This window comes from Paractinoplanes pyxinae (assembly GCF_026626335.1).
GTDB lineage: Bacteria > Actinomycetota > Actinomycetes > Mycobacteriales > Micromonosporaceae > Actinoplanes > Actinoplanes pyxinae.
In genome coordinates, this window is record NZ_JAPNTZ010000013.1 from 57,672 (window position 1) to 115,068 (window position 57,397).

49 protein-coding genes and 1 pseudogene (1 of these 50 running past the window's edge) are annotated in these 57,397 nt (G+C 71.4%); 24 read left to right on the plus strand and 26 right to left on the minus strand.

From position 1 onward, the window contains the following. On the plus strand, positions 1–1,466 hold the 3' portion of the coding sequence (locus OWR29_RS32750; RefSeq protein WP_267567462.1) for a heavy metal translocating P-type ATPase. Its footprint begins 622 nt before the window's first position; 1,466 of the gene's 2,088 nt are visible here — the last part of the coding sequence; the start codon falls outside the window, past its left edge; it ends in the stop codon at positions 1,464–1,466. Positions 1,467–1,468: 2 nt separating this feature from the next. Here OWR29_RS32750 and OWR29_RS32755 read toward each other — a convergent pair whose 3' ends face one another. From OWR29_RS32755 to OWR29_RS32770, 4 genes are read right to left on the minus strand one after another with little or no spacing between them, the layout of a single operon-like run. Continuing rightward, positions 1,469–2,221 carry a hypothetical protein gene (locus OWR29_RS32755; RefSeq protein ID WP_267567252.1) on the minus strand — a complete coding sequence of 251 codons (753 nt, stop codon included), beginning with the start codon at positions 2,219–2,221 and terminating at the stop codon, positions 1,469–1,471. Further along, the gene (locus tag OWR29_RS32760) at positions 2,218–2,739 is read right to left on the minus strand and encodes an RNA polymerase sigma factor (RefSeq protein WP_267567253.1); all 522 of its coding nucleotides are present in this window, start codon (positions 2,737–2,739) and stop codon (positions 2,218–2,220) included. The genes OWR29_RS32755 and OWR29_RS32760 overlap by 4 nt, the downstream gene beginning before the upstream one ends. 51 nt (positions 2,740–2,790) lie before the next feature. After that, positions 2,791–4,617: a class I tRNA ligase family protein gene (locus OWR29_RS32765; protein ID WP_267567254.1), complete on the minus strand. Its 1,827-nt coding sequence runs from the start codon at positions 4,615–4,617 to the stop codon at positions 2,791–2,793. Continuing rightward, positions 4,610–5,923 carry an NAD(P)/FAD-dependent oxidoreductase gene (locus OWR29_RS32770; RefSeq protein ID WP_267567255.1) on the minus strand — a complete coding sequence of 438 codons (1,314 nt, stop codon included), beginning with the start codon at positions 5,921–5,923 and terminating at the stop codon, positions 4,610–4,612. The genes OWR29_RS32765 and OWR29_RS32770 overlap by 8 nt, the downstream gene beginning before the upstream one ends. Before the next feature lie 100 nt (positions 5,924–6,023). Here OWR29_RS32770 and OWR29_RS32775 point away from each other — a divergent pair, with 100 nt between their 5' ends. Then, positions 6,024–7,190: a hypothetical protein gene (locus tag OWR29_RS32775; protein ID WP_267567256.1), complete on the plus strand. Its 1,167-nt coding sequence runs from the start codon at positions 6,024–6,026 to the stop codon at positions 7,188–7,190. Between the two features lie 18 nt (positions 7,191–7,208). Here the strand turns inward: OWR29_RS32775 and OWR29_RS32780 are convergent, their stop codons facing one another. Beyond that, entirely contained in the window at positions 7,209–10,472 is a 3,264-nt protein-coding gene (locus OWR29_RS32780; RefSeq protein ID WP_267567257.1) for a tetratricopeptide repeat protein, read from the minus strand. Positions 10,473–10,623: 151 nt separating this feature from the next. Here OWR29_RS32780 and OWR29_RS32785 point away from each other — a divergent pair, with 151 nt between their 5' ends. Genes OWR29_RS32785 through OWR29_RS32815 form a run of 7 tightly spaced genes read left to right on the plus strand, consistent with a single transcriptional unit; the run spans position 10,624 to position 18,966 of the window. Beyond that, the gene (locus OWR29_RS32785) at positions 10,624–11,472 is read left to right on the plus strand and encodes a MurR/RpiR family transcriptional regulator (RefSeq protein WP_267567258.1); all 849 of its coding nucleotides are present in this window, start codon (positions 10,624–10,626) and stop codon (positions 11,470–11,472) included. Between the two features lie 12 nt (positions 11,473–11,484). Next, positions 11,485–13,125 carry a urocanate hydratase gene (gene hutU, locus OWR29_RS32790; protein ID WP_267567259.1) on the plus strand — a complete coding sequence of 547 codons (1,641 nt, stop codon included), beginning with the start codon at positions 11,485–11,487 and terminating at the stop codon, positions 13,123–13,125. Then, a complete protein-coding gene (locus OWR29_RS32795; RefSeq protein ID WP_267567260.1) occupies positions 13,122–14,297 on the plus strand; it encodes an allantoate amidohydrolase in 1,176 nt (391 codons plus the stop codon). Before hutU ends, OWR29_RS32795 begins: the two co-directional genes overlap by 4 nt. Then, positions 14,294–15,676: a formimidoylglutamate deiminase gene (locus OWR29_RS32800; RefSeq protein ID WP_267567261.1), complete on the plus strand. Its 1,383-nt coding sequence runs from the start codon at positions 14,294–14,296 to the stop codon at positions 15,674–15,676. Before OWR29_RS32795 ends, OWR29_RS32800 begins: the two co-directional genes overlap by 4 nt. Further along, positions 15,673–16,869: an imidazolonepropionase gene (gene hutI / locus OWR29_RS32805; protein WP_267567262.1), complete on the plus strand. Its 1,197-nt coding sequence runs from the start codon at positions 15,673–15,675 to the stop codon at positions 16,867–16,869. The genes OWR29_RS32800 and hutI overlap by 4 nt, the downstream gene beginning before the upstream one ends. Further along, positions 16,866–18,401 carry a histidine ammonia-lyase gene (gene hutH / locus OWR29_RS32810; RefSeq protein ID WP_267567263.1) on the plus strand — a complete coding sequence of 512 codons (1,536 nt, stop codon included), beginning with the start codon at positions 16,866–16,868 and terminating at the stop codon, positions 18,399–18,401. The genes hutI and hutH overlap by 4 nt, the downstream gene beginning before the upstream one ends. Before the next feature lie 4 nt (positions 18,402–18,405). Continuing rightward, complete coding sequence (locus OWR29_RS32815) at positions 18,406–18,966, plus strand: P-loop nucleotide/nucleoside kinase family protein (RefSeq protein ID WP_267567264.1); 561 nt, start codon at positions 18,406–18,408, stop codon at positions 18,964–18,966. A 16-nt stretch (positions 18,967–18,982) separates the two neighbouring features. Here OWR29_RS32815 and OWR29_RS32820 read toward each other — a convergent pair whose 3' ends face one another. The 5 genes from OWR29_RS32820 to OWR29_RS32840 form a co-directional block, all read right to left on the minus strand. Beyond that, a complete protein-coding gene (locus OWR29_RS32820; RefSeq protein ID WP_267567265.1) occupies positions 18,983–19,159 on the minus strand; it encodes a hypothetical protein in 177 nt (58 codons plus the stop codon). Positions 19,160–19,347: 188 nt separating this feature from the next. Further along, positions 19,348–19,962 carry an RdgB/HAM1 family non-canonical purine NTP pyrophosphatase gene (gene rdgB / locus OWR29_RS32825; RefSeq protein WP_267567266.1) on the minus strand — a complete coding sequence of 205 codons (615 nt, stop codon included), beginning with the start codon at positions 19,960–19,962 and terminating at the stop codon, positions 19,348–19,350. A gap of 64 nt (positions 19,963–20,026) precedes the next feature. Next, positions 20,027–20,752, minus strand: a complete 726-nt coding sequence (gene rph, locus OWR29_RS32830) for a ribonuclease PH (RefSeq protein ID WP_267567267.1) — start codon at positions 20,750–20,752, stop codon at positions 20,027–20,029. A gap of 60 nt (positions 20,753–20,812) precedes the next feature. Then, a complete protein-coding gene (locus OWR29_RS32835; RefSeq protein WP_267567268.1) occupies positions 20,813–21,979 on the minus strand; it encodes a glycosyltransferase in 1,167 nt (388 codons plus the stop codon). A gap of 70 nt (positions 21,980–22,049) precedes the next feature. After that, the gene (locus tag OWR29_RS32840; protein ID WP_267567269.1) at positions 22,050–22,796 is read right to left on the minus strand and encodes an MBL fold metallo-hydrolase; all 747 of its coding nucleotides are present in this window, start codon (positions 22,794–22,796) and stop codon (positions 22,050–22,052) included. A gap of 261 nt (positions 22,797–23,057) precedes the next feature. On the opposite strand from OWR29_RS32840, the gene OWR29_RS32845 reads away from it, so the two are divergent. Continuing rightward, positions 23,058–23,468, plus strand: coding sequence for a hypothetical protein (locus tag OWR29_RS32845; RefSeq protein ID WP_267567270.1), 411 nt, complete (start codon positions 23,058–23,060; stop codon positions 23,466–23,468). A gap of 8 nt (positions 23,469–23,476) precedes the next feature. On the opposite strand, the gene OWR29_RS32850 is transcribed toward OWR29_RS32845, so the two are convergent. From OWR29_RS32850 to clpS, 5 genes and pseudogenes are all read right to left on the minus strand, one after another. Further along, complete coding sequence (locus tag OWR29_RS32850) at positions 23,477–24,442, minus strand: PLP-dependent cysteine synthase family protein (RefSeq protein WP_267567271.1); 966 nt, start codon at positions 24,440–24,442, stop codon at positions 23,477–23,479. Positions 24,443–24,447: 5 nt separating this feature from the next. After that, positions 24,448–24,807 carry a MoaD family protein gene (locus tag OWR29_RS32855; protein ID WP_267567272.1) on the minus strand — a complete coding sequence of 120 codons (360 nt, stop codon included), beginning with the start codon at positions 24,805–24,807 and terminating at the stop codon, positions 24,448–24,450. 60 nt (positions 24,808–24,867) lie between these two features. Then, a pseudogene (locus OWR29_RS32860) lies at positions 24,868–25,358 on the minus strand (M67 family metallopeptidase). Between the two features lie 47 nt (positions 25,359–25,405). Next, a complete protein-coding gene (locus tag OWR29_RS32865; protein WP_267567273.1) occupies positions 25,406–25,906 on the minus strand; it encodes a DUF2017 domain-containing protein in 501 nt (166 codons plus the stop codon). 19 nt (positions 25,907–25,925) lie between these two features. After that, positions 25,926–26,216, minus strand: a complete 291-nt coding sequence (gene clpS / locus OWR29_RS32870) for an ATP-dependent Clp protease adapter ClpS (RefSeq protein WP_267567274.1) — start codon at positions 26,214–26,216, stop codon at positions 25,926–25,928. 106 nt (positions 26,217–26,322) lie between these two features. On the opposite strand from clpS, the gene OWR29_RS32875 reads away from it, so the two are divergent. The 5 genes from OWR29_RS32875 to OWR29_RS32895 all read left to right on the plus strand — a co-directional run bounded on the left by OWR29_RS32875 (position 26,323) and on the right by OWR29_RS32895 (position 31,101). Beyond that, entirely contained in the window at positions 26,323–27,609 is a 1,287-nt protein-coding gene (locus OWR29_RS32875; protein WP_267567275.1) for a nicotinate phosphoribosyltransferase, read from the plus strand. Positions 27,610–27,619: 10 nt separating this feature from the next. Next, complete coding sequence (locus tag OWR29_RS32880) at positions 27,620–28,198, plus strand: isochorismatase family protein (RefSeq protein ID WP_267567276.1); 579 nt, start codon at positions 27,620–27,622, stop codon at positions 28,196–28,198. Positions 28,199–28,271: 73 nt separating this feature from the next. Next, positions 28,272–29,630: an MFS transporter gene (locus tag OWR29_RS32885; RefSeq protein WP_267567277.1), complete on the plus strand. Its 1,359-nt coding sequence runs from the start codon at positions 28,272–28,274 to the stop codon at positions 29,628–29,630. A gap of 131 nt (positions 29,631–29,761) precedes the next feature. Continuing rightward, complete coding sequence (locus OWR29_RS32890; protein ID WP_221382905.1) at positions 29,762–30,082, plus strand: DMT family transporter; 321 nt, start codon at positions 29,762–29,764, stop codon at positions 30,080–30,082. 533 nt (positions 30,083–30,615) lie between these two features. Further along, positions 30,616–31,101, plus strand: coding sequence for a TetR/AcrR family transcriptional regulator (locus tag OWR29_RS32895; protein ID WP_438872696.1), 486 nt, complete (start codon positions 30,616–30,618; stop codon positions 31,099–31,101). An 80-nt stretch (positions 31,102–31,181) separates the two neighbouring features. On the opposite strand, the gene ctaD is transcribed toward OWR29_RS32895, so the two are convergent. Together ctaD and OWR29_RS32905 are read right to left on the minus strand one after the other, a co-directional pair. After that, positions 31,182–32,936, minus strand: a complete 1,755-nt coding sequence (gene ctaD / locus OWR29_RS32900) for an aa3-type cytochrome oxidase subunit I (protein ID WP_267567278.1) — start codon at positions 32,934–32,936, stop codon at positions 31,182–31,184. Between the two features lie 137 nt (positions 32,937–33,073). Then, a complete protein-coding gene (locus OWR29_RS32905) occupies positions 33,074–34,180 on the minus strand; it encodes an FAD-dependent monooxygenase (protein ID WP_267567279.1) in 1,107 nt (368 codons plus the stop codon). Between the two features lie 190 nt (positions 34,181–34,370). Here OWR29_RS32905 and OWR29_RS32910 point away from each other — a divergent pair, with 190 nt between their 5' ends. Continuing rightward, positions 34,371–35,432, plus strand: coding sequence for a DNA polymerase ligase N-terminal domain-containing protein (locus OWR29_RS32910; RefSeq protein WP_267567280.1), 1,062 nt, complete (start codon positions 34,371–34,373; stop codon positions 35,430–35,432). On the opposite strand, the gene OWR29_RS32915 is transcribed toward OWR29_RS32910, so the two are convergent. Beyond that, positions 35,429–36,985 carry a COG1361 family protein gene (locus OWR29_RS32915; RefSeq protein ID WP_267567281.1) on the minus strand — a complete coding sequence of 519 codons (1,557 nt, stop codon included), beginning with the start codon at positions 36,983–36,985 and terminating at the stop codon, positions 35,429–35,431. The genes OWR29_RS32910 and OWR29_RS32915 overlap by 4 nt on opposite strands. A 222-nt stretch (positions 36,986–37,207) precedes the next feature. On the opposite strand from OWR29_RS32915, the gene OWR29_RS32920 reads away from it, so the two are divergent. Continuing rightward, the gene (locus tag OWR29_RS32920) at positions 37,208–38,563 is read left to right on the plus strand and encodes an MGH1-like glycoside hydrolase domain-containing protein (protein ID WP_267567282.1); all 1,356 of its coding nucleotides are present in this window, start codon (positions 37,208–37,210) and stop codon (positions 38,561–38,563) included. Here the strand turns inward: OWR29_RS32920 and OWR29_RS32925 are convergent. The 4 genes from OWR29_RS32925 to OWR29_RS32940 all read right to left on the minus strand — a co-directional run bounded on the left by OWR29_RS32925 (position 38,560) and on the right by OWR29_RS32940 (position 42,394). Then, the gene (locus OWR29_RS32925) at positions 38,560–39,645 is read right to left on the minus strand and encodes an S-(hydroxymethyl)mycothiol dehydrogenase (RefSeq protein WP_267567283.1); all 1,086 of its coding nucleotides are present in this window, start codon (positions 39,643–39,645) and stop codon (positions 38,560–38,562) included. The two genes, OWR29_RS32920 and OWR29_RS32925, sit on opposite strands and share 4 nt — an antisense overlap. Before the next feature lie 4 nt (positions 39,646–39,649). Continuing rightward, positions 39,650–40,108, minus strand: a complete 459-nt coding sequence (locus tag OWR29_RS32930) for a MarR family winged helix-turn-helix transcriptional regulator (protein WP_267567284.1) — start codon at positions 40,106–40,108, stop codon at positions 39,650–39,652. A 192-nt stretch (positions 40,109–40,300) separates the two neighbouring features. Then, positions 40,301–40,690, minus strand: a complete 390-nt coding sequence (locus tag OWR29_RS32935; protein WP_267567464.1) for a cupin domain-containing protein — start codon at positions 40,688–40,690, stop codon at positions 40,301–40,303. An 18-nt stretch (positions 40,691–40,708) separates the two neighbouring features. Continuing rightward, complete coding sequence (locus tag OWR29_RS32940) at positions 40,709–42,394, minus strand: EAL domain-containing protein (RefSeq protein WP_267567286.1); 1,686 nt, start codon at positions 42,392–42,394, stop codon at positions 40,709–40,711. Between the two features lie 378 nt (positions 42,395–42,772). Here OWR29_RS32940 and OWR29_RS32945 point away from each other — a divergent pair, with 378 nt between their 5' ends. Next, entirely contained in the window at positions 42,773–44,374 is a 1,602-nt protein-coding gene (locus OWR29_RS32945) for a restriction endonuclease (RefSeq protein ID WP_267567287.1), read from the plus strand. A gap of 19 nt (positions 44,375–44,393) precedes the next feature. Next, positions 44,394–45,125 (plus strand): alpha/beta fold hydrolase, encoded by a 732-nt coding sequence (locus OWR29_RS32950; protein ID WP_267567288.1) that lies wholly within the window; start codon positions 44,394–44,396, stop codon positions 45,123–45,125. On the opposite strand, the gene OWR29_RS32955 is transcribed toward OWR29_RS32950, so the two are convergent. After that, positions 45,122–49,306 carry a PDDEXK-like endonuclease domain-containing protein gene (locus OWR29_RS32955; protein ID WP_267567289.1) on the minus strand — a complete coding sequence of 1,395 codons (4,185 nt, stop codon included), beginning with the start codon at positions 49,304–49,306 and terminating at the stop codon, positions 45,122–45,124. The two genes, OWR29_RS32950 and OWR29_RS32955, sit on opposite strands and share 4 nt — an antisense overlap. A gap of 130 nt (positions 49,307–49,436) precedes the next feature. Between OWR29_RS32955 and OWR29_RS32960 the strand changes: the two genes are divergently transcribed. Further along, on the plus strand, positions 49,437–50,618 hold the full coding sequence (locus OWR29_RS32960) for a hypothetical protein (RefSeq protein WP_267567290.1): 1,182 nt from the start codon (positions 49,437–49,439) through the stop codon (positions 50,616–50,618). A 10-nt stretch (positions 50,619–50,628) separates the two neighbouring features. Here the strand turns inward: OWR29_RS32960 and OWR29_RS32965 are convergent, their stop codons facing one another. From OWR29_RS32965 to OWR29_RS32975, 3 genes are all read right to left on the minus strand, one after another. Then, positions 50,629–51,390: an SDR family NAD(P)-dependent oxidoreductase gene (locus OWR29_RS32965; RefSeq protein ID WP_267567291.1), complete on the minus strand. Its 762-nt coding sequence runs from the start codon at positions 51,388–51,390 to the stop codon at positions 50,629–50,631. After that, positions 51,387–51,740, minus strand: a complete 354-nt coding sequence (locus OWR29_RS32970) for a hypothetical protein (protein WP_267567292.1) — start codon at positions 51,738–51,740, stop codon at positions 51,387–51,389. Before OWR29_RS32970 ends, OWR29_RS32965 begins: the two co-directional genes overlap by 4 nt. Positions 51,741–51,829: 89 nt before the next feature. Then, positions 51,830–52,498, minus strand: a complete 669-nt coding sequence (locus OWR29_RS32975) for a hypothetical protein (protein ID WP_267567293.1) — start codon at positions 52,496–52,498, stop codon at positions 51,830–51,832. Positions 52,499–53,385: 887 nt separating this feature from the next. On the opposite strand from OWR29_RS32975, the gene OWR29_RS32980 reads away from it, so the two are divergent. The 4 genes from OWR29_RS32980 (at position 53,386) to OWR29_RS32995 (ending at position 57,396) form a co-directional block, all read left to right on the plus strand. Further along, positions 53,386–54,720 (plus strand): AAA family ATPase, encoded by a 1,335-nt coding sequence (locus OWR29_RS32980; protein WP_267567294.1) that lies wholly within the window; start codon positions 53,386–53,388, stop codon positions 54,718–54,720. Positions 54,721–54,724: 4 nt separating this feature from the next. Continuing rightward, positions 54,725–55,777 carry a beta family protein gene (locus OWR29_RS32985; RefSeq protein WP_267567295.1) on the plus strand — a complete coding sequence of 351 codons (1,053 nt, stop codon included), beginning with the start codon at positions 54,725–54,727 and terminating at the stop codon, positions 55,775–55,777. A 21-nt stretch (positions 55,778–55,798) separates the two neighbouring features. Further along, on the plus strand, positions 55,799–56,647 hold the full coding sequence (locus tag OWR29_RS32990; protein WP_267567296.1) for a bifunctional DNA primase/polymerase: 849 nt from the start codon (positions 55,799–55,801) through the stop codon (positions 56,645–56,647). Positions 56,648–56,721: 74 nt separating this feature from the next. Then, positions 56,722–57,396 (plus strand): activator of HSP90 ATPase, encoded by a 675-nt coding sequence (locus OWR29_RS32995; RefSeq protein ID WP_267567297.1) that lies wholly within the window; start codon positions 56,722–56,724, stop codon positions 57,394–57,396. The last annotated feature ends 1 nt before the right edge of the window (position 57,397 follow it).

Here is a 57,397-nt window from a genome sequence, read left to right on the forward strand (position 1 = left end):
CCATGGTTACCGGAGAATCAAGACCGGTTTCCCGTACGGTCGGCGACCGCGTCGTGGCGGGCACGGTGGCCACCGACTCGGCCCTCCGGATCGACGTCGACGCCGTGGGCGAGAACACCGCCCTGGCCGGCATCGGCCGCCTGGTCGCGCAGGCGCAGGCCGCCGGGGGCCGGGCCCAGGTGCTGGCCGACCGGTTCGCCGCCTGGCTGTTCTATGTGGCCGCGGGCGCCGGTCTGATCACCTTTGTGACGTGGTGGGCGCTCGGCAGCCTCGACCAGTCAGTCGTGCGCACGGTGACAGTGCTGGTCATCGCCTGCCCGCACGCCCTGGGCCTGGCCATCCCGTTGGTGATCGCGCTGTCGACGGCCCTGTCGGCGCGAGCCGGAATCCTGATCAAGGACCGCCTGGCGCTGGAGAGGATGCGTACGGTGAATGCAGTTCTCTTCGACAAGACGGGAACCCTCACCAAGGGCTCGCACACGGTGACCGGCGTCGCCGCCACGGCCGGTCACACCGACGACGAGGTGCTGCGGATCGCCGCCGCCGTCGAGAGCGACAGCGAACACCCGCTGGCCCGAGCCCTGGTCCGCGTGGCCCGCGAGCGCGACCTGACCGCCACCGCGACCGGCTTCCGCTCCCTGACCGGCCGCGGAGTTCAAGCGGTGGTCGACGGCCACACGTACGCGGTCGGCGGCCCGGCCCTCCTCCGCGAACTGACCGCAGCCTCGCCGGTCTCCGCTTCAGCAGCACCCGCCCCGACGGCGGCCTTGGCTTCGCTGGTTCCGGTTGATTTGGTGGAGCCGGCCGAAGCCTGGTCGGGGCGGGGCGCCGCCGTGCTGCACCTGGTGCGTTTGGGCGACGGCGGGCCTGAGGTGATCGGAGCGTTCGCGCTGGAGGACGAGGTGCGCCCCGAAGCCCGCCAGGCCATTCAGCAGCTGCGCGCCCACGGCGTCGAGAAGCTGGTGCTGATCACCGGCGACGCCCGCCCGGTGGCCGAGGCTGTGGCCGCCGACCTCGGCCTGGACGAGGTGTTCGCCGAGGTCCTGCCCGCCGACAAGGACAAGGCCGTGGCCGACCTGCAACGACGCGGCCTGACCGTGGCGATGGTGGGCGACGGTGTGAACGACGCCCCCGCCCTGGCCCGGGCCGACGTCGGCCTGGCCATCGGCGCCGGCACCGACGTGGCGATCGAGTCCGCCGGCGTGGTGCTGGCTTCCTCCGACCCCCGGGCCGTGACCAGCGTGATCAAGCTGTCCCGGGCCTCGTACCGCAGGATGATCCAGAATCTGGCCTGGGCCGCCGGCTACAACGTCGTCGCCATACCCCTGGCCGCCGGCGTCCTGGCCTGGACCGGCTTCACCCTGAGCCCCGCCGTCGGCGCCATCATGATGAGCGCGTCCACCATCGTCGTGGCCCTGAACGCCCAACTACTCCGCCGGGTGCACCTCACGCCCGAGGATCAATGAGCTCACGGCATTTCTGAGGGCAGGTACGTCGTTTTTCCGGTGGCGGTGTGGGCGGTCACGGTGAATTCGTCGGTGCCCTCGCCACCCTCGGGGCCGGGCCACCAGGCGCCCCACCAGCCGTCCTTGACGCTGGCCTGGATGGTGCCGCCGTCGTTGAGGCGCAGCTCGATGCTGGTCACGCCGGGGTCGGCCAGGCCGATGATGTTCGAGAACATGTCGTCGCCATCGCCGTAGGAGCTGCGGGTTTCCAGGGTGAGCTTGCCGGCGGGCGGGGGTGGCAGGGGGGTGCCGTCGGTCAGGCCCATCGAGGCGAAGCCGGCGTCGCCGACGCCGAGGCATTCGACGATGTGGCCGTTGGTCTTGCGCATGATGATCATGGTGGCGTCGCCGCGTTGTTCGGCCAGGATCACGTCGGACGGGCGGACCTGGGTCGAGCTGCCTTCGACGTCACTCTTTCCGCAGGTCTTGGCCTGGTCGAGAACCTGGTCGCCGGTACGGGCGGTGGGCACGGCGGTCCACGAGGCGATCGCCTGCTGGGTCGCGCCGGGGAACAGGGCGGGCACGACAACGGCACCGGCCACGCCGAGCGCTGCGGCCGCCACGGTGACCGCGCCGGCGGCGAGCCAGCGGGGACGGCTGGCCGGAGCGGAAGCCATCGTGCGCTCGACGAAGGCCCGGGAACGGTTCCACTGGGCGTCGGTGGGCTCGTTGTGGCGGGCCGGGTCGAGGACGGCCAGTTCTTCGAGGTCGTTCATGACAGCTCCTGAAGAGTGCGCGGGGGGACGGGTTCGAGGGCGGCCTGCAGCCGCTGGCGGGCGCGGGCGAGCCGCATGGTGAACGTCGAGCGGCGGATGCTCAGCACGGTGGCGGCCTGGTCGGAGGTCAGCCCGTCGAAGGCGACCAGCGCCAGCACCTCCCGGTCGGCGGCACTCAGCGACCGCCAGGCGCGCTGCAGGTCGAGGCGGGCCGCCGTCCCGGAACTGCCGTCGGGCACCTCGTGCTGTTCGGTGGCGGTGAGCCGTACGTCGAGGGCCCGGCGCCGCAGCCAGCCGCGGGTCTGGTTGGCCATCGTGCGGCGGGCCACGGCGAACAGCCAGGGCCGCGCGTCCTCGGGCAGCTCGGTGTGCCGCCGCCAGGCCGTGAGATAAACCGTGGAGACGATGTCCTCGGCCTCGTCGGGCGGCACCCGCCGCTCGACGAAGCGGAGCAGGTCGGCGAACGTGCTCTCGTGCAACGCACGAAACCGTTCCTCGGCTGTTCCTTGGTGGTCCATGCCCCCTACCTGTCCGGCTCCCCGCAGACTGCCACACCCCGTCGCCGAGATTCAGCGAGTGACGAGGTTGACCAGTTTCGGTGGGCGGACGATCGCTCGGGTCACTTCGCGGTCGGTGGTGGCTCGGGCCAGGGTTTCGAGGGCGGCGGGAGTGATGTCGGGTGGCACCTGGAGGCGGTCGCGGACCTTGCCGTTGACCTGGACCACGCAGGTGACGGTGCGGTCGGCGGACAGGATCGGGTCGATGGCCGGCCAGCCGGCGCGGGCCACGGTCGGCGGGTGGCCCAGGCGGGACCACATTTCTTCGGCCACGTACGGGGTGAACAGGGACAGCACCACGGCCAGCACCTCGGTGGCCTCGCGGGTGGCCGGGTCGGCGGGTGGGGCGTGGCGGGCGGCGGTGGCCAGTTGCATCGCGCGGGCCACGGCCACGTTGAAGCGGCGCTCCTCGATCAGGGCGGTGATCTGCTTCAGCAGCCGGTGAGTCGTGCGGCGCAGTTCTTCTTCGCCGGATTCGAAGGCCACGCCAGGCGACGAAGTCACATTGCCGGCCAGACGCAGCACGCGACTCAGGAAGCGGGCCGCGCCGCCGGGTGAGACGTCGGCCCAGTCGATGTCGTCCTCGGGCGGGCCGGCGAACACCATCGACAGGCGAACAGCGTCGACGCCGTACGTGTCGAGCTGCTCGCCCAGATGGACCATGTTCCCGCGGGACTTGCTCATCGCCGAGCCGTTCAGCACGACCTGACCCTGGGTGAGCAGGCGGCGGAACGGCTCACCGAAGTCGATCAGGCCCAAGTCACGCAGCGCTTTGGTGAAGAACCGGGCGTACAGCAGGTGCAACACGGCGTGGCCGGGACCGCCGACGTACTGGTCGACCGGCATCCACCGCCGCACCTCGTCCGGGTTGAAGGGCCCCTGCGCGTACGAGGGTGAGCAGTACCGCAGGAAGTACCACGACGAGTCGACGAAGGTGTCGAGCGTGTCCGTGTCGCGCTCGGCCGGGCCGCCGCACCGGGGGCACGCCACCTCGACCCAGTCGCGGGCAGCCGCCAGCGGCGACACGCCCCGGGGTGTGAGGTCGGCGCCGCGCAGGTCGGGCAGCTCCACAGGCAGCTGATCGTCGGGCACCGGCACGACACCGCACTCTCCACAGTGCACAACCGGAATCGGGCAGCCCCAGAATCGCTGCCGGGAAACGAGCCAGTCCCGCATATGGCCGATCCAGTTGCGCTGCATGGTGAGAACGGCGGGCGGCCATTTCCCCTCGAGCTCGGCCATGTCGTCGAGCAACTGATTCGCGTACGCCGTAATTCGCAGAAACCATTGCGTGAGTTCACGGTCGACCACCTCAGCGCCGCACCGTTCGCAGCGCCCGCCGATCACTTGCTCATTGGCGAGCACGGTCTGATCGGCCGGGCACCAGTTCACCGGAGCCCGGCGCCGCTCGGCCAGCCCACCCTCGTACAGGCGCAGAAACAGCCATTGCGTCCAGCGGTAGAACGACGGATCGCTGGTGTGCAGGCGAGTTCCCCAATCGACCGACGTCGCGTAACGCCGGAACGTCTCGGCCTGGGTCTCGATGTTGGCGTAGGTCCAGTCGGCCGGGTGGATGCCGCGTTTGATAGCCGCGTTCTCGGCCGGCAGCCCGAACGAATCCCATCCGATCGGATGCAGCACGTCGAATCCCTGCTGCGTCCAGAAACGGGCGATCGCGTCGCCCAGCGCGTACGCCTCGGCATGGCCCATGTGCAGGTCACCCGAGGGGTAGGCGAACATGTCGACGACCGTGCGGCGCTCACCTTCCCGCGCGAGGTCGAGCGACTTCCACACCGGCCGCCATTTGCGTTCCAGCGCTGCGAAGTCGTAGTCACCCATGCCGTTGACGTTCGCGCGCCTTGCGCAGCACGCGCAACGCAAATTCGGGGCGCATCAGCACCGAGGGCGGGTCGACCAGGTGCTGGACCCGGGAGAACGCGCGGTTGACGCTGGGGTCGATCTGTGACGCGTACGCGATCTGACGGGAATACCAATTCCGCAGTCTGATGCCTCGCGGGTGCGGGCCCGACGTCTGCGGATAGGTGAAGTCGCCACCCACGGCGAACTGCCACGGGGTGTCCACAATGACGGAGACGGCCGCGTAATACTTACGCGCCATCGCCGTACCCGAATCGCTGTCGAGAGCGGCCCCCAACGCGCTCGACGACAAGGCGGCACAGGTCATGCCCTGGCCGTAGATCGGGTTGAAGCTGCAGACCGCGTCGCCGAGCGCGACATATCCCGGCGGTGGCTCCTCCAGCCGTTCGAACAGCCGGCGTCGCGACGACGGAAACTTCGTCACCACCACGTCGCTCAGCGGCTCGGCCCGGGCGATCACCTCGCTCAGCAGCGGATCGGGCAGCTCACTGGCGAACCGCTCGAACGTCCCGGCGTCGGTCGGCACCTCCGGGAAATGCCAGCCTCCGATCCCGACCAGCCAGCGGTCGCCCTCGACCGGCAGGGCCAGGCCGCCGACCCGCTCGCCGGGCGAGGTGGGCAGAGTGAACAGGGCCGACCAGTCCGGCAGGTCGCCCGGCCGGCGGCGGTAGAGACGGGACGCGTACGCGACCCCGACCTTGACCTCGAGCTGACTCGGCGTGGCCAGCCCGAGCGCGGTGAGCCACCGATCGGACCGGGCGCCGCGGCCGCTGCAATCCACGACCAGGCCGGCGCTGATCGTCTCCCCGGTGTCGAGGACGACACCGGTCACCCCGGCCGCGCTACCGGTCAGGCCGGACACGGCCACCTGCTCACGGATGGTCACGCTCGGCAGTTTCACGACCCGTCGGCGCAACAACCCCTCGATGAGCGGTCGGGTGGCCGACACCAGATCGACCCCGGATGGCGCCGACGGCCACCGCCGGCCGAGGCGATAGGTACACAAGCCGGTGCCAGTGTCGAACTTCGTTCCCCCGGCCTCGATCAGCTCGCCCTCGAAACCGGGGAAGCGCGCGTTCAGCTCCCGCATCCCCGCCGCCAGCAGGATGTGTGGCTGACTTCCCTGCGGCACGCCCCGCCGGGGCACCGCCTCGTCCGGCAACGAGTCCCGATCGAGCACGATCACCCGGCCGAACCGTTCACTCAGCACCCGGGCCGCGGTCAGACCCGCCGTGCCCGCCCCGATCACCACCGCCGTGTTGTCCACATCAGCCAGTTAACCGAGACACGCGCGTCCGCCGCGACCCCACGATGGGCTTGAGTTCCGGCACCCTGGATCGACGAACGCCAACGGAAGGGCTGGGCCCGTGTCCACGGAACTCCCGGAGTCGTATCCCCTCGCCCGAGCCGCGCTGGCCGCCGGCGACGACGATCCGCCGTCCTTCGAGCGCGGCGAGGCAGCCGCCGACGAGGTCATCGCCCTGGAGGCGGCCGCGGGTGCCATGGACCGCGACGACCCACTCGTCGGCCTCTACCTACGCGCGGCGGGCCGGCTGGCGCACCTCATGTTCCGGGACGTGCTGGCCGAGGTCGCCGACCGGCGGCCGGTTTCGCCGCACCTCGACCGGGTCCGCGCCGCCCGCCCGATCACGGTCACCGCGGCCTGGGCCGGGCCGGTGGCCGAGACCTGGCTGCGCACCCTCACCCCGGTGCGCGATCGGGAGGCCGTCCTGCGGCAGCACCGGATAGCCGCGTTGCTCAAGCACACCCGCCAGGGCGAGATTCGCGAGGCGTACGAGGATCGGACCGGCCGATACGTGCTGGTGCTGGCCGACGCGGACGGCACGTGGATGTGCGCCGAGTGGCAGCGCGATCCGGCGGTGGCGGCCACCTGGACCGACGAGACAGTGCTGGCCGCCGACCGCCCTGTCCCCGGTGGCCCGGCCGGTCCGCTGCTCGCGCTGACCCCGGGTCCGGACGGCACGGTACGGGTCGATCCGTTCCCGGCCGGCCCGGTCGAGGGCGGCCCGCTGACGTTCGACTTCGGCGAGCGCCCCAGTGCCGTACGGCGCCTGTTGCTTCTGCTTCTGCCCTTGGCCCTCGACCCCGAGGCGGCGAGCTTCGCGACGCGGCCGTTCGTCTTCGACACCCTCATCGACCAGCCCGGCATGGCGTTGTGGCCGGCCCTGACCGCCCCCGCCGCCGAGTTGCGACTGCCCTGGCCCACGATTCGCCAGCTCGCGGCAGCCGACATCGCGCACGCTCGCCGACTGCTGGCCCCCGGCGCGCCACCGATCCACCGCTATTACGCCATCCACGACGGCGACCGGTTCTGGCAGGTGGTGCGCCAGTCCGCCGACCCCGACGGCCACACCACCGACCGGCACATCGGCCCCGACGGCGCCTGGACCCCATCGACAATCCTGACCGAGATCCGCATCGGCAAACGCGACGACGACTACCGCCGGCTGACCCCCGAAGAGGCCGACGAGCATGTCGCCACGATCAGAGCCCGCTGGGCCCGGCGTCGATGAGCTCGTCGGGGTGGCGAGCTAGACGACTCCCAGGCCGAGGAGGACCACGGCGCCCAGGGCGCCCGCGCCCGCCAGAAGCCCGGCCCGGCTGAGCTGCGCACCGTCCAGCGGCGCGACGGGAACGAGCAGGGACGCCACCATGATGACGGCCGCCGTCGCCAGGGCTCGGACGATCGGGACCGGGAACGCCGCCGCCTCGACGTACAGCGTCATGCCGGCCAGCCCGAGCGCCAACGGCGCGGCGGCGTGGACCCGGGGTGCGGTCGCGGCTGGGCGTATCACCGGAAGCGGCGCCCACGGGGCCAGCACGGCCGTGACCGCGCCGAACGCGATACCCGGTCCCCAGCTCGATTGCTCGGCCACCTCGTCGGCCCGGCGTGCGGCATAACGCCGGGCCTGCAGCACTACCGCGGTAAGCACGAGTACGCCGAGGATCAGGCCGAGCGTCTCGACAAGCGAATCGCGGCCGCGCACACCAGCGGAGAAGCCGAAGATCAGCGCGGTCGCAGCGACGGCCCAGAACGGGCTGCGCAGCCGGCTCAGCACCGAGTGCCGCTCCGCGCGGGCCCCCATCGCCTCCAACCACTGCTGGGCGTCGCCTTGTGCGCCGGCGGCGCGCGCCAGCGTAAGGCCGAGGACCAGGACGGCCAGGACGCCCGTGGCCGGCCCGGGGGAAAGCGGCGGCAGGCCGGCCAGGCTCCAACGGGGAGGCAACGGCTTCGACAGGTCCAGCCCGGATCGGTACGTGGCCACGTCCGTCGTCGGCTGCCGCGGCGCCTCCCGCAGTTTCGCGTCGAGGGCGAAAGCGCGGGCGAGGGCGCCCTGCGAATGCAGGAAGCGCAACGGACCCATTCGCCCGTAGACGACACCGAGGTTGAACCAGCCAAGTGCGTAGTCGGGCCGGGCGCCGACCGACCGCCGCAACGCGGCCACGGCCTCGTCCTCGTGGCCGAGCCGGGCCAGCGCGACGCCGAGGTCGTTGGCCGCCGGGAACGCACCGGGGTCACTCACCAGCGCCTGGGCGTCGTAGCGGGCCGCCGCCTCGTACCTTCCGGCCCGCTCGGCGGCGAAGCCGGCGTTCATCAGGAAGACCGGGTTGGCCGGATCGGCCTGGAGCGCCCGGGCCGCCGACTGAGCGGCGGCGTCGAACCGGCCCAGCCCGATCTCGGCCAGCGACTGGTTGGCGTCCAGGCGCTCCGGGCGCAGGGCGGCCGGGTCGAGCGGCAGGTGGGGCAGCAGGTCATGGGCCGCCGTGTAGTTGTCGACGGCCGAGTGCAGCCGCCCGGCCGTACGCTCGGCGTCCGCGATCTGGGCGTGTGCGTGGTAGCACAGCAGCGCGAACTTCTCGGCCGCGCCGAGGTCGGGTTTTTGCTGCTGACGCCAATACGCCGCCGCCCGTTCCGAGTCGTCGGCCACCGTACGCAGAAGGGCCAGGCCTTCCTCGAGCCGCGCGGTCCGCAGCAGGCTCGCCCCTCGATTGAGGTGCATCCGCCATGTCAGGAGGTCCTGGTCCCACTGGATGGCGCGCACTTTGCGGGCCGCCGCGTCGAATGCCGACGCCGCCTCCTCGTACCGGCCCCGAAGGAACAAGACTTCGCCGAGCCGTTGCCGGGGCAGCGGATCGGCCGGACCGACGCCCACGGTCCAGGACCGGATCGCTTCCTCGGCCCGCGGGAGGTCGCCCGCCCACCGGAACAGATTCTGCCGGGCGTCCTCGATGTCGTCGCGGGACCGGCCGGGCACGAAGTCAGGGTCCTGCTTCCGGGTCGGCCGGCCCTGCTCGAGGCGGGCGATCTCGCGGAGCGCGACCCCGTTCAGCCGGCAGTAGCCTCGCGGCACCTTGCCGTCGAGGTCCAGCATGCCCGGGAGGGTCGTGGGAAAGCTGGCTAGAACCTGGTCGATCTGCCCGGCCAGGATCGCGTCGCGCCGCCAGCCGAAGCCGGGACAGTCCGGATCCGCGCCCACGGTGTCGCTCTCCCGGTAGGCCGGGATGAACGCCAGGTCCTCCACGTCTCCGCCGGCCCCGCCCGGCATGAACTGCAGATCCACTGTGATCGGTAGATGGGTGGCCACCCCGGTCGACTGCGGCCCCACCGGCTCCCGGTCGGCCTCGTCGACGATGCCGCCCGGCACCGGGAAGACGAGTGACGTGGTGGGATAGGCGCCGTCGCCAAGACGCGCCAGCGTGCGCGCCGCCGACGCGGCCGGGCCGTGCCGGCGGGCTTCCTCCTCGGCCGTCGTCAGCAGTTCGAGCAGCGGACCCTGGTGGGGAGCGTCGCGCATCACCCGCCGTACGGTCTCCGCGGCCCGCCGAGGTTCGCCGAGGGCGATCAACGCGCGCGCGAGCCCTGGTCCGGCGGCGATCGGGTCGAGGTCGTACGCCGCGAGATAACCCTCGGCGGCGGCCCGCAGCCGTTCCCGGGCGGTGAACGGCCGCAGCCGCAGCAACCGGAGCCCGGCCCGCAGATCGTTGTCGGCGGCGCCGGTGAGCGCCGGGAGCGACCCGGGAAAACGCCGGCTGAGCCGGGTGAAGACCGCGGTCGCCCGGTCGTCCGCTTCCCTCGGGGCCGGCTCGCCGTCGAACTGGAGCACGCGGTGGGCGCGCTGGGAGAGATATTGACCGTGGATCCACAGGGGTGTCGGATCATCCGGGCACGACTTCTCGGCCCGCGCCGCCTCCTCGCGCACCACCTCGTCGCGGGGCAGCTCGTCGGCGGCGACCAGCAGCAGAAGGTTGAGCTGAGCAGCACAGTCACCCGTTTCCCGCCCGCGTTCGAGCAGCGCGTACGCCGCCGCGGACGCGCTGATCGCCGGGTAGTCGATCGTGCCGCCGCCCGGGATGTTCAGCGCCCGCAGACGGATCAGCGCGGCTCCGAGCCGGACGGCGGCGTCGGTGCGTCCGCCGCCGGGTGCCGCGTCGAGCAGCCGCGTCATGGCCGGATACCGGTACGGATAGACCGCCTGGTCGTCCCCGTCCCGGAGCGAGTTGTCCTGCAGAAACGTCTCCGCCCGAAGCAGCCGTTCGAAGGCGGCGGCACCGTCCGGGCCGAGCGCCGCGACGGCCGGCGGCCGCAGCGCGGCGACGTCGACGGGCCCGGTCCCAGCCGGTAGCCCGTCCGGCAGCGGCCGCAACGTCGCCGTCGACCGATCGCCCGGCAGCGCCGACGCCTTCAGGTCTCGCGGCGGCGGCACCGGCTGTGCGGCGGCGATGATCGCCGCCAGCGGGACGACGAGCACGAGCAGGAGCACCCCGGTCAGCACGCCGAGGTGGGCGATGGTCACTCGCCTCAACCCACGGGGATTCTCGGCCACCGGCGTTCCCCTCGTCCGGACCATTGTCTTCAGGCCGGCGGACCACGGCGATGCCTGCGTCGCGTAACCGACCGACCGGCTCCCCTAGCGCTCTGAAAGATTTCATGCATAAGCTGCTGGTGTGAATGGCGGAGTGGTCAAGACGGGTGAGCGTGTGCTCGACCTGTTCGCCGGGGCGCGGCTCACGCCGACTCAGCGACGGATCGCGCACTGCCTCGTCGAGCACGCGGGCAAGGCCGCCTACTTCTCCGCGGCTGAGGTGGCCGAGCTGGCCGGGGTCAGCCAACCCTCGGTCACCCGGTTCGCCGTTGCGCTGGGTTACGAGGGTTATCCGGCCTTGCGGCGCGTGTTGCGGGAACTGACGGACGGGGCGGACGGCGACCCCGGCCGGGAGCACAACGCCATGCAGGCGGCTGTAGCCGCCGAGGCCGACCACCTCGGGCGGCTCTGCCAGCAGCTGGGCCGGCTGGATGACGTACGGCGAGGGGCCGACATTTTGATCCGGAGCCGGCCGCTGCCGGTGCTGGGATTGCGGTCGGCCGCGCCGCTCGTGGGTTATTTCGGATACTTTGCCAGCAAGGTGCACCCGGACGTCCGCGTGCTCGACTCGGGTGGGACGTCGCTGCTCGACCGGCTCGATCAGGCCCGGGCGGCCGGCGCCGGTGCCATGCTGGCGCTGGTGCTGCCGCGCTACCCGCGCGAGTCGCTCGAGGCGGTGCGGGAGGCACGAAGCATGGGGTACGCGGTGGTCGCGATCACCGATTCGGCCGTGTCGCCGGTCGCCGAGCACGCGGACGTCGTGCTGCCCGCGGCGGTCGGCACGCGGCTGGTGTTCGACCTGCACACCGGGCCGATGGCGATGGCCATGGTGCTGCTGCAGGCGATGTGCGACGCCGACCCCGAACCGGTGCAGCAGCGGTTGGAGCAGTTCGAGGCGACGGCCACGCGCCGGCAGATCTTTCAAGCGTGAGGAAGGGCGACGATGTCGGAGATCCGGGCGCCACGCGGCGCGGCGTACACCGCTAAGGGCTGGCCGCAGGAGGCCGCCAAGCGGATGCTGATGAACAACCTCGACCCGGACGTGGCCGAGCGCCCCGAAGACCTGGTCGTCTACGGCGGCACGGGGCGGGCCGCGCGCGACTGGCCGTCGTACCACGCCATCGTGCGGGAGCTCGACGAGCTGGCCGGCGACGAGACGCTGCTGGTGCAGTCGGGCCGTCCGGTGGGGGTCTTCCGTACGCATGAATGGGCTCCTCGGGTTTTGATCGCCAACTCGAACCTGGTCGGCGACTGGGCCACCTGGCCCGAGTTCCGCCGCCTCGAGAACCTGGGCCTGACCATGTACGGCCAGATGACGGCCGGCTCGTGGATCTACATCGGCACCCAGGGGATCCTGCAGGGCACGTACGAGACGTTCGCCGCCGTCGCCGCCAAGCGGTTCAACGGCACGCTGGCCGGCACGCTGACCCTGACCGGCGGCTGCGGCGGCATGGGTGGCGCGCAGCCCCTGGCCGTGACCATGAACGGCGGCGTCTGCCTCATCGTCGACGTCGACCGCACCCGGCTGCAGCGCCGCGTCGACACCCGCTACCTGGACGAGATCGCCGACGACCTGGACGACGCCCTCTCGCGCGCGGAGGCAGCGAAGCGGGAGAGGCGCGCGGTGAGCATCGGCGTCGTCGGCAACGCGGCCCTGGTGTTCGGCGAGATCCTGACCCGCGGCGTCGAGGTCGACATCGTCACCGACCAGACCAGCGCGCACGACCCGCTGTCGTACCTGCCGGTCGGTATCGAGCTCGATGACGCCAAGGAGTACGCGCGCACCAAGCCCGAGGAGTTCACCGACCGCGCCCGCGGCAGCATGGCCAAGCAGGTCGCGGCCATGGTCGGCTTCATGGACGCCGGCGCCGAAGTGTTCGACTACGGCAACTCGATCCGCGGCGAGGCCAAGCTGGCCGGCTACGAGCGCGCCTTCGAGTTCCCCGGCTTCGTCCCGGCGTACATCCGGCCGCTGTTCGCCGAGGGCAAGGGGCCGTTCCGCTGGGCCGCGCTCTCCGGCGACCCGGCCGACATCGCGGCCACCGACAAGGCCATCCTCGACCTGTTCCCCGAGAACGAGGCGCTGGCCCGCTGGATCAAGATGGCCGGCGAACGCGTGGCGTTCCAGGGTCTGCCCGCCCGCATCTGCTGGCTCGGCTACGGCGAGCGGGACAAGGCCGGCGTACGGTTCAACGACATGGTCGCCTCGGGCGAGCTCAAGGCCCCGATCGTGATCGGCCGCGACCACCTCGACTCCGGCTCCGTCGCCTCGCCCTACCGCGAGACCGAGTCGATGCTCGACGGCTCCGACGCCATCGCCGACTGGCCGCTGCTGAACGCGCTGCTCAACACGGCCAGCGGGGCCAGCTGGGTGTCGATCCACCACGGCGGCGGCGTCGGCATCGGCCGGTCGATCCACGCCGGGCAGGTCTGCGTGGCCGACGGCACGCCGCTGGCCGGGCAGAAGATCGAGCGGGTGCTCACCAACGACCCCGGCACGGGCGTGATCCGGCACGTCGACGCGGGCTACGAGTCGCAGGCCGCGGCGGGCGTGCACATCCCGATGCGCCGGGAGGCCCCGTGACCGCGACCTTCGCCGAGCTCTGGAACGGGATCGCGCCGATCGGGCGGGTCCGCAACGGCGGCTATCTGCGATACGCGCTGGAGGAGCCGGAGCTGGTGCTGCGCGACTGGTTCCGCAACCAGGCCGCGCGCCGCGACATGGCGGTCACCGACGACGGCAACGGCAACCTGTTCGCCTGGTGGGGCGACCAGTGGGGGCACGACGCGGTGCTCACCGGCTCGCATTTCGACTCGGTGCCGCACGGCGGCGGCTTCGACGGCCCGCTCGGCATCGTCAGCGCGTTCCTGGCCGTCGACGAGCTGCGCCGCCAGGGCCATGTTCCGTCGCGGCCGATCGCCGTGGTCGCTTTCGTCGAGGAGGAGGGCGGCCGGTTCGGCGTCCCCTGTCTGGGATCGCGGCTGCTCAGCGGGGCGATCGAGCCGGAACAGGCGGCGGCGCTGACCGACCGCGAGGGCATCACGTTCGGCGAGGCCCTGGGTGGTACGCCGGCGGGGCGGCTGCCCGGGCTGACCGGCCGGATCAACGCGCTGGTCGAGCTGCACATCGAGCAGGGCCGCGCGCTCGAGGTGCCGGTCGGGGTGGCCAGCGCGATCTGGCCGCACGGGCGCTGGCGGTTCGACTTCACCGGCATCGGCGACCACGCGGGCACGACGAGCATGACCGACCGCCGCGACCCGATGCTGACCTTCGCGTACACGGTGCTGGCGGCCAACAAAGAGGCTCGCCTGGCCGGGGCGCACGCCACGATGGCCCGGGTCGAGGTGGAACCCAACGCCACCAACGCCATTCCGTCGCTGGTCCGCGGCTGGCTGGACGCGCGGGCGGCCGAGACGGGCACGCTCGACGGCCTGGTCGACGCCGTGGTCAAGCGCGCGCACGACCGCGCCGGGCGGGACGGCACCGAGGTCGCGGTGACGTCGGAGTCGTTCAGCGCCGAGGTGACCTTCGAGAAGTCGCTGGCCGCGCGGCTTGCCTCGCTGCTCGGTGACGTCCCGATCCTGCCGACGGGCGCGGGCCACGACGCGGGCGTGCTGTCCGCGCACGTGCCGACGGCCATGCTGTTCGTGCGCAACCCGACCGGGGTGTCGCATTCGCCGGCCGAGCATGCCGAGGAGGAGGACTGCGTGGCCGGCGTCGGCGCGCTCGCCAGGGTGCTCGGCGACCTGACATGAAGACCTATTTCGCTTCGTACGTTTGGGTGGGCGGGCGCCTCGAGCGGGATGTCCGCCTCGACGTGCACCGCGGTGTGATCGTCGGCGTCACTCCGTCCGGCGACCCGTCGGCACCCGCTCCAGGTAAAAGCGCTCGCGAGTCGATCATGAAGCTGCCGGGCCTGGTTCTGCCGGGCTTCGCCAATGCCCATTCGCACGCCTTCCACCGGGCGCTGCGCGGGCGCACCCACGCCGGCGGCGGCAGCTTCTGGACGTGGCGCGACCTCATGTACTCCGTCGCGGGCGGGCTCGATCCTGACAGTTACTACGCGTTGGCCCGGGCCGTCTACGCCGAGATGGCGCTGGCCGGGATCACCGCGGTCGGCGAGTTCCACTATCTGCACCACGGCCCCGACGGCGTCCCCTACGCCGACCCGAACGCGATGGGCCACGCGCTCGTCCAGGCGGCGGCCGACGCCGGCATCCGGATCACGTTGCTGGACACGCTCTATCTGACGTCGAGTGTGGACGGTAAGCCGCTCGAGGGCGTCCAGCGCCGCTACGGCGACGGCGATCTCGACGGCTGGTCGGCTCGCACCGACCAGCTGCGCGCCCAGCCCCACGCCAAGATCGGCGCGGCTCTGCACTCGGTGCGGGCGGTTCCCGCTTCCGACATGGCACTGTTCGCCGACCGGACCGCGGGACTGCCTGTTCATGTTCACTTGTCCGAGCAGCGCGCCGAGAACGAGCAAACCCTTGCCACGTACGGCTGCACGCCCGCCGAGCTACTCGAGCGTCACGGCGTCTGGCGCGCCGACACCGTGGCCGTGCACGCGACTCACCTCACCGACCGCGACGTCGACATCCTCGGCGGTCACCAGGTGTGCTTCTGCCCGACCACGGAACGCGATCTGGCCGACGGCATCGGCCCGGCCCGGCGGTTGGCCGACGCGGGCGCGACCCTCAGCCTGGGCAGCGACAGCCACGCCGTGATCGACCAGTTCGAAGAGCTGCGCGGCCTCGAGATGAACGACCGCCTGGCCACCGAACGGCGCGGCCGCTTCACGCCGGCCGAACTGATCGCCGCCGCCGCCAACCACCAGTCGATCGGCTGGTCCGACGCGGGCGAGATCGCCGTGGGCAAGCGAGCCGACTTCGTCTGCGTGCGCCTCGACAGCGTCCGAACCGCCGGCGCCGACCCCGCGCAGGCCATTCTGGCCGCCACCGCCGCCGACATCACCCACGTGGTAGCCGACGGCCGCCTGATCGTGTCGGACGGCCGGCACACCTCGATCGACGTGCCGCAGGCCCTCACCGACGCCATCCGGTCCCTCACCGACAACGCGCCGCCGTCACCCACCCCGGCCGACACCACACTCGGCGAAGGGCGGCGGGCGTGAGCGTTCTGGTCGACAACATCGGCGAACTGGTCACCAACGACGACGGTGAGGGGCTGCTCGGTCTCCGGCGCGATGTCGCCGTGGTGATCGAAGGTGAGCGAATCGCCTGGATCGGCCCCGCGGCGCAGGCTCCCGCCGCCGACCAGCGCATCGACGCCGGCGGGAACGCCGTCCTGCCGGGTTTCGTGGACAGTCACGCGCATCTGGTGTTCGCGGGTGATCGGGCGGCCGAGTTCGGCGCGCGGATGGCCGGCGAGCCGTACACCGGCGGCGGCATCCGCACGACGGTGGCCGCGACCCGGGCCGCCACCGACGATGAGCTGCGGCGCAACGCCGGGCGGCTGGTCGCCGAGGCCCTGCGGCAGGGCACGACGACGATCGAGATCAAGAGCGGCTACGGGCTGAACGTCGACGACGAGGCCCGGTCGCTGCGGATCGCGCGGGAACTGAGCGACGAGACGACGTTCCTGGGCGCGCACGTGGTGCCGGCCGGAAGCGACCCCGGCGAGTACGTCGACCTGGTTCGCGGCCCGATGCTGGAAGCCTGTGCCCCGTACGCGAAATGGGTCGATGTCTTCTGCGATCGCGGAGCGTTCGACGAAGATCAGACGCGCGCGATCCTCACCGCCGGTAAGCAGAAGGGCCTCAGCCTGCGGGTGCACGCCAACCAGCTGATCGAGGGCCCCGGCGTGCGGCTGGCGGTCGAGCTGGGAGCGGCCAGCGCCGACCACTGTACGCATCTGAGCAGCGCCGACGTCGACGCCCTGGTCAACTCGGAGACGGTGGCCACGCTGCTGCCGGGTGCCGAGTTCTCGACCCGATCGCCCTATCCCGACGCGCGCCGGTTGATCGACGCAGGCGTGAAGGTGGCGCTCGCTACCGACTGCAACCCCGGTTCCTCGTACACATCGTCGATGCCGTTCTGCATCGCGCTCGCCGTCCGTGACATGCGGATGACCCCGGCCGAGGCCGTGCACGCGGCGACCGCCGGTGGTGCCCGCGCTCTGCGCCGCGACGACATCGGCCGCCTGCGCGTCGGCGCCCGCGCCGACCTGATCGTGCTCGACGCCCCGTCCCACCTGCACCTGGCCTACCGGCCCGGCGTACCTCTGATCAAGCAAGTTCTGCACAGCGGAGTCCCGTCCAACCACCCCGCCGCCGCCCCTAATTCGACTGAAGGCCCGCTCTCATGACAGTCATCGTCCAGCCCACCGGTGTCACCCCCGCCGATGTGCTCGCGGTCGCCCGCGGTAACGCCCGCGTCGAGATCGCCCCGGAAACCGTCACGGCCATGGCCACGAGCCGTGAGATCGTCGACAAGATCGAGGCCTCCGGCCGTCCCGTGTACGGGGTCTCGACCGGCTTCGGCGCCTTGGCCAACACGTCCATCGCCCCCGAACGCCGCGCCGAGCTGCAGCACGCGCTGATCCGCTCGCACGCCGCGGGCATCGGCGCGCCCATGCCCCGCGAGGTCGTCCGGGCCATGATGCTGCTGCGTCTGCGCTCGCTCGCGCTGGGCCGCTCGGGTGTGCGCCCGCAGCTCGCGCAGGGCCTGGCCGATCTGCTCAACCACGACATCACCCCGTGGGTGCCCGAGCACGGTTCGCTCGGCGCCTCGGGCGACCTGGCCCCGCTCGCCCACTGCGCGATCGTGCTGCTCGGCGAGGGCTGGGTGCTGGGCAAGGACGGCGCCCGCATCGCCGCCGCCGAGGCGCTGCACTCGGCCGGTCTGCAGCCGCTCGAGCTGGCCGCCAAGGAGGGGCTGGCGCTGATCAACGGCACCGACGGCATGCTCGGCATGCTGCTGCTGGCCATCGACGACGCCGAGCACCTGTTCGCGATGGCCGACGTCACCGCGGCGCTGGCGATCGAGGCGATGCTCGGGTCGGAGCGCCCGTTCTTCCCCGAGCTGCACGAGATCCGGCCGCACCCCGGCCAGTCGGCGTCCGCTGCCAACATCTTCAAGCTACTGCAGGGCTCGGCCATCATGGATTCGCACCGCGACGACCTGGCCCACGCCGTGCAGGACGCGTATTCGATGCGCTGTGCCCCGCAGGTGGCCGGCGCCGCCCGCGACACGCTCGATTTCGTGCGTACGGTGTCGGGCCGCGAGCTGGTGTCGGTGGTGGACAACCCGGTGGTGCTGCCGGACGGCCGGGTCGAGTCGACCGGCAACTTCCACGGCGCCCCGCTCGGCTTCGCGGCCGACTTCCTGGCCATCGCGGCCGCCGAGGTGGGCGCGATCGCCGAGCGCCGCGTCGACCGTCTGCTCGACGTGACCCGCTCCCGCCAGCTGCCGCCGTTCCTCTCCCCCGACGCGGGCGTCAACTCGGGCCTGATGATCGCCCAGTACACGGCGGCCGGCATCGTCGCCGAGAACCGCCGCCTCGCGGCCCCGGCGAGCGTCGACTCGCTGCCCACCAGCGGCATGCAGGAGGATCACGTCTCGATGGGCTGGGCGGCGGCCAAGAAGCTGCGCACCGTCCTCGACAACCTGACCAGCCTGCTGGCGGTCGAACTGCTTTCCGCCGTACGAGGTCTGCAGCTGCGCGATCCTCTCGAGCCGTCAGCCGCGGGCCGTGCCGCGATGGCCGCCCTCGAGCAGGCGGCCGGCCGCCCCGGCCCCGACTTGTTCCTGGCCCCCGTGCTGGAGGAAGCGCGCGCGGTGGTCGCGGGTCGCACGTTAAGGGCCGCGATCGAGGACGCGATCGGCCCGCTCAAGTAGAGCCGTGCCGCGGCTCATCCTGCTGAACGGGCCGCCGGCTTGCGGCAAGTCGACGCTGGCCCGCCGGTACGTGGACGGTCATCCGCTGGCGCTCGACCTCGACATCGACGTGGTGCGGGGCCTGCTGGGCCGGTGGCCGGAGCATGCGCGCGAGGCGGGCCTTCTGGCGCGTTCCATCGCGCTGGCCGCCGCCCGGACCCACCTCACCGGCGGGCACGACGTGGTGGTTCCACAGTTGCTGGCCCGGCCGGCCTTCATCGACCAGGCCGGGGCTCTCGCTCGCGAGCTGGGCTGCGCGTTCCACGAGATCGCTTTGGTCGACACCAAGGAGAACTTGAGGCGCCGCTACATCGAGCGCGCCGCCGCCCGTAACCGGACGACCTTCGACGAGGCCGCCCGGACGCTGGCCGAGCAGGGACAACTCACCGGCCTGGACGAGATCCACGACCGGCTGACGACCTTGCTCGGCACCCGTCCGGACACTCGTACGATCCGAATTCGAGAGGGCGAGGTGGCAGGGGCCTACCGCGATCTTCTGGAGATTCTGACCGGACCGTCCTCCTGACGGACCGCCGCCGGCATCAGGCGGCCGGGTCGGTCGTCTTCCACGGGCAGTCGTTGACCTTGGGCTCGACCACGACGAAGGTCTTGGCCGCCGCGACCTCGCCGCCGGAGGAGCTCACCGGCTCGCTCGCGAAGAGCACGGAGAGGCCGACCAGCGCTGTGGCCGCGACGAGCGCGGCGAACCGGAGCTGCATGAATTTCCCCCCAGGTCGACTTCGGCAGGCGTTACCCCCTGGACCGCTCCCTCAAGCATGTCTCAGCTTGTTGACAGCTTCCTGAGAGCGCGGGGTCAGCTCGCCGGCGCGCTTCTGAAGGCGTGAATCGCTCGTCAGCGTGTTTTGACGGCGCGGATCAGCTCGTCAGCGTGTTTTGACGGCGCGGATCAGCTCGTCAGCTCTCGGGCGATGACCTTGGACAGCTCGCGGAACGCCTTGCCGCGGTGGCTGATCGCGTCCTTCTCGGCCGGCGACAGCTCGGCGTTGGTGCGGGTCTGGCCGTCGCCCAGGAAGATCGGGTCGTAGCCGAAGCCGCCCTCGCCACGCCCGGCCCGCAGGATGCGCCCGGGCTGGCGGCCCTCGACCAGGTGCTCGCGGCCGTTGGGCAGCACCAGGGCCGCCGCGCAGACGAAGGCGCCGCCGCGCTGCTCGTCGGCCACGTCGGAGATCTGGCCCAGCACCAGGTCGAGGTTGGCCTGGTCGTCGCCGTGCCGGCCGGACCAGCGGGCGCTGAACACGCCGGGCATGCCGTTGAGCGCGTCGACCGCGAGGCCCGAGTCGTCGGCCACCGTGGGCAGCCCGGTGCGCTTCGCGCCCTCGCGGGCCTTGATCAGGGCGTTCTCGCCGAACGTGAGGCCGGTCTCGGGGACGTCGGGGTAGCCCTCGAAGTCGGCCAGGCCGACCAGCTCGATGCGGTTGGCGCCGAGCGAGGAGTCGAGGATGCGCTGGAGCTCGACCAGCTTCTTCCGGTTGGCCGTGGCCAGCAGCAGCTTGGCGCTCATGCGCTGTACCTCATGGCATGCCCTCCTGGCCCTACGGCCGCTTCGCTTTCTCCGGTGCAGTCCGTCATGCCAGGGCCTTCTGCTGGGCGGCGGCCAGGTCGGCACAACCGGCGACGGCCAGGTCGAGCAGGGAGTCGAGCTGGTCGCGGCGGAAGACGCCGTCCTCGCCCGTGCCCTGCACCTCGACGAAGTCGCCGTCGCCGGTGCACACCACGTTCATGTCGACCTCGGCCGCGACGTCCTCGAGATACATGAGGTCGAGGCGGGGCTCGCCCTCGATGATGCCGACGCTGACGGCCTGGATCGAGCGGTGCATGACCTTCTCGATCTTGCCGGCCAGGGCCTTGCGCTCGGCCAGCCAGCCCACCGCGTCGTGCAGCGCCACGTAGGCGCCGGTGATCGCGGCCGTGCGGGTGCCGCCGTCGGCCTGCAGGACGTCACAGTCGAGGACGACCGAGTTCTCGCCCAGGGCCTTGAGGTCGATGCAGGCGCGCAGGCTGCGGCCGATCAGGCGGGAGATCTCGTGGGTGCGGCCACCGACCTTGCCCTTGACGCTCTCGCGGTCGCCCCGGGTGTTGGTGGCCCGCGGGAGCATCGCGTACTCGGCGGTGACCCAGCCCAGGCCGGAGCCCTTGCGCCAGCGCGGCACGCCCTCGGTGACGCTGGCGGTGCAGAGCACCCGCGTGTTGCCGAACTCGACGAGCACCGACCCCTCGGGGTGGATGCTCCAGTTCCGCGTGAGGGTCACCGGGCGAAGTTGGTCGGCCTCGCGGCCGTCGGGGCGTGCCATGCCCAAACCTTATTAGGCGGCCGGCCGGGCCGCTCGGCCCGCCCCGCCGCCTGTGGATAACTAAGGCCTCGGCACGGCCGGGCGCAGCACGGCGGGCGGACGCTGCCGGCCGACCAGAGCCACCTGGGGCAGCGCGCCGTGCGCCCGCAGGAACCCGTCGACCGCCTGCGGCCAGCCGAACTGCTCGGCCCGGGCCCGGGCGGCGGCCCGGCGCTCGGGCTCGGGGCGTTCCATCAGGTCGCGGACGCCCGCCGCGAAGGCCTCGGGCGTGCCGGGCACCGCGACGCCGGCCTCGCCGACGACCTCGGGCAGGGCGCTCGTCTCGTTCACCACGACCGGGGTGCCGCAGGCCAGCGCCTCGAGCGCGGTCATGCCGAACGTCTCGACCGGGCCGGGGGCCAGCACGACATCGGCGCTGGCGAGCAGCCCGGCCACGGCGGTGCGGTCGGCGATGTGGCCGGTGAACCGGACGGGCAGGCGCGCCGCCCGATAGGCCAGCGCGGCCCGCCGTACGCCGTCTCCGGCCACGGCGAGCACGGCGGGCACCTTGTCGTTGCGCAGGGCGCCGATCGTGTCCACGGCGAGCTCAGGGCGTTTCTGGCCGGAGAGCCGGCTGGCGAACGCGACGAGCAGCTCGCCGGGGCGGGCGTAGCGCTCGCGGATGCTCTCGTCGCGGCGAGCCGGGTGGAACCCGTCGAGGTCGACGCCGAGCGGCACCTCGACCAGGTTGGGCACGCCCAGCCGGCGGAACTCGGCCGCCGCGAACGAGGTGGTGCAGATGATCTGGTCGAAGAACTCGGCCGTCCGCAGGTTGAACTTGTCGGCCAGGGCGTCCCGCTTGGGCACGCCCCACACGCCGAGCAGCCCGGCCAGGCTCTCGTGCGAGACCATCATCGAGCCGACGCCGCGCTGCCGGGCCCAGCCGCCCGTCCAGCGCAGGCTGGTGCGGTCGGACACCTCGAGGCGGTCGGGCTCGAGCTCGTCGAGCAGCTGGGTGAGCTCACGCCGACCGGTCATGACGCGGTAACCGCCGGTGCGCGGCAGCGGAGCGCTGGGCATGGTGATGACGCGGCCCTGCGCGGTCATCTTGTCGGAGCGCTCACGCCCGGGAACGATCAGCACCGCTTCGTGCCCGGCGCGCTGATAGCCCTCGCCGAGGTTACGAAGCGCTGTCCGCAGGCCACCCGAATGGGTTGTCACGAAGTTGGCCAGGCGAACGATGCGCATGCAACAACTCCAAGATCACGATTCGCTGGGTGCTCACGTGCTCGGACCGTCCCCCGCCCCGGCCCCGGGCTCAGAGATCGTAGCGGGCACCTGGGCGCACGACCTCAACCGGTCCCGCAAAGGCGGCCACGGCGGCATCCACAATAGATGCCTCGGAGACCCACGCGGGCACGAGATGGGTCAGCAACAGCCGTCCGACGTCCGCCTTGGTCGCCGCCTCGCCCGCCTCACCGCCTGTGAGGTGCAGGCCAGGCGGGTTGTCGGCCCCGTCGAGGTAACTAGCCTCACACAAAAACAAATCGGCCCCGGCGGCGAGTCGCAGCAGCGGCTCGCACGGCGCCGTGTCCGAGGAGTACGCGAGCACTCGCCCACCGTGTTCGATGCGGACGCCGTACGTCTCGATCGGATGGTTGACCCGGTCGACGGTGATCGTGAAAGGACCGATCGGGAACGTGCCCGGCTGCAGCCCGTAGAACGTGTAGACGTCATCGACCGACTCGTTCTCCTGGCTGTACGCGGAGGAGATGCGCTCGGCGGCGCCGAGCGGGGCGTAGACGGGCACCGGCGGCAGCGGGCCGGACGGGTCGTACCGGCGGACCACGATGTAGGTGCAGGCGTCCAGCATGTGGTCGCAGTGCAGGTGGGTCAGGATGATCGCGTCGATCGAGTTCATGTCGGAGTAGCGCTGGAGCGCGGACAGCGAACCCGAGCCGAAGTCGACGAGCAGCCGGAACCCCTCGGCCTCGACGAGATAGGCGGAACAAGCCGACTCGGGGCCGGGAAAACTGCCGGCACAGCCGAGAACGGTCAGTCGCATGCGGGTCCCTCTGGTTCACGCTGGGTCGAACTGGCCCCGCCCGACCGGTCCGTACTGAACTCTTCAGACCAGTCAATCACGGAGCGAAGCGTACGCCGCGACCTGCGCGCCATGTAAACGTCTGATCGATTTGTCGCTAAATCGACAACGTACATCACACCGCCCGTGACCTCGACCATTAACGCAATTCCCGTTACGTCCGGTGAGTCGTTTGCGTTGCACAAAGTAGGGACTTCAAGGGACGGAACAGACGGAGGCAGCGTGACCACGGTCCAGAAAGACCGCACCACGCGCACCGAGGCGGCGGAGCTCATGCCGTTCGGTGGGTGGGAGAGTACACCGGCGGGAGCGGGGCTGGACGACGACGAGACCCTTTTCCGTTTCCCCGCCCCGGATGATCCGGCGCCGGGCACGACGCGCCTGCTCATCATGGCCTTGGGAGCGGCTGCCTTGGGCTTCGTCGCGGTCGGCGTGGGAGCGCGCGCATTTGTCACGCTGCTGGGCGGAGCGCCGTTCTGGTATGTGCCGACGCTCGCCCTTTTCGGATTGCTGAGCATTGCTCTCACCGTCGGCGCGTTCCTGTCGATGCATCGCGCGTTCCTGCCGTGGCTGCTGCTCGCTTGCGCCGCCGCTCCACTGACAGTCGACATTCTGATTGCGGCCCTTTACTAGGGCCGCTCCTACGCCCAGAGCTGCCCTTCGAGCGCCTCTTCGGCGTCGTTCAGCGTGCCGCCGTAGGCACCGGTCGAGAGGTATTTCCAGCCGCCGTCGCAGACCACGAAGGCGACATCCGCCCGGCGGCCGGCCTTGACCGCCTCGAGGGCCACGGCCAGCGCGGCGTGCAGGATGGCGCCGCTGGAGAAGCCGGCGAAGATGCCCTCGACCTCGACCAGCTGGCGGGTGCGAAGCACGGCGTCGCGGGTGCCGACCGAGAAGCGGCGGTCGAGCACGCTGGCGTCGTACAGCTCGGGCACGTAACCCTCGTCGATGTTGCGCAACCCGTAGACCAGCTCGCCGTAGCGCGGCTCGGCGGCGATGATCTGGATGCCGTCGACCTTCTCTTTGAGGAAGCGGCCGGTGCCCATCAGCGTGCCGGTGGTGCCCAGACCGGCCACGAAGTGCGTGATCGTCGGCAGGTCTTGCAGCAGCTCGGGGCCGGTCGTCTCGTAGTGCGCGCGGGCGTTGGCCGGGTTGCCGTACTGGTAGAGCATCTTCCAGTCCGGATGCTCGGCGGCGACCTGCTTGGCGGTGGCGACGGCTTGGTTGGAGCCGCCGGCGGCGGGCGAGAACAGGATCTCGGCCCCGTACATGCGAAGCAGCTGGATCCGCTCGGCCGAGACGTTCTCGGGCATCACGCAGACGAGCCGGTAGCCGCGCAGCTTGGCCACCATGGCCAGGGCGATGCCGGTGTTGCCGCTGGTGGGCTCGAGGATGGTGTCGCCCGGGCGCAGGTGGCCCGACTCCTCGGCCTCGCGCACCATGGCGAGCGCGGCGCGGTCCTTGATGCTGCCGGTGGGATTGCGGTCTTCCAGCTTGGCCCAGAGCCGCACCGGCGGTGCCCCCTCGGGCACCGACGGCGACAGGCGGGGCAGGCCGACGAGCGGCGTGCCCCCCAGAGCGTCAAGCAGGCTCTCGTAGCGAGCCATATAGCTCAGCCTTCAGTCGGGACAAGGGCGGCGGCGGGGCGGTTGGCAGGACTCGAGCCGAGCAGAGCGGCCGCCGCCGCGAAGCCCAGCGCGCCACCGGCCACGGCCGGGAGGATGGTGATCGAGTCGCCGTCGCTGAGCTTGGCGTCGAGCGCGCCCAGGAAGCGCACGTCCTCGTCGTTGACGTAGATGTTGACGAACCGGTGCAGGCCGCCCTCGGGGGTGATGAGCCGCCCCTTGAGGCCGTTGTGCTTGGCGTCCAGGTCGTCGATCAGCGCGCTCAGCGTCTCGCCGGCGCCCTCGACGGTCTTGGCGCCGCCGGTGTAGCTGCGCAGGATGGTGGGAACGCGAACTTCGATAGCCATGGCTGTGAATGCTCCAAAAGGAAGGTCGAACTGAGGGCAGGGTCGTCTAAGGAGTGGTCGTCAACGACACTCGTAAACGACCGACACCGGGCTCTGCCCGAACATGTACGACTGCACAGCGCTAGCCATCACGCGTCTACCGTCGCATCCACGATGTTGATCTCTTCCTCGGTCACCACGCCGTCCACTATGCGGAACGATCGAATCTCTTCCGAGTCGCTTTCGCGGGTGGAAACGAGCACGTAGTGAGCGCCGGGCTCGCCGGCGAACGAGATGTCGGTGCGCGACGGGTAGGCCTCGGTGGCCGTGTGCGAGTGGTAGATGACCACCGGCTCCTCGTCGTTGTCGTCCATCTCGCGCCAGACGCGCAGCTGTTCCATGGAGTCGAACTCGTAGAACGTCATCGACCGGGCCGCGTTGTCCATCGGGATGAGCCGGGTCGGCAGGTCGCTGCCGATCGGGCCCGCGACGACACCACAGGCCTCGTCGGGGTGGTCCCGCCGGGCGTGGGCGACGATCGCGTCGACGATCGCGCTGTCGATGGTCAGCACGCTGTTCACATTACCGTGAGAATTCGGCGAGCCCGGCGTGGCGACGCTCACTCGATTTCGGGCAGCGCGTTGAGCAGCGATTCCTGCAGATAGCCCAGGTACGCGTACACGCTCAGCTGGAAGACGCGGCTCGAGCCGGGGTCGTGCAGCACGGCGTCGTCCAGCTCGGCCCCCAGATCGGTGTCGGCCTGGATGTCGAGCCGGGTGCCCATGGCCAGCCGGGCGTCGTTGATCGCCCGCAGCCAGGCCTCGGCGGCCTCACCGTCCAGCCGTACCTCGCCCTCGCCCTCGTCCGGCAGGGCGGCGAGAATCGCGCCGGCCTGATCGATCTTGCCGGTCTTGAGATCCCCCTCGGTGTAGAGGCGGAACTCCTCGGAATCGTCGGGACGATCCGGATAGATGTCGGGGAAGAGCCGGCTGACGACTGGATCAGTGTGATCCATGCCGTCGGTCAGCAGGCCGACCACCTCACCGGCGACCTTGCGCAGAACGCGCACCTCGTCCACCGCGAAGGTGGCCACGCACGTGCTGCCGTTGCGTCGGAACATCTTCCCTCTCCCGCGGTGTTCAGTCCCGGTCCACCGTCGCCCAGAGACCGTATCCGTGCAGCTGGTTGGCGTCCATCTCCATGCGCTCGCGCGCGCCGGAGCTGACCACCGCCCTGCCCTTGTTGTGCACGTCGAGCATCAGCGCCTCGGCCTTCTCCTTGGAGTAGCCGAAGATCTTCTGAAAGACCCAGGTCACGTACGACATGAGGTTGACCGGATCATCCCAGACGATCGTCACCCACGGCCGGTCATCGGCGGGTGCCTCCTCGATCTCTGGGCTCTCGATGGGAGCGACCTGTGGGAGCGCCATGCCCCCCATGTTGCCACCGGTTTTGCGCGATCGGGGAACCGGAACGCCGAACCGCAGGTCAGGACGCGGTTCGTAAGGGGCCCCCGAGCGCAATAGGGTGGGTTCCGTGAACACCTACGCCCCCGCGCTGATGACCGATCAGTACGAGCTGACCATGGTCAGCGCCGCCCTCAAGGACGGCACGGCCGACCGGCAGTGCGTCTTCGAGGTCTTCGCCCGCCGGTTGTCCAGCGGCCGGCGCTACGGCGTGGTGGCCGGGCCGGGCCGGCTGGTCGAGCTGATCCGTGACTTCCGCTTCGGCTCGGCCGAGATCGAGTTCCTGCGCGGGGCCGGCATCGTCGACGAGACGACCGCCACCTGGCTGGCCGGCTACCGCTTCACCGGCGACATCGACGGGTACGCCGAGGGTGAGCTGTTCTTCCCGGGCTCCCCGATCATGACGGTCACCGGCACCTTCGCCGAGTGCGTGGTGCTCGAGACGCTCATCCTCTCGGTGCTCAACCACGACTCGGCCATCGCCTCGGCGGCGGCCCGCATGGTCACCGCGGCGCGCGGCCGGCCCATCATCGAGATGGGCTCACGGCGTACGCACGAAGATTCCGCGATCGCCGCCGCCCGGGCCGCCTACCTGGCCGGGTTCGCCTCGACCTCCAACCTCGCGGCGGGCGCCCGCTACGGCATCCCGACCACCGGCACCTCGGCCCACGCGTTCACGCTGCTGCACGACGACGAGCCGGCCGCCTTCGCGTCCCAGGTGGCGGCGCTCGGCAAGAACACGACCCTGCTGGTCGACACGTACGACATCGGCCAGGGCATCCGCAACGCGATCGCCGTCGCCGGGCCCGACCTGCGAGCCGTACGGATCGACTCGGGCGACCTGTCGGTGCTGGCCCAGCACTCGCGCGAGCTGCTCGACTCGCTCGGCGCCACCGAGACCAAGATCGTCGTGTCGGGCGACATGGACGAGTACGCGATCGCCACCCTCGCCGCCGAGCCGGTCGACATGTACGGCGCCGGCACGGCCGTGGTCACCGGCTCGGGCGCGCCGACCGCCGGGCTCGTCTACAAGCTGGTCGAGGTCGAGGGGCGCCCGGTGGTCAAGCGCTCCGAGAACAAGGCGACCGTCGGCGGCCGCAAGACCGCCGTACGCCGGCACAAGCCCACCGGCACGGCCACCGAAGAGATCATCGTGTCGCAGGGCGTGCCCGACCACGCCGCCAACGACAGGCTGCTGCAGCGCGCGTTCGTGGCCGCCGGCGAGGTGGTCGCGACACCCACGCTGGAAGAGTCCCGCGAGCACCTGCGCCAGTGCCTGATCTCGATACCGTGGGAGGGTCTGAAGCTCTCGGCCGGCGACCCGGCCATCCCCGTCACCATCGTCCCGACCAGCTAGGGGTTCACCCGTGACACGAGCGCTGATCATCGTCGACGTCCAGAACGACTTCTGCGAGGGCGGCTCCCTGGCCGTCACCGGGGGCGCCGCCGTCGCCGCGGGCATCTCGCTGGTGCTGGGCAAGGCGGGCGACCGGTGGGACCACGTGGTCGCCACCAAGGACTGGCACATCGACCCGGGCGCCCACTTCAGCGCCCACCCGGACTACCAGGACACGTGGCCCGCGCACTGCGTGGTCGGCTCGACCGGGGCCGACTTCCACCCCGAACTGGCCACCGACAAGATCGAGGCGGTCTTCCACAAGGGCGAGCACCAGGCGGCGTACTCGGGCTTCGAGGGCCACACCGAGGCCGGCGAGACCCTGGCGGCGTGGCTGCGCGAGCGCAATGTGACGGAAGTCGAACTGGTGGGCATCGCCACCGACCATTGCGTACGCGCGACGGCGCTCGACGCCAAAGCCGAGGGTTTCGCGACGACGGTGTTGCTGGAGCTCACGGCGGGTGTCGCCCCCGGAACCACGGCCACCGCGCTCGAGCAGTTCCGGGCCGCGTCGATCGAGACGACTGGCGAACCGGTCGTCTCGTCCTGATTCCTGCTTGATCAAGTAGTTGGTTTTTTGTCGCACCCCCGGGGCAGGATGAGCCCCGGAGGTCAGGAACCAGATGCTTCTCAAGCCTTACCGTGACACGCTCGCCCTGCCCGGCATCAAGTCGCTGCTGGCGGTGGCGACGCTCGCGCGCATCCCGATCGCGGCCGGCGCCGTCGTGCTGACCCTGCACGTCGTCACCGACCTCGATCGGGGCTACGGCGCGGCCGGTCTGATCGGCGCGGCGTTCACCGTCGGCGGCTCGGTCGGCGCTCCCCTCATGGGCCGCCTGATCGACCGGCGCGGCCTGCGGCTCGTCCTCGTGCTCACCACGGTGGCCGAGGTGATCTTCTGGTCGCTGGCCCAGGCCGTGCCCTACTGGGCGCTGCTAGTCATGGCGTTGGTCGGCGGCTTCCTGGCCCTGCCGGCGTTCTCGGTGGCCCGCCAGTCGATCAGCGCGCTCACGCCCGAGGCGCAGCGCCTGCCCGCCTTCGCGCTCGACTCGATCTCGACCGAGCTGTCGTTCATGGCCGGTCCCGCGCTGGGCGTCCTCGTCGCCACGACGGCCGGCGGGCGCTGGGCCATGCTCATGCTGGCCGTCGGCATCCTGATCTCCGGCGTCGGCCTGTGGCTGCTCAACCCGCCGGTCCGGGCCGCGCACGAGGCGCCCATCACGACCGGCGAGCGGGTGCCCCGGCGCAGCTGGCTCACGCCCCGCTTCGTCGCCGTGCTGCTCGTGACGATGGCCGCCACCCTGGTCCTGTCCGGCACCGACGTCGCCCTGGTGGCGGTGCTGCGCGGCAACGGCGAGCTGGGCTGGACGGGCCTGGTCATGACGTTGTGGGCGTTCTATTCGCTGCTGGGCGGTTTCGTGTACGGGGTGATCCACCGCCCGCTGCCGCCGGTGGTTTTGCTGATCCCGCTGGCCGTCGCCACGATGCTGGTCGGCCTGGGCAACGCGCACTGGTGGGTGGTCGCCCTGCTGCTGATCCCGGCCGGCGCCCTGTGCGCCCCGCTGATCACCGCCACGGCCGATGCGATCAGCCGCATGATCCCGGCCGGGGCCCGGGGCGAGGCCATGGGCCTGCACAACTCCTCGCTCACGGTGGGCGTCGCCCTCGGCGGCCCCATCGCCGGCTTCGCGGCCGACCGCTTCTCGGCGCCCTGGGGTTTCGTCGCCGTGGGCGGGGCCGGCGTGTTGATCGCCCTGATCGTCCTCCCCACCGAGATCCGCCGTCGCCGCGCCGCCACCGTGCCGCCCGTCCCCACCCAACGCGACGGCGAGCCGATTGCGGACGAGCCGGGCAACGTCAAGCCCGCGGTCGGCGAGCCGGCCGTCGGTGAGCCGGCCGTCGCCGGTGCTGCCGTCGCCGCTTATGCCGCCTCCGAGCTGACCTCCGCCGAGGCCGACGTCGATCGCCCGGCGAAGTCCTGACCTCTCGTTCTCGCTGGGTGGCCAGCCTTTCCCAACCCTGAGTGAGGGTGGGCCGGATCACCGTTGGCATGCGCGCCGTCGACTTGTACGTTTGTACTTGTACAGCCGTACAAGAACGAGAGAAGGTCGCCGTGCCCTACGTGTTCCTGCTGATCGCCATCGCGGCGGAGGTGGCGGCGACCAGCCTGCTCAAGTCGACCGAGGGCTTCTCCAAGCTCTGGCCCACGGTCGCCTGCCTCACCGGCTACGTGATCTCTTTCGCGGCGCTGTCGGTCTGCGTCAAAGACCTGCCCGTCGGCGTTGTCTACGCGCTGTGGTCCGCCCTCGGCACGGCCGCCATCGTCGCCATCGGCGCGGTCTTCCTCGGCGAGCCCCTCAACACCGCTAAGGTCGTCGGCGTCAGCCTCATCATCGCCGGAGTAGTGACCGTGAACCTGGGCGGTGCCCATTGACCGACCCCGCTCCCCCGCCGGCCCACGCCCCCGACACGCCCGGCCCGGCCCGCCGCACAACACCAGCGGGACAGCAGGCCAGCGCACCCCCGGAACCCGAGACGGCGCCAGCCCGCACGCAAGACGACGACTCAACCGCCGGTGAGCCGGCCCGCCGCACGGCAGCGGCTGGGCGGCGGCGCGTGGACCGGGAGCCGGAATCCGAGGAAGCGCCGATCCTCGCGCGCGGCGGGCGGAGGCGCGGTGACCCAGGAACGGCGTCCGGCACCGGCCCAAGGCGCCCTGGGCCGACTGCGGAACGCGAAAGTGAGCCGCCGGCCGACCTGCGGCTGACCACAGACAGCAGCGAGGCACATGAGCGCCCGGCTTCAGGCGCGCCGGCGGCCGAACGGCGGCCGGTCGAGCGCGGCGCGGCGCAGCAGACTAGCGGGCGGCGGACGGTTGACGGTGGCGCGGCGGAGAAGACGAGCGGGCGGCGGCCTCAGCGGGCGCGTGATCCCGAAGCCCGGCGGCAGGCCCTGGCGGCGGCGGCGCTGGAGGTGATCTCGGAGGTGGGGATCGGGCGCACCACGCATCGGGCCGTGGCCGCTCGGGCCGGGCTGCCTCTCGGGGCGACGACCTACTACTTCCCCACGCTCGACGACCTCATCGCTGCGGGGTTGCGGCTGTCGGCGGCCGACCTGCAGTCCGACTTCGAGCAGTGGGCCGGGCGGCTTCGGGCGGCCTCCGACATCCCGGCCGCCGTCGCGGAAGTGATCGTCGAGTACGTCACCGACCGGCGGCGGGCGCAGATGGAGGTTGAGCTGTATGTGGCCGCCGGCCGTGACCCGGCCCTGCGTCCGCTGGCCCTGGCCTGGCTGACCGGCATGCGTGACCTGCTCGAACCCCATGTGGGCCCGGAGGCCGCCCGCGACGTGGTCACCTTCTTCGACGGCGTGACGCTGCGGGCGCTCATCACCGGTCGCGAACTCGACGTCGAGACGCTGACCCGCACGATCCGCCGCCTCACCACGCCCTGAGGGGCTGTCCCGCCGGAACCCTGGCCGGAATGCGGAACGGCCCGCTCCCCGGCTGGGGAACGGGCCGTTTCTGACGCCTGTCAGTCGCGGTTGGCGCCGGTGTCTTCGGGGTAGGTCGCGCCGCCGTCCGACTCCTTGGTGAGGGGGCGGGCGCCGCCCTCGGGCGGGCCGGCGATCGACTGCTCGCCCGCGGCCAGCTCGGGGAACTTCGCGTCGAAGGCGGGGCGCTCCGAGCGGATGCGGGGCATCTTGTCGAAGTTGCGCAGCGGCGGCGGCGAGGACGTGGCCCACTCGAGCGAGTTGCCGTGGCCCCACGGGTCGTCCACCGTGACCAGCTGGCCGACCTTGTACGACTTCCACACGTTGTAGATGAACGGCAGCGTCGACAGGCCGAGCACGAACGAGCCGATCGTCGAGAACGTGTTGAGGAACGTGAAGCCGTCGGAGGCCAGGTAGTCGACGTACCGGCGCGGCATGCCCTTGGTGCCCAGCCAGTGCTGCACCAGGAACGTGGCGTGGAAGCCGATGAACGTGAGCCAGAAGTGAATCTTGCCCAGGCGCTCGTCGAGCATCCGGCCGAACATCTTCGGGAACCAGAAGTAGATGCCGGCGAACACCGCGAACACGATCGTGCCGAACAGCACGTAGTGGAAGTGCGCGATCACGAAGTACGAGTCGGACACGTGGAAGTCGATCGGCGGGGAGGCCAGCAGCACGCCGGACAGACCGCCGAAGAGGAACGTCACGAGGAAGCCGATCGCGAACAGCATCGGTGTCTCGAAGCTGATCTGGCCGCGCCACATCGTGCCGATCCACACGAAGAACTTCATGCCCGTCGGCACCGCGATGAGGAAGCTCAGGAAGCTGAAGAACGGCAGCAGCACCTGGCCGGTGACGAACATGTGGTGCGCCCACACCGACATCGACAGGGCGGCGATCAGCAGCGTAGCGGCGACCAGGCCCTTGTAGCCGAAGACCGGCTTGCGGCTGAAGACCGGGATGACCTCGGTGATGATGCCGAAGAACGGCAGCGCCACGATGTACACCTCGGGGTGGCCGAAGAACCAGAAGAGGTGCTGCCACAGCATCGGGCCGCCCGTGTCCACGTCGAACACGTGGGCGCCGAGCACGCGGTCGGCGGCGAGGGCGAACAGCGCGGCGGCCAGGAACGGGAAGACCATGATCACCAGAAGGCTGGTGACGAGGATGTTCCACGTCATGATCGGCATGCGGAACATGGTCATGCCGGGCGCGCGCAGGGTGAGCACCGTGGTGATCAGGTTGACGCCACCGAGGATCGTGCCCAGACCCGAGAGGGCCAGGCCGACGACCCACATGTTGCCGCCGACGCCGGGCGAGTGCAGCCCGTCGCTCAGCGGGGTGTAGGCGAACCAGCCGAAGTCGGCCGCGCCACCGGGGGTGAAGAACCCGCTGATGGTGATCGTGCCGCCGAACAGGTAGAGCCAGTACGCGAACGCGTTGAGCCGCGGGAACGCCACGTCGGGCGCGCCGATCTGGATCGGCACCACGAAGTTCGCGAAGGCGAAGACGATCGGCGTCGCGAAGAACAGCAGCATGATCGTGCCGTGCATCGTGAACAGCTGGTTGTACTGCTCGGGCGAGAGCAACTGCATGCCCGGGCGAGCCAGTTCGGTGCGCATCAGCAGCGCCATGAGGCCGCCGAGCATGTAGAACACGAAGGCCGTGATCATGTACATGATCCCGATCTGCTTCGCGTCCGTCGTGCGCAGGATTCGGGCGAGTGCCGAACCCTTGACCTGCCGCCGGACCGGATATGGCCGGGTCACGATCGGCTTAGGCGCAACGGTCGTCACGAATAGCCTCCGTTGTCTCGTTCGTCCCTCTCAGTACGCCAGAGATCGCAGGCGTACCTCGCAGGCAGAATAGTCCCCCACCGGCATACCGCGGGCGCGGGGTGACCAAACAGGTCAGCCGGGGTTTGTGCCACCGCCTAGGCCGGATGCACCAGCGCCCGGTAGTGATCGGAGAAGATCCGCAGGCCACGCCTGCGCAGCATGGGATCGCGCAGGGCCGGCGGCACGTCGCGGGTGCGGTCGCGCTCGCGGGTGCGGTCGCGCACCTCGGCGCAGCGGGGGCGACGGCGTTCCTCGTACGCGCGAAGCACGGCGGGGATGTCGTCCGGGAGTTTCCGCAGCTCTTCGCCCAGAACGACCGCGTCCTCGAACGACATGGCGGCGCCCTGGGCCAGTGTGGGCGCGGTGGCGTGGGCCGCGTCACCCAGCAGCACCACCGGGCCGGTCGACCAGCGGTCGAGCACGACCTCGTCGGTGCGCGCGACCTGCACCTTTTCCAGCGCGTTGAGGATCGCCGGGGCGGGGCCGCCGAACGTGCCGAACAGCTCGCGCACGTGGGCCACCGGGTCGTCCGGGTTGGGGGAGTCGGGGGCCGTCTCGTCGGCGTGGAAGTAGAGCTTGCGGCCGCCCATGGGCATGGCCACGAAGGAGGACCGGCGCCCGAGCAGGGCCGTCCAGTCGCTCAGCGGCGGGCCGCCGGTGATCACCGAGCGGTAGACGATCTGGCCGGTCGGCACGGCCGGACCGCCCAGACCGGCTTGGGCCCGGATGGTCGAGCGGCGGCCGTCGGCCCCGACGACCAGGTCGTACTCGGCCACCTGGCCGTCGCCGAACTCGACCTTGGCGGTCTTGTCGAACACCTCGAGCGAGCGGACGGCCGTGTCGTAGCGCACCTCGCCGCCGACGCCGGTGAGCAGCACCTGCTGCAGGTCGGCCCGGGACAGGGCGCGGGACTCGCCGACGCCGGCCCAGAGCCCGGCCACGTCCATCTCGAACAGCTCGCGCCCGCGACTGTCGAGGAAGACCTGGCGGAAGATGAGGTCGCCCAGGGGGCGCAGCGGCGCGTCGAGGCCGAGCTGGCGCAGGGCCCGCAACGCGTTGCCGGGCAGATAGATGCCGGCGCCCGGCAGCATGGAGGCCGGCAGTTCCTCGACCACGTCGGGCCGGAACCCGGCGAGCCGCAGGGCACGCGCGGCGGAGAGCCCCGCGATTCCGGCGCCCACCACCAGGATGCGCAACGTCATCGCAGCCTTGCCTCCCACCCGTCGGACACGCGTCGGAGCCAAGACACTACCCCGAGCCACCGTCGGGGGAAACCTGTGATCATCGAGAGTTCCGAATTGTTCCCTTGGCTACCATGCCCCCACTCTCGCACACACGTATGACGAATTACGCCGGTGTATTTCCGCCCCGGCCCGGGAAGACAATGGGTCCATGACGGACCGTCTCGCGGAATACCGGCGCAAGCGGGACGCCACGCGCACGCCCGAACCCGTCCCTGAGCAGACGCCGCCGCCGAGCGAGTCCAGGCGGTTCGTGATCCAGCAGCACCACGCCCGCAGCCTGCACTGGGACGTCCGGCTGGAACGCGACGGCGTCCTCGTCTCGTTCGCCGTCCCCCGTGGCCTCCCACGCGGCCAGGGCCGCAACAACCTGGCCAAACACACCGAGGATCACCCGCTGGAATACCTCGAGTTCTCGGGCGAGATCCCGGCCGGCGAGTACGGCGGCGGCCGGATGACCATCTTCGACAGCGGCACCTACGAGACCGGCAAGTGGCGCGACGACGAGATCGGGGTGACGTTCCACGGTGACCGGACGAGCGGGCGGTACGTGTTCTTCCAGACCGGCGGCAACGACTGGATGGTCCGCCGGATGGACCCGCCCGAGCCCGGCTGGGAGCCGATGCCCGAGGCGGTCGATCCGATGCTCGCGACCCGGGCCGTGCACCTGCCGGCCGCCGGCGACGACGCCGAGTGGGGCTACGAGATGGCCTGGGGCGGTCGGCGTGTCGTGGCGTACGTCTCGGGCGGCCGCGTCCGCCTGCTGAACGCCGACGGCGAGGACGTGACGAGCTGGTATCCCGAGATCCGGCCGCTCGGCCCCGCGCTGGCGCCGACCGAGGCCGTGCTGGACGGCGAGATCGTGACCCTGCCCGACCCGGCCCAGCTGGAGAAACGGAAGGCGCCCAAGGACGCGGCGGCGGCCAAGCGGGCCGCTGAGCGCACCCCGGTCTACTTCCTGGCCTACGACCTGCTGTGGCTCGAGGGGCACAGCACGGTGGAGGCGCTGCGCTACGCCGAGCGCCGCGAGCTCCTGGAGGGACTGTCCATCGACGGCGAGCACTGGCAGACCCCGCCCTACTTCCCCGGCGGGGGCGAGTTCGCGCTGGAGGCGGCCGCGGCGCAGGGCCTGGGCGGGGTCGTCGCGAAACGCCTCGACTCCCCCTACCTGCCCGGCCGCCGTAGCCGCCTCTGGCTGGCGATCAGCGCCTAGGCGCGCCGCCGCCGGCCGATCAGCAGCGCCGCCACGCCGCCGAGCACCAGCAGCAGGCCGGCCAGCCCACCGGCCGGTCCGGTGATCGGCAGGCCGCCGCCACCACCCTCGCCACCGCCGGCCGGCGGTGCGACGGGCGGAGCGGCCGGCGGCGCGGCTCCGTTGATCACGATGTAGGCCGAGTTGTTGGCCTTGTTCAGTTCCTCGGCCGGAGCGTCCACCTTCACCGACCCGGCCGCGCCGGTGATGACCTGGTCGATCCGCAGGCTGAAGTTCAGCGGGTCGGTGAAGCCGACCTTGAACATCGAGTCCAGGTAGCAGCTGTAGCGCAGCTCCCCCGGCCGGCCGCCGTGCCCGTAGTCGACCACCCCGCGGTCGGTCATCGGGAAGCAGATGTCCGGCACCTTCGTCGCGGTGGTGCCCTTCGGGATGAAGACCCGCGCCTTCGGCCAGGGCGCGTTGACCCGCTGACGGTCGATGGTGGCCGGCCCGTCGTTACGGATGCCGACCTTGACCCGGACGATCGCGCCCTTCTGGCCGGTGGCCCGGGCGCCGACGGCGGCCAGGTCGGTCGAGTGCTTGCCGGTGACCGTGACGGCCAGTCCGTCCGACACGTACTCCTCGAGGGCCTGCGGTGGGTCGGCCTTGGCCGTGGCGAGCGGGGTCAGGCGCAGCACCCCACCCCGGCCGGGCGTGCCGAGCGGTTCGAAGCCGCCCCTCTGCACGTACTGCCGCAGGTCGGCGAACTCGTCCTTGGTCATCCACTGCCAGCTGCCGTTCTGCCGGCTCGGTGCGTACGTGTCCTTCCGCATCCGCAGCGGCAGGGTGACGCGGTAGGCGGCTCCGGGCGCGAGCGTCTGGTCGAAGAGGCAGTAGCGCAGCTCACCGCCGAGGTAGTAGCAGTTGCTGAACTGGGTGCGGCTCTCGAACGCGTACTGCGTGTACGAGCCGAAGGCCGTCCCCCGGATCGGCACCGAGCCCGTGTTGGTGATGGTCAGCGGCACGTCCACCGAGCCCCCGGGCGGCGCCGACGTGTCCTTCGCGCTGTCGGCCGCGGTGAGGCCGACCCGCTCGCCGATCCGGATCGTCGCGGTGCGGGTGACCGGGGCGAACCCCTTCACCGTCATGGTCGCCGTCAGGGTGCCGGTCCGGCCCACCACGGCGTCGTCCCCGGCGACGACCCAGCCCACGACGTTGGACTCGACACCTTCCGGCGTGAGCGCGCCGACCTCGGCCGAGCACGTCAGTTCGAGCAGGTCGGGCTGCCGGACGCTGCAGTTGTTCGGGTGGCCCGCCTCCTGCAGATGCAAGCCCGGGCCCTGGCCGGCGAAGCGGTACACGAGGTTCACGTCGCCCCTGCGCACCGGCAGCGGCCGGTCGGCGAACAGCAGCGTACGGAGTTCGAGACTGCTGCCCGGCGCGAGCGTGTAGTTCTTGACGTAGAAGTCGACCTTCGCCTTGGCCGGGGCCGCCTGGGCCGGAGGCGCCGCCGCGCCGGACACACTGAGTGCCACCAGCGCGAGAAGCAGGCGGCGGGCGAGACTTTGACGCACCGGGAGTCCTCCGTACCCGAAGATCAAGACTCGCGAAGCGTAGGTGCCCGGCCCGGACTCCGTGCACCGGTTACCCGATCGTTATCCGGAGGCCGGCGCACCGGCGGTCCGTCCGCAATCGTGGCGGAGGCGGAAGCATGCTGGTCCGCGCCTCGGTACCGAGGTTTACCGGCGCCCGCACCGGAAAGGTCCTCTGCTTAGATGCACCCCGGAACCCCTGCCATGACCGAGTCTGTGACCGAGATGTCTGCCGAACTCTGGAACTCCGCCGCCGGCGTCCTCGAGACGAACTGGTCCGGCGACCACATGGTGCCCTCCCGCCGCCTCTACCCGCACCAGTGGAGCTGGGACACCGCCTTCATCGCGGTCGGTCTGGCGTACGTCAATCCGGGCCGAGCCTGGCGTGACCTGCGCAGCTTGTTCGAGGCGCAATGGCCCGACGGCCGGGTGCCGCACATCGTCTTCGACCCCGCGACCGCCGAGGCCGACTACTTCCCCGGGCCGGCCTTCTGGGGCGTTCCCGCGTACGGCGTACGCCCGGCGCACGGAAGCACCGGCATCGTGCAGCCACCCCTGCACGCCGTCGCGGCCTGGAAGGTCTACCGTCGCGCGGCGGCCCACGGCGCGGCCTGCGTGCAAGAGGCCCACGCCGAACTCGAATGGCTCTACCCCCGCCTGGTCGCCCAGCAGGACTATCTGACCCACCGCCGGAACCTGGGCGGCGCCGGCCTGGCCGCGATCGTGCATCCGTGGGAGTCGGGCCTGGACAACAGCCCGGCCTGGGACGCCGCGATGGCCAACGTGCCGGCCGACCTCTCCCTGCTGTCGACGTACCGCCGGCGCGACCTGGACGTCGCCGACGCGGCCCACCGCCCGACCGACCGCGACTACGCCCGGTACGTCGGCCTGGTCCTCAGCTACCGCGCCGAGAGCTATTCGGACACCGACCTGCTGTCCCGGCACGACTTCGCGGTGGAGTGCCCGTCGTTCAACGCGATCCTGGGCGCCGCCGAGCTGGCCCTGGCCCAGATCGCGGGAGTTCTCGGCCGTACGACAGAAGCCGCCGGCCACCGCGAGCGGGCCCAGCGCATCGCCCACGCGCTCGTCGCCCGCCTGTGGAACCCGCGGACGCGGATGTTCCACGCTCGTGACGTGCGTACCGGAACGCTGAGCCCGGCCCACTGTGTGAGCGGGCTGATGCCGCTGCTGCTGCCCGACCTGCCGAGCGAGCAGGTCGAGGGCATCGTGGCCGAGGCGAAGTCGGCCCGGTTCGGCATGCCGGCGCCGAGCTACGACCGGACGGCGGCCGACTTCGACACCATGCGCTACTGGCGGGGCCCGATCTGGATCAACATGAACTGGCTGCTGCGCCGGGGCCTGCTCGTGCACGGCCGGCGTGACGAGGCCGAGGAGCTGCGGGCGGCCATGGTGCGCCTGGTGCACCAGCAGGGCCACTTCGAGTACTTCCACCCGGTGACCGGCGAGGGCCTGGGCGCGCCCACCTTCAGCTGGACCGCCGCCCTGGCCCTCGACCTGCTCGCCGACCGTTCGGTGCCGGCGTACGCAAGGGCCGCTTAGAACACGACCACCGAGCGCAGCACGCCACCGGTGTGCATCTTGTTGAAGGCCTCCTCGACCCCGTTCAGCGGGATCTCCTCGGTCACGAAGGCGTCCAGGTCGAGGCGGCCCTGCAGGTACAGCTCGGTGAGCATCGGGAAGTCGCGGGTCGGCAGGCAGTCGCCGTACCAGCTGGACTTGAGCGCCCCGCCGCGGCCGAAGATCTCGAGCAGCGGCAGCTCGATCTTCATGTCGGGCGTGGGCACGCCGACCAGCACCACCGTGCCGGCCAGGTCGCGCATGTAGAAGGCCTGCTCGTACGTCTCGGGCCGGCCCACCGCCTCGACCACCACATCGGCCCCGAAGCCGCCGGTGAGCTCCTTGACCTTCTCGACGACGTCCCCCTCGCGGGCGTTGACCGTGTGCGTCGCGCCGAACCCGCGCGCCCACTCGAGCTTCTGGTCGTCCGTGTCGATGGCGATGATCGTGGTCGCCCCGGCCAGGGCCGCGCCGGCCACCGCGCCGTCACCGACACCGCCGCAGCCGATCACCGCGACCGAGTCGCCCCGGGTCACGCCGCCGGTGTTGATGGCCGCGCCGATGCCCGCCATCACGCCGCAGCCGAGCAGGCCCACCGCCGCCGCGCGAGCCCGCGGGTCGACCTTTGTGCACTGTCCGGCGTGGACGAGCGTCTTCTCGACGAAGGCGCCGATGCCCAGGGCCGGGGACAGCTCGGTGCCGTCCTCCAGAGTCATCTTCTGAGTCGCGTTGTGCGTGGCGAAGCAGTACCACGGCTTGCCCTTCTTGCAGGCCCGGCAGACGCCGCACACGGCCCGCCAGTTGAGCACCGCGAAGTCGCCCGGCTCGACGTCGGTGACGCCGGCGCCGACCGACTCGACCACGCCGGCTGCTTCGTGGCCGAGCAGGAACGGGAAGTCGTCGTTGATGCCGCCCTCGCGGTAGTGCAGGTCGGTGTGGCACACCCCGCACGCCTGGATCGCGACCACGGCCTCACCCGGCCCGGGGTCGGGCACCACGATGGTCGTGAGCTCGACGGGGGCACCCTTGCTGCGGGCGATGACGCCCTGAACTCGCTGACTCATCGGCCTAGCCTAAGGGCTCGTCGAGCAGAGTTTCGGCCAGCTTGGCGAGCTGTTTCACCTGGGCCGGGGTGAGCCGGTCGAAGATCAGCTGCTGCACCGCCTCGACGTGGCCGGGGGCCGATTCCTTGATCTTGGTGAAGCCGTCCTCGGTGAGCACGGCGATCTGCACGCGCCCGTCCTGCGGGTCACGCTCGCGGCGCACCCAGCCCTGGCCCTCGAGGCGGGCGATGACGTGCGAGAGGCGGGACAGCGAGGCGCTGACCATCTTGGCCAGCTTGCTCATGGCGAGCCGGCGGTCGGGCTGGTCGCTCAGCGCCACCAGCACGATGTAGCCCATGTGGGTCAGGCCGGCGTCGCGCTGCAGCTGGGCCTCGAGCGCCGCGGGGACCTTGATGAGCACTTCGACGAAGCGCCGCCACGTCTGCTGCTGCTCGTCGGTCAACCAGCGGGGCTGCTGTTCCATGGAGAGAGGTTAGTGGCGCGGCGGCCCGAGGTCACGATCCGGGTCGTATCGATCGACGACCGGCGTTGTCCCTAGTACGCTGCGCTGGAACTTCCACCGGGGCAATCCAGAACGGCACGACGCCGGCGCCGGTTCGGCTGGGGGGCCACGGCCGGCGCCGGCGTCGTGCTTCCGTTCTGGTTGATCGCCGCCTCAGGACTGCGGCGGCTCGTCCTTGCCCTCTTCCTCGAGCCGGTCGGCCTCTTCCTTCGTCTTGTGCACGGCGCCGTCGGCGTGCTCGGCCGGGCCGTAGACGGTGTAGAGGACCAGCGGGTTGGGCCCGGTGTTGATGAAGTTGTGCTTGCGCCCGGCCGGGACGACGACCAGGTCGCCCTGGGCCACATTGCGCTCCTGCCCGCTGACGATGGCCTTGGCCGTTCCGCTGACGAAGGTGAGGATCTGGTCCACCTCGTGGACCTCCTCACCGATCTCGCCGTCCGGCGGAATCGTCATGATCACGAGCTGGGTGTGCTTGCCGGTCCAGAGCACGCGGCGGAAGTCGGGGCTCTGCTCGGCGACGGTGGCGATCGTGTAGTGCTCCATGCCGCGCATATACCCCGCTCACGGCGTACGCAATCGGCCTTCGACGACGGGGGCCGGGCGCCCGATCAGATAGCCCTGGACGTAGTCGACGCCCAGCTCACGCAGCAGCCGCAGGGTCGGCTCGTCCTGCACGAACTCGGCCACGGTGTGGATCCCGTAGGCCTGGCACACCTGCACCAGGGCCCGCACCAGCACCTGGTCCTGCGGGTTGGCGACCAGGTCGACGACGTACTCGCCATCGATCTTGACCAGGTCGATCGGGAAGATCCGCAGGTAGCGGAACGACGCGTAGCCGGAGCCGAAGTCGTCCAGCGCGAGCTCGCAGCCCAGCTCGCGGACCTGGTCGGCGAACCGGCGGGCCTCGCTCAGGTTGCCGATCAGCGCGGTCTCGGTGATCTCGAAGGTGAGCTGCTGGGGCTTCACCTGGTACTGCTCGATGAGCCGGGTGACCTCGTCGGTGAGCCGCGGGTCCCCGACCGAGCGGCCCGAGAGGTTGATCTGCAGACAGGTGCCGGGCTGCTCGGCGGCCAGCTGCATGGCCCGCTCGACAACCCACAGGTCGATGTCGAAGACCGCGTCCAGGCGCTCGGCGATGTCCAGCACCTGGATCGGCGACTGCGGCCCGTCGCCGTCGTCGAGCACCCGCAGCAGCAGCTCGTGCCGGGTGATCTCGTTGCTCTGCAGCTCGAGGATGGGCTGGGCGTAGAGGGTGAAGCGGTCGGTGTCGAGGGCGTCGGCGACCCGGCTGCGGTACGAGCCCTGCCGGTCGCGGGCCGGCACCGGGTGCGGCACCAGGGTCAGCGGCACCACCCCCTCGCGGGACTGGCGCCAGGCCAGCTCGGCGTCGATCAGCAGCTCGTGGCTGCCGGCGTCGCCGTCGGGCGTGAACCGCACGAGCCCGCCCCAGGCCCGGGCCCGCAGCCAGGTGTCGGGCAGCACGAAGGTCTGCGCCCGCAGCGCCTCGACCAGCAGCTCGGCCTCGCGCCGGGCCATCGGCCAGCTGGTGCCGGGCAGCAGCACGCCGAGTTCGTTGGGGCCGACCCGGCCCAGCAGCGCGCCCCGCTGCATCACGCCCTCGAGCACGCGGGCGGCCCGGTGCAGCAGGTCGGCGTTGAGTTCCGGCCGGACCGCGCCGTCCGCGCCCGGCAGCTCGGGCTGCACCCGCACGACCAGCACGGCGCCGCCGCCGCGGCGCTGCGCGCGGTCAATCTCGTCGGCGAAGCGGGCCCGCGGGAGCAGGCCGGTCGCCGGATCGGGCTCGACCAGCGAGGCCCGGACGGTCTCGCCGCGCCGGGCCAGCCGGTCGGTCTCGCGGCGGGCCCGCTCGCGATCTGAGACATCTGTCACCGTGCCCCGGATGCCGCGGACCGTGCCGTCGGGGCTCTTGATCGGATCGAGCCGGCAGTCCACGTCGAACCAGCCGCCGTCAGCGCGCATGAGGCGGATCGTCGTGCGCACCTGGGCGCGGGTGGTCCAGGCTTTCGTGATGGCCGACAGCGCCTCGGCGTGGTCGTCGCGGTGCACGTAGCGGACGAGAATCTTGCGGCTGACCTCGTCGCGGGCCGGCGGGTCGCCGAGCATCGCCCGCAGCGGACCCGACCACACGATGCGGTCGCCGGTCACCGTGTACGAGAACCAGGCGGCCCGGTCGTCGGCCGGCCGGCGCGGCGCCGGCACGCGCTGCCGTTCCTCGGGTGCCGCCATCGGGCCGCCACCTCCCCCAGAGTGTCCCCACGCCCCTGAACTATTACGACCCGTCACCGGGCCGAGATAACAGTGGACGACCGCCCCAATGTTTGACCGTCGGCCTCGTCAACACCGGGAGCTGCACCTTCTCGCCCGATCAGAGTAGGGAAAGACCTGATCGGCTGACCACTGCGCTGCGTGATTCCGCACCGGAAAGAGCGCCACTTCCATGACGGACAGTCACTGCTAGTGCCGACGGTGGAACCATGTGCGATTGCTACCCGCCCGGCGCCGGTGTCATGCACGCAACGCACTCGCAAGGATGCGCCCCGTGACTTGATCCGCTTGTGGATGGATATGGTGGCGATTGGACAGTACGCCGAGCGAGGACGAGGCATGGGCATCATTCGAGACATGCAGCGGGCGCACGCCACCCAGGCGTTCGCTGATCAGCGGGCCAACACCGCGGCCGCGCAGCAGCGCGATCTGATCCGGCGCAACGCCGATCACGCGATAGCCGCTGCCCAGCAAGCGGCGGGGGACGCCGACCGTAAACGCGAGCACCAGCGGCTCTACGTCGAGGCGAGGACGGCCGACACCGCCGCCGCCAACGCCGAGATCCGGGCCCGGCTCAGCGATCTCGACGCTCTGCTGCTCTCGACCCTCGACGTGGACGACCACATCGACCTGCAGCTGTTCAAGAAGCCGGTCGAGGTTCCGCCGTTCGATCCGGGCCCGCTGGGCCGCCCGACGCCCGAGCCGCGGTGGGAGAGCTACGTGCCCCCGCAGCCGCGCGGTGTCGGCAAGATCCTCGGCGGTGACCGGCTGCGGCAGCAGCAGACGGCCGGCGCGCAACGTGCCTACGAGGACGCGCGGGCCCGGTGGGCCGAGGCCGAGCAGCGGCGCCGGCAGCAGTTGGCGGTGCGGCAGAAGGCGTACGACGAAAGCCTGCGCAAGTACGAGGCCCGGATCGCCGCCTACAACGCCGAGGTCGACCGGTTCGCGGCCGCGGTGGCCGGCGCCGACCCGTCCTCGGTGGTCGAGTACTTCGCCATGGTGCTCGGCAACTCGGTCTACCCCGACGACTTCCCGCAGCACTTCCGCCTGGCCTACCTGCCCAAGCAGCGCCACCTGCTGATCGAGTACCACCTGCCCCCGATCGAGGTGGTGCCCCAGATCAAGGAGTACCGCTACGACCGGTTCCGCGACGACGTGACGGCCATCCCGCGCGACGAGGCCGAGGTGCGCCGCCGCTACGTGGACGTGATCGCCCGGGTCACCCTGCGCACGATCCACGAGGTCATCGAGGCCGACCGCGGCGGGCTGGTCCAGCAGGTGTCGTTCAACGGCATCGTCGACACGATCGACAAGCGCAACGGCCGGTTCGTCCGCCCCACCCTGGTCTCGATCCAGACCACCCGCGAGACGTTCGCCGCCATCAAGCTGCGCCGGGTCGACCCGGTGGCCTGCGTGAAGCACCTCGAGGGGGCGCTGTCGGCGGCCCCCGACGAGCTGGCCGCCGTCACCGGCAAGATGGACTTCGACCGGGACGCCGACCGCGACTTCACCGAAGAGTTCAACGTGCTGGCCGAGATCGACGAGCGTCCCAACCTGGTCGCCCTGACCGAGGCGGCGTGGGAGCAGCAGCTGGCCGACCTGTTCGGCGTGATGGGTCTGCAGATGGGCGCGGCCACCCGCACCGACCTGGGCGCCCGCTGGCACGCCACCGATCCCCGCCCGGTCTTCGGCGGTCAGGTGGTGATCTTCGCGATGCGCGGCCCGGCCACCGGCTCGGCCGCGGTGCACGCGCTGGCTGGAGCAGTGACGGCGGCCGGGGCGACCAAGGGGATCCTGGTCTCGCTGGGCGGCATCGAGTCCGAGGCGTACGACGCGGTGGCCGGCCGCCCGCTCGAGCTGATCGACGGCCCGGCCCTGGTCACCCTGCTCTCGAACTACTGCCGCGTGAAGGCCCGGATCGAACGCATGCCCGGTTCATGATCGGGTAGTCCGTCCGGGTGTGACCACTTTTCCGAGCCGGTGGACCCTCGGCCTCCACGACCGCAGTCACGAGGAGGCGCCGGGGCTGCCGGTGGTGATGCTGCACGGGCTGGCCGTGTCGCACCGCTACCTGCTGCCGGTGGCCCGCGCCCTGGCCGACCGGCACCCCGTCGTGCTGCCCGACCTGCCGGGCTTCGGGCGCAGCGGCAAGCCGGCGCGGGCGTACGACGTGGGCGAGCACGCCGAGGTCCTGGTGGCCTGGTTGGCGGCGCGCGGGCTCGGCCGGGTGGCGCTGGTCGGGCACTCGTTCGGCGCCGAGGTCGCGGCCCGGCTCGCCGTGCTGGTGCCGGAAACGGTGGCGGCGCTCGTGCTGGCCAGTCCGACCTGCGATCCGAGCGGCCGCACCCGCCGTGCCCTGATCGGTCGGTGGCTGCTCGACACCCAGGTCGAGGCCCCGTGGCAGGCGCCGATCCTGGCCCGCGACGTCCTCGACGCCAAGCCGTGGCGGGTGCTGGCGACCGTCGGCCACTCGGTGCGCAACGCCGTCGAGGACGATCTGGTCAAGCTGAGCGTGCGGCCGCTCGTGCTGGCCGGCGCGCTCGACCCGGTGGCCCCGGCGCGGTGGCGGGCCGAGGTGGCCGCGCTGACCGGCGGCACGATGGTGACCCTGCCGCAGGCCGCGCACAACGTGCTCACCACCTCGCCCCGGCGCTCGGCCGACGCCATCGCCGCCCACCTGCGTACGGTCTAAGCGATCGGGGCGATCTCGAGCTCGGCCAGCCGCTGCCACACCGGGGCCATCGCCGCTTCCGGCTCGCGGGCGTAGATGCTGCCCCGGATGCGCACGAAGACGCAGTTGCCGACCCGTTCCAGCACCGCCTGGCGGCGCATGTCGCTCTCCCACTGCTCGGGGCCGTGATACCGGTCGCCGTCGCACTCGATGGCCAGCCGGCGTCCGTCCGGCGCGTTGAGCACGAAATCGATGCGGTAGGCGCCGATCTTGAACTGCGGGATCGGCCGGAAGCCGCGAGCCAGCAGCCGTTTCAGCACGTCCCGTTCGAAGTCGCTCTCGCAGCGCCCGGCCAGGTCGGCCGCCTCTTCGGCCGGGGTCAAATTGAGCGCGTACGTCAGGAGGAGGCCCCGGGCGTCGTCGGCGAGCAGCGATCCGGGGCGCACCGAATGGAAGATCCACAACTGATCCCGGGCCCGTGACGCGGCGACGTTGATCCGGCGGTGGTACTCGCGCTTGGTGAACGCGGCCACCCGGGGATCGTTGTCCGAGACCACCATGGACACCAGTACGACGTCCCGCTCGTCGCCCTGGAACGTGTACGCGTCACCCACCCGCAGCCGCCGGGCCTGGATCTCGTCCTCGCCGATCCGCTCGCGCAGCAGGTGCAGCAGATAGCCGGCCTGCCCGCTCGTGCTGAGCAGCGAGATCACGCCGAGCGTGCGACCGTCGTACCGCGGATCGCCCACGATCGACGCGACCTGTTCGACCAGCGCCTGCGCCTCGGCCTCGTTGACGTCCCCGAAGCCGCCGATCGGCTGCCGGACACCTTCGGGCAGGAACACCGTACGGATGGGAGCGAACGCCGGCCGGTCGGCCCGCAACGGCATGATCTTGCCGTCGTAGTAGTGGCGCGACGAGAACTCGATGATCTGCGGCACGCAGCGGAAGTGCTCGGTCAGCAGGATCCGCTCGGGCGACCGGCGTACGGCGTGGTCGTACAGCGACGACTCGGGGTCGAAGTGCTCGGCCGACGGCACGTCGTCCAGGTGACTGTGGATCAGCCCGGCCACCGGCCCGACGAAGCCCAGCTGGGGACCGATCTGCTGGTCGTCGCCGACCACCACGGCCCGCTCGGCCAGCGACAGCACGGGCAGCGCGAACAGGTCGGCCTGCGACGCCTCGTCCACGATCACCACGTCGAAGCGGGCGCCCCCGGCGAACTGCTCGATGGCCCGGTCGACCGACATGACCCAGACCGGCACCGCCTCGACGGCCGACTCCATCGCGCGCTGGGCGTGGGCCTGCCAGGCCGCGGCCGTACGCCCGGTGCCCTTGCCGATCTTGCGGAGAGCCGTGGTCCAGTCGGCCAGGGCGGCCCGGCGCCGGTCGTCCAGGCTCCGCGACACCTCGAGCCAGGCCGAGGCCACCACCAGCTCGGCGGTGCGGCGGCGGATCTTGTCGCGGGCCGACTCGACCCGCTTGGCCAGCACCGCCGGGTCGACGCTGCCGATCACGTCGTCGAACCAGGTCTGCGCCTGCCGCCACTGCCAGGCGGCCAGGCAGGCCTTGCCGCTGACCGGCGGGACGCGGCCTTCCTCTATCCGGGCGGCCCACTCCGGCGCCTTCCCGGCCAGCCGGTCGCGCAGCTCGACGAAACGCTCGGCCCCGGGACGCAGGTCGTGCAGGCGCCTGACCTCGGCGACCTCCTCGTCCCAGCCCTCCAGGGTGGCCCACGCCTTGGCCGGACGCGGCCACGGCTCCAGCATCTGGGCCGTCTCTTGCTCCGACTTCAGCAGATTGTCGAGCTTGTAGACGGCGGGCGCGGCATCGAGCAGGTCGGCCACCCGGGCCAGGCGGCTCGGGTCAAGGTCAAGATCGTGCTGAGGTACGAGGTGGGACAACCGCTCGGCCAGGGCGGGCCAATGCCGTACGTCCCAATCGAGCGACTGCCCGGCGTCGGCCAGCAACGCCCCGGCCCACAGCTCGGGATCGCCCCAGCCACCCGCGGGCGCGGCGATGTCGAGCCGCTGCCGCCACTCCGACCAGTGACCGCCGAGCCGCTGCCGGGCCTGGTTCCGGCGCACCCAGGCCGCCGCCACGTCGACGTCCTCGGCGCTGCGCAGGGGCTCGCCGTCCACCCGCACGTCGTCGGCCACCCGGAACAGGGCCGCCTGGAGCAGACGGCTCAGGCCGCGGCCGCTGGCGAACCGCTGGCGCATCTCGGCCAGCTGAGCCAGCAGCCGCTTCGGTTCCGCTGCGTACGAGTCGGGCACGCTCACCTGGTGGCCGGCCAGCGTCCGGGTCAGCGCGGCCAGCTCGGCCAGCAGCGCCTCGGTGGCGGCCACGTGGTCGGCCCACACCGCGCGCCAGTGCGGGTCGGTGAGCAGCCGGCCCAGCCGGTCGGTCCAGGCCCCCTCGCGGCGGCGGAGCCAGGCCAGCGCCTCGTGCAGGTCGTCGCGGGCGGCGGCGACGTTCGAATTCCGCACCTGGTCGATGGCCAGACCCTGGCCGGCCAGCTCCGCGACCAGGGCCGCCAGCTCGTCGCGCTCGGCCCGGCGCTGCCTCTCCTCGGCCGCCGACGGCAGGTCGTCAGCGACCGGCAGCGGCTGCAGGGCGGCCGCCCTGTCCTGCGGCCAGATGCGGGTGGCCAGGTCGAGCAGGGTGGCGAACTCGGCACTGTCCAGCGGCGGCGGGCCGTCGACCGGGTCGGGGATGCCGGCGTCGTGGGCGGCCCGCTCGCGCAGCCAGGCGCCCACCTCGACCGGGGTCATCGGGGCGCCGTCGACCACGTACGTGACGGCCTCGTTCTCGGCGATCGCGCGCAGACCGCCCAGGGCCGTGGCCAGCTCGCGTTCGGCCTCTTCGAGCAGGCCGGTCAGCCGCTCGACCCGGCGCGCCTCGGCCTCTTTGTCCAGGGTGGCGGCCCTGTCCGAGAGCTCGCGGGCGGCCAGCTGCAGCTGGACCAGCTGGTCGGTGGTGCGCCCGAGCACGGCCAGGCACAGCGAGCGGATCTCTTCGGGCAGGCCGTCGCGGAGCACCCGGAGCGGGTCTTCCTTCTGCGCGACGACCAGCACCCGCTTGCCGTTGGCCATGAGATGGCAGATCAGGTTGCGGATGGTGTGGGTCTTGCCGGTGCCGGGCGGACCCTGGACGGCCACGTTGCGGTGCAGGGCCAGGCGGCGGGCGATCGACTCCTGCGCCTCGTTGGTGGGCAGCGGCATGAGCAGGCGCTCGCCGACCCGCTGCCAGCGCTCCCCGTCGTCGCCGGGCATCTGCAACTTGCTCGGCTCGTGCGCCACGATCGCGGCCAGCGCGCCCACGGCGGCGGTGTCACCGGCCAGCAGGCGGTCGCGCAGGTTCTCGAGGAAGCCGCGCAGGAGCCGCTGCTTGGGCCGCACGAACAGGACGCCCGCGTCGCGGATGTGCGGGCGGGTCGTCTCCTCGTCCGTGATCAGCCGGTCGTAGCCCAGCCGGCCCAGGGCCCGCTCGAACAGCTCCCGGCGGTCCAGGTCGTTCCACAGGTCGACCTCGAGGGTGCCGGCCGGGCCGGCCAGGGCAACCAGCTGGCTGAGGTAGCGGTCGTCGAGCCCGGAGAGCGCGTCGGTCTGCAGGCGGGACGGCCCGGCCGGCGAGACGGTGATCATGGACCGGTCGGGCTCGTACTCGATCAGGACCGGGGTCGCGACCAGCGGGTAGTGGACGCGCTCGCCGTTGACCGTGGTCGAGAGCAGGCCGTGGCCCCAGACGAGCTCGGTGGTGGCGGCGGTCATGTCGAGCTGGTGCATCAGGTCGAACAGCCTGCGGTGGAGCTCCCGGGTCTTCTCGGCCTCGCCCGTGACGTACGCCCAGGGACGCCACACCTCGTCGCGCCACACCTCGAACTCGTCCTGCTCGCCCACGGGTTCCGCGTCGGGCTCGGCGGCGGCCGAGACCTCGCCGCGCAGCCGGCGGCGCAGCTCGGGCGGCACACTGACCGGGCCGGGCAGCTCGGGCAGGCCCACCCGCAGCCACGACGTGCCGTCTTGAGCCGCGTTCAGACCGAGACTGCAGGCGACGTGGTCGGGCAGGGAGTCGAGGCGGATGGCGTCGGCCGGCGTCGTGCGGGCGGGCCGTTCCATCTGGGAGCGCACGGCGAGCAGATAGTCGGCGACCGCGACGGCCCTGTCCCGGATCGTCGTGGGCGACTCATGCTCGGCCATCCTCCGAAGTCTAGAAGGCCCGGTCTCGTCGCGGGCGCGCGCCGAGCGGGGGAAGCGGTGGCCCGCGCGGGCCAGCTATGGTGTCGCCGCTGATCATCAACATGAGCAGGTCCACGAGGAGCGGGGAAACGTGAGCGACCAGGCACCGGACGAGAACCGCCCGGACCCGTCCGGCAATCCCCCGCCGCCGTCGAACCCCTCCGACCCGACCGCGCCGACGCCCCCGCCCGGGCCCGGGCCGGTCCCGGACGACCAGCCGCCCTCGCCGCCTTCGCCTCAGCAGCCGGGCTACGGCCCGCAGGGCTACACCCAGATGCCGCCCGGTCAAGATCCGTGGCAGACGTACCAGAACCCGCAGGGCACGCCGGGCTGGGATCCGTCGAGCTACCAGACCCCGGCCTACGGCCCGCCGCCCGGTTACGGCCCGCCCCCGGGCTACGGCCCGCCGCCCGGCTACGACCCGACCGGTTACGCCTCCGCCGGCTACCAACTCCCGCCCGGCTACTACGCCGGCCCGCAGGATCCGCTGGTCAGCGCTGACTTCGGCGGCTGGTGGCAGCGCAGCTTCACCCTGCTCGGCGCCGTCTGGCGCTCGATGCTGCAGGTGCAGCTGATCTGGGCGATCCCGCTGCTCGTGGTGGGCATCCTCACGGCGATCTACTCCCCCGACCGGACCGTGAACTTCGACTCGGACACGCCCCCCGAGTTCAGCGACATCTTCGGCCCGCTCTTCCTGGTGCTCCCGTTCGCCCTGATCGCCGTGCTGCTGACCGTGGCCGGCCAGCTGGCGACACTCGAGGTGCTGGTGCAGCGGGCCACTGGTCAGCCCGTCTCAGTCGGCCGGGCCATGCTCACCGGCCTGCGGCGGTTCTTCCCCATGCTGGGCTGGCAGATCGTGGCCGGGCTGGTGATCCTGGTCGGCCTGCTGCTCTGCATCCTGCCCGGCCTCTACGTGGCGGTCGTCTTCCTGATCCTGCCCGTGATCGTCCTGCTCGAGCGGGGCCAGGGCATCGGCCGCGCGTTCCGGCTGGTCCACGCCGACTTCGGGGCGGCCGCGGCCCGCCTGGCCGTCATCGTGGGCCTGCACATCGCCTTCGTGCTGGCCGAGGGCGTGTTCAGCACCATCCTCGCCCCCAGCTCGGCTGCCGCCGGTCCCGGCCTCACCGTGGCTTCCTCCGTCTTCTCCGTCGCCTTCTCGGTGGTCACCGGCATCGTGATGAGCCCCCTGCTGCTGACCGCCTACGCCGACATGCGCGCCCGGCACGAGCCCTTCTCCACCGCCTACCTGGCGCCCCATCCCGGCTCCAACTGAGCCGCGAGGGTCAGAGTTCTTCGGGGTCCCGGCCGACGGCAGAGCGGCCGCCGTCGACGGGGATGATCGCGCCGTTGATGAACGACGCGCGGTCGGAGAGCAGGAACGCCGCGACCTCGGCCACCTCGTCGGTGCGGCCCATGCGGCCCAGCGGCTGCAGCAGCCGGATCTCGTGCTCGAACGTGTCCCGGGCCGCGGGGGCCAAGCCGGCCAGGTGGGCGTCCGAGCGGTCGGTGGCGATCGACCCCAGAGCGAGAGCATTGACGCGTACGCCCTGGGGCCCGTGATCGACCGCGAGCGCACGCGTCAGTCCCTCGATGGCCGCCTTCGCCGTCGCATAGGCGAAGGCGCCGCGCACCGGCCGCTGAGCCTGGTGCGAGGAGACATTGACGATGGACCCGCCGGTGCCGGCGGAAAGAAAGGCCCGGATCGCCGCCCGGCACCCGATGAGGACGGGGTCGACGTTGCGGGCGATGAGCGCGCTCGCTTCGCGGGCCGGCAGGTCGGGCAGCCAGCCGCCCGGGAACACCGCGGCGTTGTTGACCCAGCCCTGCGGCGTCCCGGCCGCTTCGGCCGCCCGCTGCGCGACCCGCTGGTCGGAGGCGTCGCCGATCACGGGCACGATCCGGCGCTGTTCGACGTGGGAGTCGGCCCAGTCGAGCGTGGCCGCGTCGAACTCGACGACCACGACCGGGCCGGCCTCGTCGGCCAGCAACCGTTCGACGATCGCGCGCCCGACCCCGCGACCGCCGCCGGTGACGACCACCGTCACCGGCCGAGCGCCTGCCAGATCTCGACGACAGTCGCGTACTCCTGGTCGGCGGGCAGGCTGTCGATGTCGGCCAGCACGTCGTCCGGGGCCAGCAGCGTCTCGGCGCTCTGCCGGAGCTTGACCCGGTCGCCGGGCAGCGCCGACAGGCCGATGTAGCGGCCGAAGCGGGTGATGTCGCGCTCCTCGTCCTCTTCGAGGATGCCGCTGACCTCGGGCTGGTCGTCGCCCGACGGTTCGGCCTCGCGGCTCTCCTCGACACGGCCACCGGTCACGCCCTGAACGATCCCGCGGACCTCGTGGGCCATCTCGTCGTCGACGCGGGCTGAATGCTTGTTGCTTCCTCGGTCCATGGGACGCCCCTTTTCCCGAGCGCCCGGGGGTAAAACGTGACGCGCACCCTCCCGTACGGGAAAGGGTGCGCGCCGGACGTGCGGTGAGGTCAGGGGAACTGCATGCGGCGAGGCCGCGGGATCACGGGCGGGGGCAGCGGCAGGTCGGCGAGGTGGCTCCAGTTGAGCGAGCCGTTGTCGGTCGACTTGATCTCGCCGAGGCAGGCCCGGAGCAGGCCCAGGTTCGGCGTTCCGGCGAAACCGGCGATGATCACCTCGGGCTTGGGGTCGATCTGCGCGATGGCGGCGCAGATCTTGGCGACCTCGCGCTCGTCGACGGAGTCGAGCGGCAGCGGGGCCTCGGCCTGGGAACGGCGCCACGGCGGGCCGAACCGGCGCAGCAGTTCACGGGCGAGGCGGCCGAAGGAGCGGCCGACGGGCGCGTCGATCATCGATTCACGCGCCGACTGCCCGTAGCACCAGGGCACCACCACATGGCCGTTGATCACGACCAGCTGGTAGACCGACTTGGGAACCGAAATGATCTCGGCGCCGGGGAGCGTGCCCAGGAAGAGCACGAGTTCTTCGTAGGGAAGCGGCCATCGCGGATTCGCGATCACGCGTTCCATGGTCTGCGTCATCGCGGGGTGCGCGTGAATCTCGCGCTCGATCGCGGTGCTCAACGCTTCGGGCACCCGGGTCCACAGCTCGCCGGCAACCTTGTCGCCGAACTGTTCGACCACCCACTCGCTCGGACCGACCAGAACGTCTGGGCGCATTCCATACCACCACCGTCCGTGTCGCTGGCGTTACTGCTGGCTAGAAGAGTTCCACTTCCGGTGATCGACTGGAAGAGTGCACTTTCCAAGATCGGCAAAAACGCCCGTGAATGAAATCCAGCGAAACGATCAGAAGGTTGCTACGACGATGGAGCAGCTGCTCGAGAACATGCGAAACATGCAACTTGCACGGCGAACCGCACGTGCAAGTTGCATGCCGGCTTCGCTATTCACCCCGTGCGTACAGTCAATCACTCAGATATTTCGAGGTGGTGACCACTACGCAAACTTCCACTCACAGTGACGATCCACAGTGCTCTTACCTGCGTCAAGGCAACCACGCCGGCACCGGTACGCCTAGGTGATCCGCCTCACGATCGACCTCCCCGACTGTCCGGGACGGCTCGGCGAGGCTCCGCACCGACCGACTCGCCCGGTCGGCGCTAGACAGACCGCGACCGGAGCGCTGTCGGATTTCCGTCAGTGCCACCATGACGGCAGGGGATACGCGCCATAGACCCGTTTCGCCCCTTGCTTCACTCATCTGCAATGTCGAGCGGCGTCAGTCCTTTGTGTACACAACTTGTTCGAAGTGACGGAGCGCAATCAACGGGAACGCTCCCATCACCACATGGCAACCAATGCGACAAGTAATCGCTCAGACAATTGATGCGACGCGCCTCACACGCGCTTGTGCACGCAATCAAGTAATCGCCGGCCCCGTGCGGCGGCGCCCACCGGCTGAGTCCATTCACTCCACTCGCCGGGCCGGCCACGAACCCGCCCGGCGCGATGCGATCAAGAAGCGGCTCGCCGATAATCCACCTCGGGCAATTAACTGATGCGCCTGGCCCGGAACTGTCGGTGCCGCGCGCTACCGTGCCCCGGTGAACTCGGAACAGCTGCTCAGTCCGGCCACCGAGGCGGGCCGCGTCGTCGACGCCGTCCTGCGCGACCTGCGCGAGGGCGACCATCGCGGCGTGGTGGTCGACTCGCCGCCCGGGGCCGGCAAGTCCACCCTGGTCGTCCGGGCCGCCGGCGAGCTGGCCGCGGCGGGTGAGCCGCTGATGATCGTGGCCCAGACCAACGAGCAGGTCGACGACCTCATCGCCCGGCTGGGCGCGCGCTCGCCCGAGGTAGCCGTGGGCCGGCTGTCCGCCGTCGACTACGAGGCGAGCGACCGGGTTCGCGAGCATCCCCGCTGCCGCGTCGGCCCCAAGGTGGCCGACCTGGGCTCGCCCGCCGTCACGATCGGCACTGCCGCCAAGTGGGCCACGGTGACCGAGGGCTCCTGGCCGTGGGCGATCGTCGACGAGGCGTATCAGATGCGGTCCGACGCGCTGCTGCGCGTGGCGCCCCGGTTCGTCCGCGCGCTCTTCGTGGGCGACCCCGGCCAGCTCGACCCGTTCTCGACGGTCGAGGTCGAACGCTGGACGGGTCTGTCGTGGGACCCGATGCAGTCCGCCGTCGCCGTGCTGCTGCGGCACAACCCCGATCTGCCCGTCCACCGCCTGCCCGTCTCGTGGCGGCTGCCGCACACGGCGGCCCCGGTGGTGGCCGAGGCCTTCTATCCCTTCACGGGCTTCCGTTCGGGCACCGGCCCCGGCGATCGCGAACTGCGTTTCGGGCAACGCTCCACCGGCCCGCTCGACGACGTGCTCGACCAGGCCGCCGGCACCGGCTGGGGCCTGCACGAGTTGCCGGGTCGTTTCACCGTACGCACCGACGCCGAGGCCGCCTCGGCCTGCGCCGACCTGGCCGTCCGCGCCCTGGCCCGCGAGGCGACGACCGCCTCGGAATCAGGCGGCGGCCCGCTCACGGCCGACCGCATCGCCATCGGCGCCGCCCACCGCGACCAGGCGGCGGCCATCCGTTCATATCTTCCGCCCGAGGCCAAGGGCGTCACGGTCGACACGGCCAACCGGCTGCAGGGCCGCGAGTACGACCTGACGATCGTGCTGCACCCGCTGTCCGGCCGGCAGGACGCGACCGCCTTCCATCTCGAGTCGGGCCGCCTCTGCGTGCTCACCTCACGGCACCGGCACGCCTGCGTCGTGGTGGCCCGCGAGGGCATCGCCGAACTGCTGGACGCGCACCCGTCGACCGAGCAGGTGCACCTCAACGTGCCGGTGAAGTTCCCCGACGGCTGGGAGGCGAATCAGGCCATCCTCGCCCATTTGCACAAGGGAGTGTCGCTTAGCCGACACGAGCCGCTACTTTGAGTTAATGGCGGTCTTCACGACGGCGGGGTCGACCCAGGACGGCGTCTATCGGCCGATCCTGCGCCCGCGCCGGGGCGAGATGGCGGCGCTCGCCCACCTGACGGCGGACGAGGCCACCCGGGTCGTCCCGATCCTCGAGCTCGACCCCGGCACCGAGCTTCTTCCGCTGATCCGCGAGCTGCCACCCCGGACGGGCGCACTCGCGGTCGACTTCGGAGAGATTGCCGAGCCGGCCGACCTGCTCGCGGCCCCGTCGCTCGACCTGGCCGAGCAGCTGGCCGATCTCGGCGTCACCATGGTCCCCGTGCTGCGGGCGAGCGAGAGCCGGCGCCGCCTGGCCGCCCACGGTCTCGCCGCCCGCATGCACGGCCGGCGCGCGGTCCTGCGGCTGCAGCCCCACGTCGACGCGGCCAACCCGGCGCAGGCCGACCTGCTCGTCGAACGCATGCTGCGCGGCGCCGGCCTCGAGCCGGAGGCGGTCGATCTGGTGATCGACCTGGCCGAGACGGCCTGCGTGGCGCACGTCGATCGGTTCGAGGAGCAGCTGCACCGCATTCTGCGCTGGGCGGGCGGCCGGCCGTGGCGGTCGATCAGTGTGGCGTCCGGCGCGATGCCACCCAACCTCGACGAGCTGCCCACCGACCGGCCGGTCACGATCGACCGGCACGACGCCCGCGTCTGGACCAGGATCACGCTGCCCGGCGTCGGGTACGCCGACTACGGCGTGACCTCACCGGTGCGGCGGCGCGGTGTGCAGCGGCATCGTCAGCTGCCGACGCTGCGCTACACGGCCGAGCACAACTGGTGGATCTACCGCTGGTCGCGGCGCGGCGGGCGCAGCGACGACCGCTGCCACGACCTGTGCCGCACGCTGGTCGCCTCGCCGCACTGGCCGGCCGCGGGGGCCCGCTTCTCGTGGGGCGACGCCGAGATCGCCCGCCGGGCCCGCAGCGCGCCCGGCGCCGGCAGCCCGGCCGGCTGGATGTCGTGGAGCACGTCACACCACATCGCGCACGTGCTGCGGGCCCTCGACCGGGAGCAGCGCAAGATCGGCTGAAGTTGTCGTACGCTTGTTCTAATGTCGCTGACAGCCGCGTTGGTTTACGCCCGGCACGGGATCCCGGTCCTGCCGGTGCACGCGCCTGACCCGCGCGGCGGCTGCACCTGCGACAAGGGAGTTCTGTGCCCGAGCCCCGGCAAGCATCCGCACCTGCGCCACGGCCTCACCGAGGCGAGCACCGACCCGCGCCTGATCGAGCAGTGGTGGGCCCGCTGGCCGGGGGCCAACGTCGGCCTGCGCACCGGCGTGATCATGGATGTGGCCGACGTGGATTCCGCCGAGGGTTGGCACGGGCTCTGTCATCTGCTCGGCGGCGATCTGCCGTCCGGCCCGCGCGTGCGTACGGGTGGCGGTGGCTGGCATTTCTGGTTCGCGCCCTTGGGCTACGGCAACCGGGTGCGCCTGCTGCCCGGCCTCGACTGGCGTGGCGCCGGGGGTTACGTGGTGGCCCCGCCGTCCCGCCATGCCTCGGGCGGCGACTACCGCTGGGTGCTCCGCCCCGGCCGGTCGCTCCCGGGCGGCCCGCCCGCCCTGCGCGCCCTGATCGAGGGCCCGGCCCCGCAGCCGGACCACCGCCCGATCGCGCACCCGTCGCGGTATGCCCGTGCAGCGCTGACCGCCGAGGCCGACCGCGTGGCCCGGGCCCCGGTCGGCACCCGCAACGACACCCTCAACCGGGCGGCCTTCGCGCTGGGCCGGTTCGTCGGGGCCGGCCTGTTGGATTCGGCCGAGGTGACGCGCGAGCTGGAGGACGCGGCACGCTTCGCCGGCCTGGGCCGGGCCGAGATCCGCGGCACTCTGCGCTCCGGTCTGACGGCCGGCCGTCGTGCCCCGTTCGATCCGGAACTGAACCGCCACGTGGCGTGAAACGGCTCTTGCCCCAAAAATGGGGTCATGACCCACTGCGACAGCACCAGCGGCCCGGCCTCCGGAACACCGGCATGACCCCGGCCCGAGACCTGAAACCGTACGACTTGGAGATCTCCGTGACGGCGGGGCGCGACGAGGCGTGGGAGTCCGTGACCCAGGCGGACGTCCTGCATCAGTGGTTCGGCTGGGACTACGACGGGCTCGAGGCCGAGATCAAACAGATCTTCGTGGACGAGGCGACGTTGTGGGCGCCCGAGCAGATGGGCTGGGCCGACGGCTCTTATCTCGAAGTCACCGGCGGCGACGACAGCGCGCGGGTGCGGGTGGCTCGCGAGGGCACCGGCCGCGGCGGACCCGAGGTCTACGACGCGATCGAGGAGGGCTGGCGCTCGTTCCTCGTCCAGCTGCGCTTCCTGCTAGACCGGCGGCCCCAGGGCCGGCGGCGCACTCTTTATCTGACCGGTGAGACCACCGGCCGGCAGGCGCTGTCGCTGGTGGCCGGCGACTGGGAGCGTTTCGGGCCGCGCGTGGCCTGGACGGTCGACCCGGACGGCCACCTGGTCGTGGTGGCCGGCCGCGTCCCGCTCGACGAGCCGTCCGCGGCGCGGTTCGAGGTGACGGTCTCGCTCTACGGCGCCGACGACGCCGGATTCGAGGCCGCGCGCGAGGCGTGGGCCAAGCGATGGGCGCCGATGGCCGCCGATGCCAACCTCACCACGGCCGCCGATCCCGCTCCGAATTCCTGAG

What these genes read in the sequence shown, in the direction of transcription:
- OWR29_RS32755 (WP_267567252.1), bottom strand. Translation starts at nt 2,221, where the DNA reads ATGAACGACCTCGAAGAACTGGCCGTCCTCGACCCGGCCCGCCACAAC.
- OWR29_RS32760 (WP_267567253.1), bottom strand. Translation starts at nt 2,739, where the DNA reads ATGGACCACCAAGGAACAGCCGAGGAACGGTTTCGTGCGTTGCACGAG.
- OWR29_RS32765 (WP_267567254.1), bottom strand. Translation starts at nt 4,617, where the DNA reads ATGGGTGACTACGACTTCGCAGCGCTGGAACGCAAATGGCGGCCGGTG.
- hutU (WP_267567259.1), top strand. Translation starts at nt 11,485, where the DNA reads ATGTCGGAGATCCGGGCGCCACGCGGCGCGGCGTACACCGCTAAGGGC.
- OWR29_RS32800 (WP_267567261.1), top strand. Translation starts at nt 14,294, where the DNA reads ATGAAGACCTATTTCGCTTCGTACGTTTGGGTGGGCGGGCGCCTCGAG.
- hutH (WP_267567263.1), top strand. Translation starts at nt 16,866, where the DNA reads ATGACAGTCATCGTCCAGCCCACCGGTGTCACCCCCGCCGATGTGCTC.
- OWR29_RS32820 (WP_267567265.1), bottom strand. Translation starts at nt 19,159, where the DNA reads ATGCAGCTCCGGTTCGCCGCGCTCGTCGCGGCCACAGCGCTGGTCGGC.
- rdgB (WP_267567266.1), bottom strand. Translation starts at nt 19,962, where the DNA reads ATGAGCGCCAAGCTGCTGCTGGCCACGGCCAACCGGAAGAAGCTGGTC.
- rph (WP_267567267.1), bottom strand. Translation starts at nt 20,752, where the DNA reads ATGGCACGCCCCGACGGCCGCGAGGCCGACCAACTTCGCCCGGTGACC.
- OWR29_RS32835 (WP_267567268.1), bottom strand. Translation starts at nt 21,979, where the DNA reads ATGCGCATCGTTCGCCTGGCCAACTTCGTGACAACCCATTCGGGTGGC.
- OWR29_RS32840 (WP_267567269.1), bottom strand. Translation starts at nt 22,796, where the DNA reads ATGCGACTGACCGTTCTCGGCTGTGCCGGCAGTTTTCCCGGCCCCGAG.
- OWR29_RS32850 (WP_267567271.1), bottom strand. Translation starts at nt 24,442, where the DNA reads ATGGCTCGCTACGAGAGCCTGCTTGACGCTCTGGGGGGCACGCCGCTC.
- OWR29_RS32855 (WP_267567272.1), bottom strand. Translation starts at nt 24,807, where the DNA reads ATGGCTATCGAAGTTCGCGTTCCCACCATCCTGCGCAGCTACACCGGC.
- OWR29_RS32865 (WP_267567273.1), bottom strand. Translation starts at nt 25,906, where the DNA reads ATGTTCCGACGCAACGGCAGCACGTGCGTGGCCACCTTCGCGGTGGAC.
- clpS (WP_267567274.1), bottom strand. Translation starts at nt 26,216, where the DNA reads ATGGCGCTCCCACAGGTCGCTCCCATCGAGAGCCCAGAGATCGAGGAG.
- OWR29_RS32885 (WP_267567277.1), top strand. Translation starts at nt 28,272, where the DNA reads ATGCTTCTCAAGCCTTACCGTGACACGCTCGCCCTGCCCGGCATCAAG.
- OWR29_RS32905 (WP_267567279.1), bottom strand. Translation starts at nt 34,180, where the DNA reads ATGACGTTGCGCATCCTGGTGGTGGGCGCCGGAATCGCGGGGCTCTCC.
- OWR29_RS32910 (WP_267567280.1), top strand. Translation starts at nt 34,371, where the DNA reads ATGACGGACCGTCTCGCGGAATACCGGCGCAAGCGGGACGCCACGCGC.
- OWR29_RS32920 (WP_267567282.1), top strand. Translation starts at nt 37,208, where the DNA reads ATGACCGAGTCTGTGACCGAGATGTCTGCCGAACTCTGGAACTCCGCC.
- OWR29_RS32925 (WP_267567283.1), bottom strand. Translation starts at nt 39,645, where the DNA reads ATGAGTCAGCGAGTTCAGGGCGTCATCGCCCGCAGCAAGGGTGCCCCC.
- OWR29_RS32930 (WP_267567284.1), bottom strand. Translation starts at nt 40,108, where the DNA reads ATGGAACAGCAGCCCCGCTGGTTGACCGACGAGCAGCAGCAGACGTGG.
- OWR29_RS32935 (WP_267567464.1), bottom strand. Translation starts at nt 40,690, where the DNA reads ATGGAGCACTACACGATCGCCACCGTCGCCGAGCAGAGCCCCGACTTC.
- OWR29_RS32940 (WP_267567286.1), bottom strand. Translation starts at nt 42,394, where the DNA reads ATGGCGGCACCCGAGGAACGGCAGCGCGTGCCGGCGCCGCGCCGGCCG.
- OWR29_RS32945 (WP_267567287.1), top strand. Translation starts at nt 42,773, where the DNA reads ATGGGCATCATTCGAGACATGCAGCGGGCGCACGCCACCCAGGCGTTC.
- OWR29_RS32955 (WP_267567289.1), bottom strand. Translation starts at nt 49,306, where the DNA reads ATGGCCGAGCATGAGTCGCCCACGACGATCCGGGACAGGGCCGTCGCG.
- OWR29_RS32970 (WP_267567292.1), bottom strand. Translation starts at nt 51,740, where the DNA reads ATGGACCGAGGAAGCAACAAGCATTCAGCCCGCGTCGACGACGAGATG.
- OWR29_RS32975 (WP_267567293.1), bottom strand. Translation starts at nt 52,498, where the DNA reads ATGCGCCCAGACGTTCTGGTCGGTCCGAGCGAGTGGGTGGTCGAACAG.
- OWR29_RS32985 (WP_267567295.1), top strand. Translation starts at nt 54,725, where the DNA reads ATGGCGGTCTTCACGACGGCGGGGTCGACCCAGGACGGCGTCTATCGG.
- OWR29_RS32990 (WP_267567296.1), top strand. Translation starts at nt 55,799, where the DNA reads ATGTCGCTGACAGCCGCGTTGGTTTACGCCCGGCACGGGATCCCGGTC.
- OWR29_RS32995 (WP_267567297.1), top strand. Translation starts at nt 56,722, where the DNA reads ATGACCCCGGCCCGAGACCTGAAACCGTACGACTTGGAGATCTCCGTG.